Genomic DNA, 55,569 nt, shown 5'->3' on the forward strand with positions numbered 1-55,569 from the left:
ACTTGACCACTACATAGCGAATCAAAATTGGCGAAAACGGACCGGGCTGGCGTACCAGTTTACAGGTCGTAAATGAGTACTTTGAGCCGATTTTTAACGCCGTATGGCCGAGCGCCGGCAGTTTTCAGACAAAGCCTAGGCATTTAAAGATAGTTACCCATGATGTTGATGACTCTGTGTTTCCATTCACCGATGCCTCCAGGTACTGCAACGCTCTCCGAGGGTTCCTCGCGGACCATTGCATGATCGCGACGCACGTGATTGGTGACTTCTGCAGCGAGCTCTTCGTTATTACTTTGGCAAAGAGATCCGGTGGCTTGATAGCGTTCATGATCGCTGGTTCTATATCGTAATCGTGCTTGTCGGACTCGTCGATTAGCGCAGGTATGCCGTATCGCTCGAGCGGGCGTGTTACCGTCGATTGATAGTGAAATTACTCGAACAAAACGGATATGGGCGAACAACCACAAATTCTGATCTACGAAGATGCCGAGAAGGCGGTCGACGTGCGTCTGGATGAAGGGCGCGAGACCGTCTGGCTGACGCAGCGGCAGATGGGTGAGCTGTTTGACGTCAAGCCGCAGAACATCACCATGCACCTGAAAAATATCTACGCCGAGCAGGAGTTGTTGGAAGAGGGAACTTGTAAGGAATTCTTACAAGTTCAGATAGAAGGGGGGAGACAGGTCAAGCGCGCGAGACTGCATTACAACCTGGACGCAGTCATTTCAGTCGGTTACCGCATCAGCTCCGCCCGCGCGACTCAGTTCAGGATATGGGCAACTCGCGTCCTCCGAGAACATCTCACTCAGGGCTGGACGCTGCATCAGCAACGCTTCGAGGCCAATGCGCGGGAGCTGGAGGCGGCAATGGCGCTGGTGCGCAAGGCGGCGCACAGCCCGGTGCTGGATCTCTCTGGTGGTCGAGGGTCTGGTGGGGCGGGGAGAGGCAACCGAGCTGTTTGCGCGGGATCGTAGCGATGGGTTGGCCTCACTGCTCGGCAATCTTGACCAGTCCGTCTTCGGCGAGCCGGCTTACCCGAGCATCGAGTCGAAAGCGGCGCATCTGCTCTATTTCGTGATCAAGAATCATCCGTTCGCCGACGGCAACAAACGCAGTGCGGCCTTTCTGTTTGTCGACTTCCTGCATCGCAACGGGCGTTTGTTATCGGCGACGGGAGAGCCGGTCATCAATGATGTCGGTCTGGCCGCGTTGACGCTGCTGGTCGCGGAATCCGATCCAGCCAACAAGGAGACGATGATTCGCCTGATCATGAACATGCTCGCCAACGACTTCTCATCCACCTGACGATGCTCGGCGCCAACCCCAAATAATCCGTCAGCCGTCCACTCTAGCGTCGCATCATGAACCCTCTTCATGATGAGGTGAAATCATATCGCTTTTCATGCATCTACAGGCTCTGGCATAAAGAGCGCATCCGCTTCGCTGACAGCCGCCGTGGCGCCTGTCGGTCGATACGCCAGACAGGGTATTGGCAAACACGTGCTGGCAAATATTGCATTGACGGGCGCTGGGCCTTCTGACGGTGCCAGCGCCTCTCTATACCAGGGTGCCTGTTCTCGATGAGTCACGATTTCACATTCGATATCAAGAGCGTGCGGTTCGACGAAAACTATCGCCCGGCCGAAAACACGCGCACCACCACCAACTTTGCCAACCTGGCGAGAGGGGAGCGTCGCGAGGATAACCTGCGCAATGCCCTGACAATGATCGACAACCGTTTCAACACCCTGGCGCATTGGGACAACCCCAAGGCGGATCGTTATGCCGTCGAGCTCGACATCATTACCGGTGAGCTGAGCGTGGGGGCCGAGGACGAGGACGACACCTTCCCGGCGATCGAAATGCTCAAGACGACGATCATCGACAAGCACGCCGACAAGCGCATTCCGGGCATGGTGGGGAACAACTTCTCGTCCTACGTGCGCGACTACGACTTCAGCGTGTGGCTGTCGGAGCACAACCGGGATCGTTCCGAATTCGGCATTCCGGACGGTTTTGGCGACCTGCACGGCAAGCTGTTCAAGCTGTTCGTCAATTCCGATGCCTATCGGGCGTTTTTCGGCAAGCCACCGGTGATCTGTCTCAGCGTCTCCAGCAGCAAGGTCTATCGCCAGACCGACAATTGCCACCCGGTGCTGGGCGTGGAGTACGAAAACAACGAATCTTCCCTGACTGATTTCTATTTCAACAAGATGGGGTTGAAGGCTCGTTATTTCATGCCGCCGCATGCCGTCGCGCCGCTGGCGTTCTATTTCTCCGGCGATCTGCTCTCCGGCTACACCGATCTCGAACTGATCAGCGCCATCAGCACCATGGAGACGTTCCAGAAGATCTATCGCCCCGAGATCTACAATGCCAACTCGGTGGCCGGCAAGATCTACCAGCCGAGCCTCGAGCATCAGGACTACTCGCTGACGCGGATCGTCTACGATCGCGAAGAGCGCAGCCAGCTGGCCGTCGAGCAGGGCAAGTTCACCGAGCGGCACTTCATCAAACCCTACCGCCATGTGCTCGAGCAGTGGTCGGCCGATTATTCCCTTTGATCGCCCGTTCCAACGACATTCTTTGATCAACCTGTTATTAAGGTCACTTTTGCATGAAGACTTTGTTGCCCACGTCGACGGCCGGTAGCCTGCCCAAGCCCGCCTGGCTGGCCCAGCCCGAGACGCTCTGGTCGCCGTGGAAACTGCAGGACGAGGAGCTGGCCGAGGGCAAGCGGGACGCGCTGCGGGTCTCCCTGCACGATCAGCAGCGGGCCGGTATCGATATCGTCAGTGACGGCGAGCAGACTCGCCAGCACTTCGTTACCACCTTCATCGAGCACTTGAGCGGTGTCGACTTCGAACAGCGTGAGATCGTCAAGATTCGCGACCGCTACGACGCCAGCGTGCCCTCGGTGGTCGGCCCTGTGGCGCGCGAGAAGCCGGTCTTCGTGGACGATGCCAGATTCCTGCGCCAGCAGACCGACCAGCCCATCAAGTGGGCGCTGCCCGGGCCCATGACCATGGTCGATACGCTCTATGATGGCCACTACAAGAGCCGCGAAAAGCTGGCCTGGGAATTTGCCAGGATCCTCAACCAGGAAGCCCGCGATCTGGCCGCCGCCGGCGTGGACATCATTCAGTTCGATGAGCCCGCCTTCAACGTCTTCTTCGACGAGGTGAACGACTGGGGCATCGCCACCCTGGAGAAAGCCATCGAAGGGGTCGAGTGCGAGACCGCCGTACATATCTGCTATGGCTACGGCATCAAGGCCAACACGGACTGGAAGAAGACACTGGGGTCGGAGTGGCGCCAGTACGAGGAAATCTTTCCCAAGCTGCAAGCCTCCAATATCGATATCGTCTCGTTGGAGTGCCAGAACTCTCATGTACCGATGGATCTAATCGAACTCATTCGAGGCAAGAAGGTGATGGTGGGGGCCATTGACGTGGCTACCAACACCATCGAAACGCCGGAAGAGGTCGCCGATACGCTACGCAAGGCCCTGCAGTTCGTCGACGCCGATAAGCTCTACCCCTGCACCAACTGCGGCATGACGCCCTTGTCCCGCCAGGTCGCACAAGGCAAGCTGAAGGCTTTGAGCGCTGGTGCGGCGATCGTGCGCCAGGAACTCGCCCGCTAAGCTGGGGCGCGGCGCCACAGCGGACGACGGCAGATGCGCGGCGACGTCGCGTCGGCGGGCCGGAAACGGTTCGTCGGCGCGCCTGGGGTCGCATGATACGCCGGCGCTCGGCCACCCCTGGAAATCCTGCCCCATGACCAGCGTCGCGATCTTCGTCGACACCCAGAACGTCTACTACACCGTGCGTGAAGCCTACGGCAAACACTTCGATTACCGTCGGTTCTGGGCGAAAGCGACGACGAACCGTGAGGTGCTAACTGCCCGCTGCTATGCCACCGACAAGGGCGACCCGAAGCAGCGCGGTTTTCAGAACACGCTGCGAACGATCGGCTTCGAGGTGAAGTTGAAGCCGTTCATCCAGCGTGCGGATGGTTCCGCCAAGGGCGACTGGGATGTAGGTATTACGCTCGATGCCATCGAGTATGCGGCGCAGGCGGATGTGATCGTACTGGCCTCCGGCGATGGCGACTTTGATCTGCTGGCGCAGAAAATCCGCGAGGTGCATGGCAAGCGCGTCGAGGTCTACGGCGTGCCCAAGCTCACCGCGAACTCCCTCATCCAGGCCGCGAGCCAGTTCATTCCCATCGAGGGCGATCTGCTGCTGGGTTGACGCCTCGGGCGTTCAGTATCAAGGAGTGTGGCGAGTGAGCGAGGCGCCGACGGCGCCCCATAGCGCGGTTGGGACGGGCGATGATCGCTAGTCGCCTTGAGTAATGGATATTTAAAGTTTCATTTCATGATTTTGTGGGTAGTGAAGTGCTCATTTTCTTGCGGTCTCACGCAGGCCGCATCATAGTGAGCATCTGAATACTCACAATCCGTCTAATGAGTCTTGAAATGCCCAATTTGACGAGATGGCAATGAAGCGGCCGCGCAGCTACTCCCGCGTCACCAGGCAGGCACTTTCGATCCTCGGCAAGCTGATCAAGGCTGGCCGTTTGGAGCGGGAGTTCACCGCTGCCGAACTGTCTGAACGCGCAGGCATCTCGCGTAAGACCCTCCGCAACATCGAAAATGGCGAAGCCGGCACCGAGATCGGCATCGTCTTCGAGGTCGCCACACTCGTTGGCGTGCGGCTGTTCGATGTCGACGACCGGGCAGGTGCGATACATGGCGCCCATCTCGAGGAAAAACTGACGCTGCTGCCGAAGCGGGTTCGCCCGAGCAGGCAGGAGGTCGATGATGACTTCTAGGCTGACGCAGCCACGAGAGATCTATGTCTGGATCTGGTTGCCGGGAGAGACACAACCCGTGGTGGCCGGTCGCGTCACGCAGCACGGCGATCGCTATAGCTTCAACTATGGCGCCAGCTACCTGGCGCGTGATGGTGCGATCCCGATCTATGATCCCGAACTGCCCCTGCGCCGCGGCCTGATCGAGCCGACCGCTGGCCTGTCGATGGCCAGTTGCTTGCGTGACGCCTCGCCCGATGCCTGGGGGCGCCGGGTGATCATCAATCGTCTGATGGGGGGCAAGGCCGACGCCGCTGACGACATCTCCGAACTCACCTATTGGCTCGAATCGGGATCGGACCGGATCGGCGCCCTCGACTTTCAGCATTCCGCCACAGAATACGTGCCTCGCCTCAAGGCCGAGGCGTCTTATGAAGAGTTGCTGGAAGCGGCTGAACGGATCGAGAAGGGCGCTCCGCTGACGCCAGCCCTCGATCAGGCGTTGAACCACGGCACCTCGATCGGCGGCGCCCGCCCGAAGGCCCTGATCGACCATGGCGATCGCAAAATGATCGCCAAGTTCTCGTCGAGCACGGACATTTACAGCGTCGTGAAGGCGGAATTCATCGCCATGAAGCTGGCATCTGCATGTGAGCTCGATGTCGCCCCGGTCTCGATGACCGCGGCGGCTGGCAAGGATGTGCTGCTCATCGACCGCTTTGATCGCATCAAATCAGGGGCTGGCTGGCAGCGAAAAGCGATGGTGTCAGCGCTGACGATGCTTGGCCTTGATGAAATGATGGCGCGCTATGCGTCTTACGAAGACCTTGCCGAAGTCATCCGTCACCGCTTTACCGACCCGAAGCAAACGCTGCGCGAGCTCTACGCTCGGATCGTATTCAATATCCTGTGCGGCAACACGGACGATCATGCCCGCAACCATGCCGCGTTCTGGGACGGCAGGATGCTCTCGTTGACCCCGGCCTATGACATTTGCCCGCAGGGGCGAACGGGCAACGAAGCGACTCAGGCGATGCTGATCAAGGGCGAAAACCGTATGAGTACGCTGCACAGCTGCCTCGCGGCCGCCCCGGACTTCCTGCTCAATGACCAACAGGCCCAGGCCATCATCGAGAACCAGATCGTCACGATAGCCCGTGAATGGGACGGGGTCTGCGAGCAAGCCAAACTGACCGAGACTGACCGCAGGCTTTTTGCCGGCCGACAGTTTCTGAACAGCTACTGCGTCGAAGGCCTCGGGGCTGCGCATAGCACGATTCTTGATGGCTTTGCTGCCGCACGCGCGCATTTACTCGGCTAACAAGGCGGCGAGGGTCAATCCCGCCGGTTCGAGCAGCACGACCAGCGCCATCTCGGCGAGATGATTGTCTTTGACAGCACTGAGCCCCGCCCGGTCGGCGGCGCTCAGTATCATGAGGGGCGAGTTCACGAATCGGGGTAGGCCATGTCGCGTGTATGGGTTCGCTTCCACAGCCATGCCTGCACGCCCACGCCTAATAGCGCCACGAGGCCGGCGACGATGGAGAGCGCGTCGATAGGCATCTGCAGTGGCCAACTGACAGCCTACGCCCGAAGTTGGACGGTAGGAGGCTGGACCTCGTGAAAATAGTTCTGTCCCGGTTTCACCGATGCCGCCTTGCTTTCGATCCACCTCTCGCTATACTGAAATTTTAAGCTTCTCCTGGGCTCTGCCCCCCTCCCAAGTTTCACTGGGCTCCGCCCCCTCTCCAAGGCTTAGCCGTTCCTATACGCAACGGTGCAACGGAGGCAATATGGGCCAGAGCGCGGAACAATCACCCCAAGTATCATGCGATATCTGCCGGCAACGCCCTGCGGCTCTGCAGGTCACCGTTTCACAAGCCGGTCGAAGACGCACCCTCAACGTATGCCAAACGGATTATTTGCGCCTGAGAGCACGAAGCGCCTCTCCATTTGAATCCTGTTTGGCAGCGGGTTACTCGCCGACGATTTCTTCGAGCGGCTGGCGCGAGACGAGGATTTCGGCTTTGGCAGTGTCGCCGGTCGAGAGAACGGCCGGCCGCAGGATAGCGAATCGGTCGCCCTCGGTGACTTACTTAGCGAGCAAAGCGAGCAGATTCTGCAGCAAGCCGCGGCTACCGCGACGGAGTGGGGTTCGCAGCTGATTGATACCAGCCACCTGCTTTACGCGCTGGCCGATAACGATGTGGTGCAGGCGCTCCTCAAGCGATATCAGCTATCGGCCAAGGACCTCAAGGCCCAGATTGAGCAACTGACACCCAAAGCTGCGAGCGAACCTGAAACGGACGGGCCTACAAAGATCGGAGTTTCCCCACGGGTGAAAGCCGCGCTACAGCGCGCCTTCCAGGCGTCGAGAGACCTCGGGCATGGCTATATTGGTCCCGAACACCTTCTGATCGGTCTGTCCGAGGAGGAGGGGCTGGCCAGCGACTTGCTGAACCGTTATGGCCTCTCTGCACACGGTCTTCGGCAGAAGGCCGTGCAGGTGGTCGGAAAGGGGGCGCAGGAGGGGCGGCTACCGGAGCAAAGCGACACGCCCACCCTGGACAAGTACAGTCGGGATCTTACGGCATTGGCTAACGAGGACAAGCTGGATCCGGTGATCGGGCGAGCGGCCGAGGTTGAGACCCTGATCGAGGTTTTTTCCCGTCGCCGCAAGAACAACCCTGTTCTTATCGGTGAGCCGGGGGTCGGCAAGACCGCCATCGTCGAAGGGCTGGCGCAGCGAATTGTTCACAACGAAGTGCCGGACCTGTTGCAGAACAAACGGGTGGTTGAGCTAAACATCAACTCGCTGGTGGCGGGTTCCCAGTATCGTGGTCAATTCGAGGAGCGGATCAAACAAGTCCTCGACGAGATTACGTCCCACCAAAACGAGATTGTGCTGTTCATCGACGAGCTGCACACCATTGTCGGCGCCGGATCGACCGGGGGCGAAGGCGGGCTGGACGTCGCGAATACCCTCAAGCCCCAACTGGCACGTGGCGAACTGCATTTGGTCGGTGCGACCACGCTGGCCGAATACCAGAAGCACATCGAAAAAGACGCAGCGCTGGAGCGGCGGCTGCAACCGGTGTTCGTCGCCGAACCAACGATTGACCAGACCATCAATATACTCAGGGGGCTCAGGGATCGACTGGAGGCCCACCACAAGGTGACGATCACCGACGAGGCGATTGTCGCCGCCGTGGAGATGGCCGACCGCTACGTCACCAACCGGTTCCTGCCGGATAAGGCCATCGATCTGATCGATCAGGCGGCTGCTCGGGTACGAATCGGTGGCACCTCAAGACCGCCGGAGCTTCACGAGCTTGGTGCGCAGATCGATCAATTGCGGCGCGAGCGTGACTACGCATCCAACCGCAAGAATTTCGAGCGCGCGAACGCGCTGGAAGCTCGTATCGAAGAACACCAGGGCAACTATGATCAAGGCCTGTAGGAATGGAACACGACCCGAAGCACTAGCGCCAATCAGGTGGGCGTCGAGGATGTGGCACAGATCGTTTCGCGTCTGACCGGCGTTCCGGTGACAGAGCTCACCACGGAGGAGCGCACCAGGCTGATGGAGATGGAACAGCGTCTGCATCAGCGGGTCGTCGGTCAGGACGAGGCGGTAAGAGCCGTATCCGATGCCGTGCGTTTGTCTCGCGCCGGGCTGGGCGACCGCCGCCGTCCCATCGCAACCTTCTTCTTCCTCGGACCCACGGGCGTGGGAAAGACGGAATTGACCAAAGCCCTTGCGGAAACGGTCTTTGGTGATGAAGAGGCGATGATCCGAATTGACATGAGCGAGTACATGGAGCGGCATACGGTTGCGCGCCTCATCGGGGCGCCTCCCGGATACGTCGGGTTCGAAGAAGCGGGGCAGCTCACCGAAAAGGTACGGAGAAAGCCTTACAGCGTCGTTCTGTTGGACGAGTTCGAGAAAGCACACACGGATGTCCAGAGTCACTGTTCCGAACCTGCAAATATCGGCCGGACTGGCCATCAGCAGGCTTTAAAAGCCTTGATGAAGCAAGGGGATGGGTGCTGAAGTTTACGCGGTGGTACAACTACGAGCATAAGCACAGTAAGTTGCGGTTCGTCACGCCACATCAGCGCCATACAGGGCAGGATGTTGCGATACTGGCTCAATGCAAAGAACGAATTGAAGCCGCTAAAGCAGCTAACCCAAGTCGTTGGGGAAACCGCGAGGTTAGGAACTGCACACCAGTGGGACCGACAACGCTGAATCCTGAAAAACAGCAGACTAAACAGATAGAAAAAAAGGCCGCTTAAAACGGTCAATGGTGACAACTAACTTGAAAAACGCCGCTCAACTAGCCAAGATAGTTGTCATAAACAGGTCATCCTAATTGTCGCAAGCACCCAAATGGCCTGAACATTTGGCGAACTAAGCTACTCGGCCCGCGCTAACTCCCGTGCCAGGAACGGAGCGGTTCGGCTGCCAGACTTTCGGGCCACCTGCTGAGGGGAGTTCGGCACCGAGATTGTTGCAGCCAAAGACGGTACTCTCGCCGCCTTGCTGGGAGCCTCTCCCGGGGCCTCCACCGCGGCCAACGCCATGATCAATGTGCTTGAGCGCTGCTTCCCGGAGAAGATCAAGAGCGAGCAGTGGCAGTCCCGCATGAAGGAGCTGGTGCCATCCTATGGCCAGTCTCTGGTGGATAACGAAGAACTGCTTAACAGCGTTCGTGAACGGACCCTGTCAACGCTCAAGCTCAGATAATGCTTTCCTCTTGATCTGAGAATTCTCAGGTCAAGAGGACGGTTATGGCCAATGATCATCGTCAGGCGCTTAATGGCGCCGAAGTGTTTGGCGGCGACCTATGGGCGGCATGCCCATGATGATGACCTCCGGGCAGAAGGCCATCATATCCAGTGATGCGCGCCGGCCTACGGCCGCAGACATATCAATGACCGGCACGGCCAGCCCCAGCACACCCTCTCTGGAAATTTGAGTCACATCAATCGCCCAGCCGATCGCGGGATGTTGACTCTTGACTTTCTGCGTGTTAACCGCAATTTCTTGTAAGGTCTGGAAAAAATCCTCGATTGAGGCTGTACGAAGGCGGAAACTGTGGGGATACATGACGGTTTCGTCAAAGTGAAATCGATCGATGGATCAATGATCAGACCCAAGCAGGCAGAAAGAAGGAGGTGATGCGTATAGATGAGCAGCCGAAGGCAGCGAAACATCCCGTGTTGCCTGGGAGCGCTATCCATAGCCGCAGGCAAACGGAGTGAGCGAAATTCTTCAATTTTTCTTCTGGAGGTGTGACATGGACATTGATTTCAAGAAATTGGCTCCCTGGAACTGGTTTAAGAAAGAGCAGGAAGAACAACAGAACGCTGCCTCGCTGCCCGTGCAGCGCAATGACCTGCCGGTGGCAGGCGGTCCCGTCAGTCCCATCCTGCAATTGCATCGCGAGATCGACCGCCTCTTTGACGATGCGTTTCGAGGCTTCGGTTTTCCAGCGCAGGCCATGCCTCGATGGCCGTCGGACTTGCCGGGCATGCTGAAGCCGGTACTTGACATCCAGGAAACCGACAAGCAGTACAAGATTTCTTTGGAGGTTCCCGGCGTCGAGGAAAAGGACATTCAGATCACGCTCGACAACGATGTGCTGATGGTACGGGGCGAGAAACGCCAGGAGCAGGAAAAGAAGGAGGGTGGCTTCCATCGCGTCGAACGCTCCTACGGTAGTTTCCAGCGTGTCCTGAATCTGCCTGACAACGCCAACCAGGACTCGATCAAGGCCGCATTCAAGAACGGCGTGCTCACGATCACGATGGACAAGAGCGAGGCCAGTGCGCCCAAGCAAGGCCGCTCGATCCCGATCAACGGCTGACGTCGACCGGCTCGTTCTCCACAGAAAAACCAAGTGAATAGCGAGGCGCCGTAACCTTCGGCGTCTCGTCAAATCAGTCCTCTCAAGGAGCATCAGCATGGCCAGAAAACAATGCCAAGTCTGCGGCCAGCTCACCGAGAAAGTGCGGCGCAAACCCTACAGCGTGTTGTTGCTCGATGAGATCGAAAAAGCGCACCCCGACGTCTACAACATCCTGCTGCAGGTATTCGACGACGGGCGGCTGTCGTGTTCGACCTCAGCGGGCTGACATGGGCAGCCACCCTCGTGTCGCTGGCGATCGCTGTTCCTACGGCGGGGCATGCGGTCATCTACAAGCGTGACCCTCGATCGGCCACGCTGTGGGTACTGCTGATCGCCTTGTTGCCGCTGGGCGGTTCGCTGCTGTATGGGCTGTTCGGCATCAACCGTTACCAGCGGCGGTCACGGCGGCTCTTCCCGGGGGGCAGATCCTGCTGTTCGGCAGGACCTCTCGCCCACGATGCCCGAGCCCGTATCACCGCCGCTTGCCGGTCTGGCCCACCTGGTGGGACGCGCCACCGGCCAGTCGCTGACCGGCGGCAACCGCATCGAGCCGCTTGTCGATGGCGAGCAGGCCTACCCGGCCATGCTCGCCGCCATCGAATCGGCGCGGTACAGCGTCGCCTTGGCGTCGTACATCTTCGACGGCCAAGGCATCGGGGCGCAGTTCATCGATGCGCTGAGCCGGGCTCATGCGCGCGGCGTGCAAGTGCGGGTGCTGATCGACGATGTCTATGCCCGCTGGACGCCCGGCAGCGCCTACCGCGCCTTGCAACGCGCCGGCGTTCCGGCGGCGACGTTCAACCCGACGTTGATTCCCGCGCGCCTGCATGGCGCGCATCTGCGCAATCACCGCAAGCTGCTGGTGATCGATGGCAAGACGGGTTTCACCGGCGGCATGAACATCTTCAGCTCGTATTGGCGGCCCGATGCGCCGGGCCAGGCCTGTCACGATTTGCACTTTCGTCTGCGCGGGCCGGTGGTAGAGCATCTGATGCGGAGCTTCACCGATGATTGGTGCGATACCACGGGCGAGCGGCTCAGCGAGGGTTTCTGGGGCGAACCGCCCGCAACGGCTGATGAGCAAGGAACCTCTTGGGCGCGCGGCATCGAGGCCGGTCCCGATGAGGCCCTGGACAGGATGCGCTGGACCTTCATGGGCGCTTTGAGCGCGGCGAAGCATTCGGTGCGCATCTGGACACCTTACTTCGTCCCCGATCAGCCGATGATCGCGGCGCTAAGCACGGCCGCGTTGCGCGGCGTGCGTATCGACGTGCTGACGCCCGCAAACGGCGACCATCCCCCGGTGCAATGGGCCGCGCGCGCCCACTACTGGCAGGTGCTGGAGCATGGTGTGCGCATCTTCGAACGGCCTGGCCCGTTCGACCACAGCAAGCTGATGGTGGTAGACGGAGCGTGGTGCTGCCTGGGTTCGGCCAATTGGGATGCGCGCAGTTTGCGCCTCAACTTCGAGTTCAATGTGGAGGTGTACGACACCGAGTTGTCTACGCGGCTGTCATCCCTTTTTGATGCCGTTCGTGATGCGTCGGGCGAGATATCGGCGAAGGCGTTGCGCGCCCGCCCGCTGGCCATCCGCTTGCGCAACGGGGTGGCCCGTCTGTTCACCCCCATTCTCTAGCGACACGACTTGCGAGGAACATTACCCATGGAAAAGAAAGATCAATGGAACATTGGCTACTGGATCGTCGCCGGCCTGTTGCTGCTGACGCTGCAGAACTACTGGCAGGCGGCCAAGACCGTCGAGCCCGTGCCCTACAGCGAATTCGAGAAGGCGCTGGCCGAGGGGCGCGTCGCCGAAGTGCTGGTGTCGGACCGCACGGTCACCGGGCGCCTGAAATCGCCGGACAGCCGGGGCAAGACCACCATCGTGGCCACCCGTGTCGAACCCGACCTGGCCGAGCGGCTGTCCAAGTACGAGGTGCCCTATGCGCGGGTGGTGGAAAGCACCTGGCTGCGTGATGTGCTCTCCTGGATTCTGCCGGCGGTGGCCTTCTTCGGCGTCTGGTTCTTCCTGTTCCGCCGCTTCGCCGCGAAGCAGGGCATGGGTGGCTTCCTGAGCATCGGCAAGAGCCGTGCCAAGGTATTCATGGAGAAGAACACTGGCGTGACCTTTGCCGATGTCGCTGGTGTCGATGAAGCCAAGGCGGAGTTGGTTGAGATCGGCGATTTCCTCAAGAATCCGCAGGAGTATGGACGGCTCGGAGCGCGCATCCCCAAGGGCGTGTTGCTGGTGGGCCCGCCCGGCACGGGCAAGACCCTGCTGGCCAAGGCCGTGGCGGGTGAGGCCGGGGTGCCGTTCTTCTCCATCTCAGGCTCGGAGTTCGTCGAGATGTTCGTCGGCGTGGGTGCGGCGCGCGTGCGCGACCTGTTCGAACAGGCGCGTGCGCAGGCGCCGGCGATCATCTTCATTGATGAGCTGGATGCTTTGGGCCGCGCACGCGGTGCCGGAGGCCCCATCGGCGGACACGACGAGCGTGAGCAGACGCTGAACCAGTTGCTCACCGAAATGGATGGCTTCGACAGCTCGGTCGGGCTTATCATCCTTGCAGCCACCAACCGGCCGGAGATTCTCGATCAGGCCTTGCTTCGCGCCGGTCGCTTCGACCGTCAGGTGCTGGTGGACCGTCCCGACAAGACAGGTCGCCTGGATATCCTGAAGGTCCATGTCAAGAAGATCACCCTGGCCCAAGATGTAGATCTGGAACAGGTGGCGGCGCTGACCACCGGCTTTTCCGGCGCTGATCTGGCCAATCTCGTGAACGAAGCAGCGCTGAACGCGACGCGGCGCAAGGCGCAGGCTGTGGAACTGCAAGACTTCACCGCCGCCATCGAGCGCATCGTGGCCGGCCTGGAAAGGAAGAACCGTGTGCTCAATCCGAAGGAGCGGGAAACCGTGGCCTATCACGAGATGGGACATGCGCTGGTGGCGCTGGCGCTGCCCGGCACCGATCCGGTACACAAGATTTCAATCGTGCCGCGTGGCATCGGTGCACTCGGCTACACCCTGCAGCGGCCCACAGATGACCGATTTCTGATGACACGTGCTGACCTGGAGCACAAGATCGCCGTGCTCCTGGGAGGGCGCGCGGCTGAGAAGCTCGTGTTTGGCGAGCTGTCTACAGGGGCTTCAGACGATCTCGCGCGGGCCACCGACATCGCCCGCGACATGATTACGCGCTTCGGCATGGATGAGGGCTTGGGATACGTTGCTTTTGAGGCACAGCGGCCGCGTTTTCTTGATGCGCCTGAACTGGTACAGGGTGGCTGCCGGGTAGCCGAATCGACTCAGGCACGCATCGACCAAGCCATCCGTGACATCGTGATGGGTGCGTTTGATCGTGCATACCGAATTCTCGAAATCAACCGAGAAGTGCTGGAGCGGTGCGCGCGCGAACTGCTGGCGCGGGAAACGCTCGACGAAAGCGATATCCGTCAATTGACTCAAGGACTTGTTCGGAACTGAAAACAGTAGTAGGTGCGCATAGCGCCCCCTCTCTTGTCCCATGAGTGTTTGGTTTTTCATTTCGTATAGATCTTTAGGAGATATTGCATGAACACAGACACCATCGCCAATTCCAATGCGGATGACCCCACCAAAGCACTGTGTTCGCTGAGCCAAAATTGGTGGCTTTTTGCGCTGCGCGGTGTCTTGGCATTGATTTTTGCAGCCCTCGCGTTCTGGATGCCACAATCGGCTCTGTTGGCCATGACCATCGTGTTCGGCGCATTTTCCTTGATCAATGGCGCGTTCAACTTGTTTGCGGCGGTGCGCCATATCCAGAAAAAAGAGCGCTGGGGCTGGCTGCTGTTCAGCGGCATTGTCGGCATACTTACGGGCGTCGTCGTCCTGGTTGCTCCTTGGGTCGCCACGATAGTCTTGGCTTCTTTTTTATGGGCTAGCGTGGGCTTCTGGTCGATTTTCACCGGTGTGCTGGAGACATCCGCCGCCGTTCGGCTGCGTCGGGAAATCAAGGGTGAAATCTGGCTTGCCCTCAGTGGACTGCTCTCGATTATCCTTGGCGCTATCGTCTTGTGGATATTTTTTACCCGTCCGGTCGAGTCATTCGTGGCCGCAGGCTGGCTGTTGGGTTTCCATGCGGCAGTCTATGGCGTCACGCTTTTGTTCTTGAGTTGGCGTCTTCGCAAAACGCGCCTGAGGTAAGAGTGAAGTGGTCTAGTTGGAACGGACACCCCGTTCCATTAACGTTTCATTGAAAGAGAGCAACGCTTATGCCTAAAGAACCTGGCCACTCGACCCTTGACGAGATACGCTCCCAGTGGCGGCTGATGACGGTTTACGAGCGCTTCGAGCAGGTTGTCGCCCTCGCTCTGTCGGCGGTCATTGCCGTCATCATCGTGGTGTCGCTGATTCAGTTGATTCGGCTCGTCTTCACGCTGCTCGTCATGGATGCACTGAATCCAACGGATCATAAGGCTTTTCAGATGGTATTCGGTGCCATCATGACGCTCCTGATCGCGATGAAATTCAAGCATTCGATTGTCAAAGTGGCGCTGCGTAAGGAAAGCATCATCCAGGTCAAGACCGTCATTCTGATCGCGATCCTGGCACTGGCCCGCAAGTTCATCATCCTTGACCCCGACATTGATCCTGCCAAACTGGCCGCCCTGGCGGGGACAATACTGGCCTTGGGTCTGACCTATTGGCTCATGCGTGAACGCGACGACCGGATAAGCGAGTGATTGGACCATGGCTCTTTATAGTCATAGTCTAGACGGTCGACACGATGCCGGGTCGAGGCACCGCTGGCTCAATCGCTTTCAAACTTTGTTGCTGGTTTTGACCCTGGTCGGGATTGCGACCGTTGCGGGGAGTCTGTTGTTCGGCGAAGGCGGCTTTTGGCTCGCGCTGTTTGTCGTTGCTGGCGCGCTGCTGCTGGAGCCGGCAGCCGCGCCGGCGCTGACCCTGCGCCTGTACCGCGCACGGGCTTTGCGCCCGCACGAAGCCCCGGAAATTTGGGCTCTGTTGCGCGAGCTGTCCGCCCGTGCCGGTTTGCCCGCCACGCCGGTGCCGCACTACGTGCCCAGTGCCGTCGTCAACGCCTTCGCCACCGGCTCGAAGCAGCATGCATCGATCGCCCTCACCGATGGTCTGCTGCGCAACCTGAGTTCGCGCGAACTGGCGGGTGTGCTCGCGCACGAGGTTGCGCACATCGCTAATGAGGATATGCGTGTCATGGGGCTGGCGGATTCCGTCAGTCGCCTCACGAGCCTGCTGGCTATGGTCGGACAGATCGTTATTGTGTTCAGCTTGCCCGCACTGCTGGCCGGCGCGGTGTCGGTCAATTGGCCTGGACTGCTTCTGCTGATCGCCTCGCCCCATCTGGCCCTGCTCGCACAGCTCGGCTTGTCTCGCGTGCGTGAGTTCGATGCTGACCGCCTCGCGGCGGAACTGACTGGCGACCCGCACGGGCTGGCGTCCGCGCTGGCGAAGATCGAGCGGGTCAGCCGCTCCTGGCGTGCCTGGCTGTTGCCGGGATGGGGCAATCCCGAGCCTTCCTGGTTGCGCACCCATCCGGCAACGCAAGATCGTATCTCACGCCTGCTGACGTTGGCGCCTGGACCAGCAACAGCCTTGCCGTTTCACGCGCCCCATTTCTTGCCGGAATCCGCTGTGACGCCGCGCCCGCCGCGCTGGCGCCCGAGTGGGCTATGGCGCTGATTGCCTATCAACAGGAGACTTCTCATGGCCTACCCTGACCCGTATCCACGCCCCGCACCGGATCCCTTCATCCGGCGCTGGCTCTTCATCACTACGTGCGTTGCAGCACTCATGCTGTTCTGGCAGTTCCTGCCGGCCATCGAAGCCTGGTTCACCCCGCGCCAAGCCGCTGAGCGCACCGTCACGCCGCGTGGCGACCTGGCCGCTGACGAACAGGCCACCATCGAACTGTTCGAAAAATCACGCGCCTCGGTGGTCTACATCACCACCGCGCAGCTAGTGCGCGACGTCTGGACGCGCAATGTCTTCTCCGTGCCTCGTGGCACGGGATCGGGCTTCATCTGGGACGACGCCGGCCACGTGGTCACCAACTTCCACGTTATCCAGGGCGCGTCCGAAGCCACCGTCAAACTCGCCGATGGCCGCGACTACCGGGCCGCACTGGTGGGGGCGAGCCCGGCACACGACATCGCCGTACTCAAGATCGGCGTCGGCTTCAAACGCCCGCCTGCCGTGCCGATCGGCACCAGCGCCGATCTCAAGGTGGGACAGAAGGTGTTTGCTATCGGCAACCCCTTTGGCCTGGACTGGACGCTCACCACCGGCATCGTCTCCGCGCTCGACCGCTCGTTACCGGGAGAAGCGGGCGGCCCGACAATTGATCACCTGGTCCAGACCGACGCCGCTATCAACCCCGGCAACTCCGGTGGCCCCCTGCTTGATTCGGCCGGGCGGCTTATCGGCATCAACACGGCGATCTACAGCCCCTCCGGCGCCTCGGCCGGGATCGGTTTTGCAGTGCCGGTGGACACCGTCATGCGGGTAGTGCCGCAACTCATCAAGTCTGGCAAATACATCCGCCCGGCGCTTGGCATCGAGGTGGACGAACAGCTCAATCAGCGCCTGCTTGCACTGACCGGAAACAAGGGCGTGTTCGTGCTGCGTGTCACCCCCGGCTCTGCAGCACACAAAGCCGGGCTCGCTGGGGTCGAGATTACCCCGCAAGGCATCGTGCCCGGCGACCGCATCATCGGTGTTGATGGCAAGGCGACGGACGATGTGGCTAAGCTGCTCGCGCGGCTAGACGACAGGAAGGTCGGCGATGTCGTCGTCTTGTCCGTGGAGCGGGCCGGCGAATCGCGAGAGGTGCAGGTGGAGTTGCAGCCCGGGATTTGACTCAGTTGAATCTCTGGTGCATGCGGCTTCGCGCAGGGTTTAGATGGCCCCGAGGTTCCACGCAGTATCGGTTCCCGCGCCGATTTCCGACATTCGCTGCGCGCCACTCCACCTTGGACACTCCTTTGCACCAGGTCTATGCCCAGGCCTCTGCTGCTGTGCAAAAAATCCTGATCATCTCCATGCGGTTAAGCATGTTGCCCTCCTGTTTGTTCCATATTCAGGAATAGCTTAATCCAATCATTTCCATTTATTGAGACCAGTCATGGGACTAAGATTTGTTCACTGCCAGGTTAATCAGCCATGGTGAAATACAAACCCGCCGATGAGGTTCTCAGCATGAGCAATAACATTTCTGGAAAAGTTGTCGTTATCACCGGCGCCAGCAGTGGCTTGGGTGAAGCGACTGCACGCCACCTTGCTGCGCTTGGCGCGCGCGTAGTGCTGGCCGCACGCCGCAAAGATAAACTCGACGCATTGGTGACTGAGCTGACCAATGCAGGTGGTCAGGCAATCGCGTATCAGACCGATGTCACCTCTCAGGAAGAAGTCAAAGCGCTCATTCAAGGTGCCGTGGACACCTACGGGCGTATTGATGTACTGGTCAACAATGCCGGGCTGATGGCGATTGCACCGCTCAGTGATACTCGCACTGACGAGTGGGATCGCATGATCGACATCAACATCAAGGGGCTGCTGTACGGAGTCGCGGCTGCATTGCCGGTCTTCCAGAAACAAAACAGTGGCCACTTCATCAACATCGCATCGGTTGCAGGCCTGAAGGTATTCAGCCCTGGCGGCACGGTGTACAGCGGCACCAAGTTTGCTGTGCGGGCCATCTCCGAAGGACTGCGTCACGAAGTCGGTGGCAGCATTCGCACCACGACTATCGAACCGGGTGCCGTGGACTCCGAGTTGAAATTCGGCAGCACCCACCAACAGAGCCGCGATTTCGTGGTGGACTTCTACAAGCATGCAATTCCCGCTCAATCCGTCGCTCGGGCTATCGCCTTCGCAATTGAGCAGCCTGCTGATGTGGATATTAACGAGATCGTTCTGCGCCCAACCGTGCAGGAATTCTAATGAGTTGGGGGCCTGCCGCTTCGGCGTCAGGCCCCGCTTATATCGAGTGAAAAAATGATTACACTTTATTCACCCTTCGATTAGCCGCAGACCTTTCCCTGCGCACTTCGAAGCCCATTCAAAAACGAGGTATCCGTAATGGCACGCATTGTCAGAATTCATGAATACGGTGACGCCAGCGTTCTGAAGCTGGAAGATCTGGACGTACCGGCGCCGGCAGCAAACGAGGTGCAGATTGACGTCAAAGCGATTGGTTTGAACCGAGCCGAGGTGATGTTTCGCAATCACGCATACCTGCAAGAAGCCGAGTTCCCCAGCCGCTTAGGCTACGAGGCCGCAGGCATCGTGGTTGCAGTGGGTGGCGACGTAACCGAGATCAAGGTGGGTGATGCCGTCGCACTGATCCCGCCTCTGGACATCGCACGCTGGGGCACCTACGGAGAGCTGGCCAATGTACCGGCCCACCTGGTGGTGAAAAGCCCCGAGAATTTGTCCTTTGAAGAGGCTGCTGCGTCCTGGATGCAGTACGTCACCGCCTGGGGCGCACTCATCGAGCAGGCCAAACTCGGGCAAGACGATTTTGTCCTTGTCACCGCGGCATCAAGCAGTGTTGGTCTGGCCGCCTTCCAGGTTGCACGTATGGTCGGCGCCACACCAATTGCAATCACGCGAACCCGCGCAAAGAAACAGGCCCTACTGGATGCAGGCGCTGCGCACGTCATCGTCAGTGATGAAGAGGACATCGCCGAGCGCGTGATGGCCATCACTGCCGGGCAAGGTGCTCGCGTTGTGTTCGACCCGGTTGGCGGGCCGTCCTTCGAGCCCCTCACGCAGAGCATGGCCCGAGGCGGCATTCTGCTGCAATACGGTGCACTCAGCTCGGAACCGACGCCATTCCCGCTGTTTACCGTGCTGGGCAAAAGCCTAACCATCAAAGGTTATATCTATGCAGAAATCGTGGCCGACCCAGAAGCCCTTGAACGGGCCAAGGCGTTTATTCTGCAGGGGCTGGAGTCTGGTGCACTGAGCCCGATAATTGCCAAGACCTTCCCTCTGAGTGACATCCAGGAAGCCCATCGTTTCCTTGAGGCCAATCAGCAGATTGGAAAGATCGTGGTTACAGTCTAATCGCCATTTCTGGGGCTGAGAGCAGAATCTTTCGGTCCCAGTTCAACCCGTCCAACTGACCGCTTTTGGCCGTCTCCGGCCGTACATACACCAAACGCCTCTGGTCATCCACCGCGTCGCAACTCCCTGACACCCCGGCCCAGCTTGCGGCGCAACAGGGCCCGCAGGGTCACCCCATCCGAGTACCCGACCTGTGCGGCGACCTGGTCGACGCTGGCGTTTCCGGTGCGCAAGAGATGCACGGCATGCTCCACGCGCAGGTCCTGGAAATACGACAGCGGTGTCTTGCCCAAAACGCTTTGCAGCCGCCGCGCCAAGGTGCGCTCGCTTGTGCCCGCGGCGCTGGCCGCCTCGGCCAGCGAGAACCCCTGCGCGAGCCGACTTCTGGCCCAGCACTCGAAGCGCTCCACCACCGGGTCGGCATGCGCAAGGTGGTCGGGAATCACGAACTCGGCTTGCGAACTGCGTGTCTCGACCAGCAGATAGCGTGCCACCAGGGCCGCCAGCGCCGGACTGCGCCCCCGGATGATGTGCAAGGCCAAGTCAACGTGGGCCAAAGCGGCACCCGCGGTAGTGAAGCGTGTCGAGTTCACGATCATGCGTGACTCGTCCAACGTGACGTTCGGATAGCGCTGCCGAAACATCGGCCCCAGCCACCATGACGTCGTCGCACGATGCCCATCAAGCAGGCCACTCTCTGCAAGTAAGAAACTACCGGAGCAGGCGGCACCAAGGTGCGCGCCAGCGGTGGACCACAGCTGTAGCGCGGCGACCGCATCGGGCACGTCGGGGCGTGTGAGCCGAGCCGAGAGCGTGTCAGGCATCTTGTCACCAAACGCGGGCACGAGCACGACGTCTGGTTCTGGCACACCACGCGCAGTGACCACGGGGACCGTCAAGCCTTGCGCAGTCCGGATGCGACGCCGCACGGCCACCAGCGTGATCTCGATGGGCGCGGGAGCCTGTGGCAGCGAGCCCGCCATTGCGTTGGCCAAGCCAAGGGTGTCAGTCAGGGCCGCAAGCCCCAGATCAAACACGCCATCACAAACAAGGATGTGGATTTTCATGGCAACAATGATATCAATGTTGTCATTATTGCCTATAGAGATGTCTATCATGAAGACTTAGGCTGCTGTCTCGTCGATCCCTTCACCCACTTTTCCATTTACCCCAAGGATTACAGCATGACCAAGCTCGCCCTGTTTGTTCGCCTCGAAGCCAAACCCGGCCAGGAGGCTGCGCTTGCCGACTTCCTGGCCAGCGCACTGCCACTCGCCAACGCAGAGTCCGGCACCACTGCCTGGTTCGCATTGAAGTTTGGCCCTTCGACGTTCGGTGTGTTCGATGCCTTTGCCGATGAGGCAGGTCGCCAGGCACATCTGAACGGCCAGATCGCCGCGGCCTTGATGGCCAACGCCGCGACCTTGCTCAGTTCTCCGCCCAATATCGAGAAGGTCGAACTGCTTGCAGCCAAACTGCCTGCATGACAACCCGGCCTTGACTCAATCCTCTTTTGGTGCGGGGCGATCTGGACGATTCCGGCATATTGCGGTCGATGGAGCTGCGCAGTCGGTCCCGCGCCGAATATGCCTGGATGGGCGTTGCCGATACTGACGGCCGGGTGCGCCAGGCCGTCAATGGCTCATTGCTTGGTCAGTCGGTCGAAGCCCGCCCCTGGTTTCAGGCCGGATTGCGCGGCCCCTACACGGGGGATCCTCATGAAGCTCTGCTGCTGGCCAAATTGCTGCCGCCCAATGCCAACGGCGAGCCCCTGCGCTTCATTGATTTTGCCGCGCCGATCACCAATGACGAGGGCGAGGTCATCGGTGTGCTGGGCGCGCATGCCCACTGGAGCTGGGTGACTGCGATAGTCGAATCTGCCGTGTGGCGGGCCAGCACGAGTCCCGACATGCAGGTGCTGATCGTAGATCAAGACGGGCTGATCCTGTATCCCGAACGACTTGCCGGGCAGCAGCAGACCTTGCCCCGGAATACCGCCAATGAAGCGACATGGTCAGTGGACGAGGGGTATTTGAGCAGCGTTGCGCCGGTGCCGATGCCTCCCGATTCCGGGCTCTCCTGGTTGACCTGCCACCGAACTTTCATCCAACGGCTATTGGAGTCCGATCAGTCTTCGTGCCAATGGGCACGCCTTTGAGTGCCCGCGCATAGGCGGCTGGCGTTTTATAGCTCAGCGCCGAGTGCGGTCGCTCGGTGTTGTAGTCATCAGCCCAGGCTGAGATAACGACTCTTGCCTGAGCCAGGTTATGGAACAGGGTTTCGTTGAGAAGCTCATCGCGCATCCGACCATTGAAGCTTTCCACGAAGCCATTCTGCATGGGCTTGCCCGGTGCGATGTAGTGCCACGCGATCCGGTGCTCGGCGCACCAGCGCAGGATCGCATTCGATGTCAGCTCCGTGCCGTTGTCCGAGACGATCATGTCGGGCTTGCCTCTCCGCTCGATCAATGCCGTCAATTCCCGCGCCACGCGTCGCCCCGATATCGAGGTGTCGGGGATCGCGGCAAGGCATTCCCGTGTGACGTCATCGACGATGTTGAGAACCCGGAAGCGTTGTCCGCACACCAGCTGATCATGAACGAAGTCCAGTGACCATCTCGCATTGGCGCGCGCTTCGACCAGAATGGGCGCTCGGGTACCGATCGCCTTGCGCCGAGCTTTTCGCTTGCGCACCGTCAATCCTTCCTCACGGTAGAGCCGATAGATACGATTGATGCCGGAGAGTTCGCCCTCGCGACGCAGCAGGACGAAGAGGCGCCGATAGCCGAACCGACGACGCTCGTTGGCCAGCTCCCGCAACCGATCACGCAGTGCCGTATCCGAGACGCGGCGAGGAACGTAGCGGACCATCCTGCGATCCGCTCCGACCAACCGACAGGCCCGGCGCTCGGAGAACCCGAGCAATCGCTTCAGATGCGAGACGGCGTCACGCTTCTCGGCGGGCGTCACCACTTTTTTGAGACCAGTTCCTTCATCGCCGATAGGTCGAGCATCTGCTCGGCGAGTAGCTTCTTCAGCCTGGCATTCTCGTCCTCGAGCGTTTTCAGCCGTTTGGCTTCCGACACGGTCATGCCACCGAACCTAGCTTTCCAGTTGTAGAAGGTGCCCTCCGACATGCCGTGCTTGCGGCACAGGTCAGCACACTTCGCCCCTGCCTCGTGCTCGGCCAGGATGCCGATGATCTGTTCTTCGGTGAATCTCGCGCGTTTCATGGTCCGTCCTCTGGTTAGGTCGGACTCTAGTTGACGATGGAGGAAAAATCCCGTGGCAGGTCACAGCCAGTTTTTCAGACGGACGAACCACAGTTTCGCCTTGCTGCTGATCGACGCCGACCACTTCAAGAGCATCAACGACACCTATGGTCACGCCACGGGGGATGACGTCCTGATCCGGCTTGCCCAACTGCTGCAGCTCAATACCCGCGCGACGGATTTCGTGGCCCGCTACGGTGGCGAGGAGTTTGCCGTGGTGTTGCCTTACAGTGACGATGACCAGGGCCCGCGGGAAGTTGCTCAGAAGATCCGCGCTGGCATCGCCGCCGCCACGTTCGATGTGGTCGGCAAGGTGACGGTCAGCATCGGCGGGGCGATGGCGCAGGCATCCGAGTCCGACGCCGCGGCGCTGATCGAGCGCGCCGACCGGCAGCTCTACCAGGCGAAGCAGGCGGGCAGGAATCGGGTGGCCTTCTCGGAATGATGCCTGGGGGGCTTCACGTGCATGTCATCCGGAAGACTGGGCCGGCCTTTGGCTCGAAGAGATGAGCCAAATCAGCAGCGCCTTAATCTCCAGGCCGGTGATAAAGTCACCGGCTGTAAAGAATTCGAATGCCAACGTTTAATCCCGCCGTTTGTGCTGGTTGATAAAGGTCGTGCAATGGAGTTAATGAACCTGACGGTTAAAGAGCTTCTACAGTTGCTGGCATCGGCAACGGATGAGCTCAGGACGAGAAATATCGTCAGGACGAATAACAATCCCTTGGGCGATTATACGGAATGGCTGGTGGCCCGTGCCTTCCGGCTCGAACTCCAGACGAATTCGAAAGCGGGATACGATGGAGTCAGAAAAGCTGGGATTGATGATGAGCTGCGAGTTCAAATAAAAGGGCGACGCGTCACGCCAGGTGACAAGACATGGCAGCTAAGCGCGATCCGAAACTATGCATCGAATGACTTCGATGTGCTGGTTGCAGTCATCTTCGATGAGCGCTTCGATATCATCGAAGCCTTCTGGATTCCTCATGCCGTCATCGGCGATCACGCGTCCTACCGGGCTCATGTGAACGCCCATATCTTATCGCTCAGAAGTTCGATCATGACGGATTCCAGAGTGGAGTCGGTGAAAGATATTCTGGTGCGATTCCATCAATGATTATCGGCGGCTTACAGGCGGGCGAAGTACTCGTTCGCGTTCACGCGGTCGGCCTCAATCCGTCCGACTGGTATCTGCGCGAGGGCTACAGGTCGCTGCCGCCCGAATGGCAGCCGCAGGTGGATTTCCCGCTCATTCTGAGAACGGACGTCTCGGGCGTCGTTGCGGCGGTCGCCGATGATGTTGAAGACTTTTTCGTTGGTGATGAGGTGTATTCGATGGTTCGCTCCCGGCGGTATGTTCGCGGGAAGCAGGGCCTACGCCGAGTACGTCAGCGTGCCGGTGTCGGAAGTCGTGCTCAAACCTGCCGGCATCGATCACGTACATGCCGCCGGCGCGCCGATGTCGCTGCTCACCGCGTGGCAGTTCATGGTCGAACTGGGTCACGATGAATCCAATCCGCTTCAAGCGAACCGGCATCAGCCGGTGCCGCTCGAAGGCAAGACGGTGCTCATCAACGGGGCTGCAGGCGGGGTAGGGCACTTTGCGGTGCAGATCGCGAAGCAGAAGGGCGCGCGCGTCATCGCCGTGGCCTCTGGCAGGCATGAGTCATTGTTGCGTGAACTCGGGGCTGACGAATTCATCGATTACGCCAGGACACCACCCGAAGATGTCGCTCACGACATCGATCTCGTTATCGACACCCTCGGCGGTCCGACCACCGGTCGTTTCCTGCGCACGCTGAAGCGTGGCGGTGCCTTGTTCCCGATCTACCCGCTGGGCTTCGACGGCGCCGAGGAAGCCGCGACGCTGGGCGTTACGGTCTCGGCAACCCAGGTCCGCTCGAGCGGAGCCCAGTTGAAGGAAGTAGGGCGTTTGCTCGACGACGGGTCGATCCGCGTCGTCGTGGACAGCACCTACCCGCTTGCCGAGGCGCGCAAGGCCCACGAACGCGCCGCCCAGGGCCATATCCAGGGCAAGATCGTACTCACTGTCGAATGAACGCTGCGGCGGATAGAATCTCTGAATAGACTTTTTGGAATAGACGCCCTGGTTTTACGCTGCGTTCGAGGTAACGGGCCAGCATCGGGCTATTCTTTTGAACTAGCGTCCGCGAGTGATGAAAAAAATGCCCCGATGGAGAAATCCATCGGGGCATTGCGTGGCGCCATCGTTGCATGACGCTATGCCGTGCCGACCATGTTCAGGGAGAGGTGTTGGTCTCGCCCTCGGTTGCGGTTGGCTCGTCGCCGGAAGTGGCGGCGGCGTCGTCCGATGTGGCAGCGCCGTCCTCGGCTGTGGCGGATTCATCGCCAGACATCGCGGATTCGCCTTCGGACGAAGCCGCATCGCCCGTTGAGGTCGGGGATGGATCGTCGCTCATGGCCTGCGACGAATCTGCGTCATCCCGCGTCACCCGCCAGACCGCATTGGTCATGTCGTCGGCGACGATCACCGAGCCATCCGGGGCGACGGTGACGCCGACAGGGCGGCCGCGAGTCTTGCCGTCGTCGGTCAGGAAGCCGGACACGAAGTCGACCGGATCGCCGGTGGGCTGGCCGTTCTCGAACGGAACGAAGACGACCTTGTAGCCGGCGAGGTCCGAACGGTTCCAACTGCCGTGCTCGCCGACGAAGACGCCATTGGTGAACTCGCCGCCCACGGCCTCGTTGGAGAAGTCGACGCCGAGCGGCGCGCGGTGCGAGCCGAGGCTGTAGTCGGGGGAGATCGCCGATTCCACTCGCTCGGGGTTCTCCGGCTTCACCCGCGGGTCGACGTGCTGGCCCCAGTAGCTGTACGGCCAGCCATAGAAGCCGCCTTCCTGAATCGAGGTGAGGTAGTCGGGCACCAGGTTCGGCCCCAGTTCGTCGCGTTCGTTCACCACGGCCCAGAGCTGGTCCGTCTCCGGCTGGATGGTCAGCGCGGTGGGGTTGCGCACGCCGGTGGCGTAGGCGCGATGGGCGCCGGTCTCGGCATCGACCTCCCAAATCTCCGCACGATCCACTTCCGCCGCCATGCCGCGCTCGGTGATGTTGCTGTTGGAACCGATGCCGACGTAGAGGTATTCGCCATCCGCACTCGCGGTCAGTGACTTGGTCCAGTGGTGGTTGATTTCCGAGGGCAGCGGGGTGACAACTTCCGGCGAACCGCTGGCCTGGGTCTGGCCTTCCTGATAGTCGAACCGTACCAGCGCATCCTGATTGGCGACGTAGAGATCGTCGTCCACCAGGGCTAGGCCGTAAGGTGCATTGAGGTTCTCGGCGAAAACCGTCTGGTCTTCGTAGCTGCCGTCACCGTCGCCGTCACGCAGCAGGGTCAGCCGATTACCGCTCTCGACCGAGGTGGTTCCTTTTGACTGAATCAAACCGGCAATGAAATCCTTCGGTCTCGATTTTGGCGCATTTCCGCCCTTGCCCTCGGCCACCAGGATATCGCCGTTGGGCAGCACCAGTGTCTGGCGCGGTACTTTCAGGTCGGTGGCGATGGCCGTGATCGTATAGCCGTCGGGCACCGTGGGTTTCCGGTCGCCCCATTGTGCCTGCTCGGGGACCGTCATATTGGGCAATAGCCCCCGCTGCGGTTCTGGCAGGGTCGGGTCGGCGCCGTACTGAGGTTCCGTCTCCGCGGCGCTGGCACCGCCGCCAAGCAGAAGAATCGCAAGCGGAAGGATAGAGAGGGGAGCGGCGTAATGAATGCGGGAAAAATTCATGGCTTACCTCCGGCGCCCAGACGGGAGAAACCGATCCACGTTGCCACTAATGCCAATACGGTCACGGCGATCGAGAGAACGAATCCGGTTGGCATCATCGCCCAGGCATCCCTGGCGTGAACCAGCGCGTTGATGAAGCCGAGAATTCCCGTGATCAGCAGCAGAACGAAGTAGACGACAGCCTGGCCGCGGCGGCCATCGGCGCGAAACAGACCGATCAATGCCCACAGCAACGCCAGGCCGTTGAAGACGAGGCCGCCGGCAATCAGCCAGGACGCGAAGTTGCTCCACTGTATGTGGTAACTCGATGCGTAGGCATAGTCGCTCAATGCGGCGCCGAGATAGAGTGGGAAGGTACCGGAGAGCAAGAGTCCATAAAGCGGATTCAACCCGCTTCGATACGATCGTTCGGCAGTGGCTGTCACGGTAAGCTCCTTTACGCGGTTCAGGCGTGCGAGTCAGAAGTGCGAGGCAGTCGGCGATACCCATTCCGGCAATCCAGGGTGCCTCACTGCCCAAATATTAGCGTCTTCGACTGAATTGTAGTCGATGCACCCCGCAGCCGGCGCCCAGATGCATCTCTTCCATTTAAACGTCCCGAATCGGGCCGTTGTCACTGTGGGAATTCATGGCGCTGTGCTGCGTCGTGAAGCATTCGAACGAGATGGGTGAAGTCGAATATTGGAATATCGATTTCGCGCTGAATGGCAGTGGCATATGGCGGTAACAGCGAGCATTCCAGAAGCAGTGCACCGATATCCGGGGCTTTTGCCATCAGGCGTTGGGCGATGGCAATCGTTTCGCTCTCGGCGGCGTCCAGGTCGAGTGCTGGCCGGTCGTGCCAGGCAGTCGCGGCAAACTCCGGTGCACCTTCCATGCCGATGATCGCGACCCGTCCACGATCAAGGCCTGCCGCTGCCAGATGTGCGTCGGTGAGGCTGCTAGCCTCTGCGGTGATGATACCGAGGCGCCGATGTTCTCCCAATCCAGTGGTCAGCATTGGCGCCAGCAGCAGCGACGAGGCTAGTACCGGTACATCGATGGCCGCTGCTAGAGGCTTCTGCAGGAGAATGGCGAAGCCGCAGGACGTGGTGATGGCACGGCATCCTTGATCGACCAATAGCCGAGCGCCGTCGATCCAGGGCGCGATGGCGTCGTGAAAAGCATGACTCTCGGGGTCCATCGTGCCTAGTTCGCGCACCATGCGGCTACCTGTGAAGCCACGTACCACATGATGCATTACCGGGAAGTCGAAGGTTGCGGCGTTGCCGATCGCGCCGACCGGGCGTGGGAAATGCCCTTCGATCATCAGGATGCCGACGGCGTGGCCATAGAGATTATGGCCGCCGTAAAGCACGCGAGATCGTTGGAACATGCTAGTACCTGGCATCACGCACTAATGGCGTAGCATGCGCGGCGAGGGTCGGCGCCACCAAACAGTACGCCGTCCGGTCCGCGCTGAATCGCGTTGACGCCCCCCATGAGCCGCGACCAGCTACCTGTCTCCTTCGCGGTGAGGCCGGCGGCCTCGATCTGCGCATACCACTCCGCGGGCGCGCGATCCTCGATCAGGACCTCGCGGCCGGTATCGTGACGAAGGCGGGGAGCCTCGATAGCCTGCTGTAGATTGAAACCGCGTTCGTAGAGATTGGCGATGACCTGGAATATGGCCTGGGGTTGTCCGTGATCGCCAGGCGTGGCGATCGCCAGGTCGCAACCGTCGCCGATCAATAGGGCGGGGCACAGCGTATGAAAAGGACGAAGGCCCGGCCGTAGCCCGTGGATCGGGTCGTCGTCCAGCGATTCCAGGTAGAGTCGGTTGTGCATGACGATGCCGGTGCGGGGTGAAATCACGCCGCTACCGAACTCCTCGAACAGGCTTTGCACCCAACTCACGGCATTGCCCCAGCGATCGATCACGACCAGCGTACTGGTATCGCCACCGCCGGCGCGGGATTCGGCGTCGAGTGTTGCCGGAGCCCCCAGCAAGGCATCGAATACCGTCGCGTCAAGGAAATGCGTTTGCAGCGGCGATCGTGATGGGTCGGTCGCGACCGCGTCGCGTTCGGCAAATGCCAGTGAGCGAAGGCGCAGATAGTCGGTGACGGTAAAGCCATTCTGCGGCCCGCGCCGGCGTTTATCCGCCTCCCACAAGCCGGCCAGTGCCGCCAGTGCGATACCTTGGGAGTTCGGCGGAGCGACATGCAGACGGCGTTGACCAAGATCGACAGAGAGCGAGGGTATGATCAGCGAGTCGTGGTTCGAGAGGTCATCCAGCGTTAGCCAACTGCCGGCGGCGCGCAGGTCCTCGCAAAGGATGCGGCCCACATCGCCACCATAGAGAGTCGCGATGCCGTCGTTGGCCAAGGCTCGCAAGGTATTCGCCAACTGAGTTTGTCGAATTCGTTCGCCTAGTGGACGAAAGCCGGGCACGCCATAGATGTCCCCGAGTTCGGGAGCACGACCAACTAGCTTGCGGTACATGGGGCCGTCAAGGAAAGTCTGCATCACTGTGTCGATGGGAACGCCCTGTTCCGCCAGGGTGATAGCGGGCGTCAAGGCTTCTCCAAGACTGAGACTGCCAAAGCGCTCGAGTAACGCGTTCCATGCATGCGGTGCGCCGGGAACGGTGATCGCCAGTGGTCCGAGAGGGTCAATGTGATCGTTGCCCATGGCATGGAAGGCTTCGACCGTGGCAGCCTGCGGGGATCGGCCACTGCCGTTGATGGCGAACGTCTCGTCACTCTCGGCATGGTAGGCCAGCGCGATGGCATCTCCCCCTAGTCCATTCATGTGAGGGACGGCGACTGCGAGTGTTGCGGCGGCGGCGGCGGCGGCATCGAAAGCGTTGCCACCCTGGCGGAGTACGGCGGCACCGGCTTCGGATGCCTGATGATGGCCGCTCACCACCATGCCGCGTTCAGACATGAGAATCGGACGATGGGTGAAAGTCATGGTCATTAATCCAATCCTGGGGCGTTCATGAGCGATCGAACCCGGTCACAAGCCTGCTGGAAAGCAGGGGCGGAGAGCCCGGAAAAACGGCGGGGTCGTGATACCGGCACATCCACGACTTCGGCGATCTGGCCCGGACGGGCCGTCAACACGACAACCCGGTCCGCAAGGAAAACCGCTTCGGTAATACTGTGCGTGATCAAGACGACTGTCTTGCCGGTCTCCATCCAGATTCGTTGCAGTTCGAGATTGAGCTGCTCCCGCGTCATGGCATCCAGGGCGCCGAAGGGTTCATCCATCAACAACAACGATGGGTCATGGATCAGCGCACGACAGAGAGCGACGCGCTGCTGCATGCCACCAGAGAGTTCATAGGGTTTGTGATTCTCGAAACCCTTTAGGCCGACCAGGTCGATCAGGCGACGCAACTCATGCTCGAATCTGGCCCGCGGCAGCTTGCGAATTTCCAGTTGTAGCGCGATGTTCTGTTCGACGTTGCGCCAAGGCAGCAAGGCGGATGTCTGGAAGGCGATGCCGACGTCCTCGCCGGGACCTTCGACGGGTTTGTCATTGACCCTGAGCTCGCCCTCGGAGAGCGGCATCAGGCCGGCGATGAGCCTCAACAGTGTGCTCTTGCCGCAGCCGGAACTGCCGACGATAGAGATAAACTCCCCCGCGTTAACCTGCAGATCGAGTCCCTGGAGCGCGACCAAGTCGCCGTACCGCTGAGTGACGCCGCTGAGCTCTATGACGCTATCTACTGACATGACGGTTCACTCGGACAAGAATTCGTTAGTGTAGAAATCCGAGACTGGGAGACTACGCGGCATGCCACCGTATTCGGTGAGAATCTGCTGTGTGGCCTCCCAATCCTTGTCGGACATCCAGCCAAAGGGTTTGCCCTCGGTATTGGCGGTCGTCAGCGATTGAAAGGTCAGGGTCAACTGACGAAGCAGTTGGTCACGATTGCGAGCCTGCTGGGGTACGGCTTGGATCAGGGCGTCGACGGCGGCTTCTGGATCTTTTTCGGCCATGGCCCAGGCCTGCCGGGTCGCGGCGATGAAGGCTCTGAGTTGCTGGGGATGCTCCTCGATGAAGCTCTCGTTGGTGACCAAGCCATTGTTCATCTGATGGATGCCATAGTCCGACAGCGGGAAGTACGTCACCTTGGCTCCCTTCGCTTCCAGTTGAGCGACCTGCACGTTGTAATTTCCCGGTATCGCTTGGACGCGTTTCTGCAGGAGCATGGCATTCTTGGCTCCCACAGCCGGGGTGACCACTGTCACCGTCTTCGGATCTACGTCCTGAGATGCCAGTAGCGCTGGAAACACTTGGCCGGTGGATTCTGCCGGGGAGAAGGCGATGGATTTTTCCGCCAGATCTTTGGGCGATTCGATCGGTGCATCGGCATAGGAAATGATACACATGACATCGCTGATCACCCGAGCCACGGCCTTCAATGGCATGCCCTGCTCGACGGCGCGAGCCATGGTGCCGAAGTCGACGAAGCCGATCTGATCGTCACCCTGGGCGATCAATTTGGCGACGGTCGCCGAGCCCTGGCCCTCTCCGATGTCGACTTTAAGTCCTGCGTCTTCGTAAAGCCCATTCTGCTGGGCCAGATAGAAGGGGGCATGTGAACCGTAGATCGACCAATCGAGACGGAAGCTGATGGGGGTTAATTCTTCGGCCTGCGTTGCTGGAACGTTCGACAGGCCAATGAGAACGGCGGTGGTTATGGCGGTGAGGATGCGGCATGTCTTCATGGGATGACTCCTGAATTCAGAGGGAAATATTGTTTTTAAAGGGAAGTGGTTTCCTTGAGGCGAATCGTGGCATGCCAGGGAATCAGCAAGGCTTCGAGATACTCGATGGCGTAATACAGAACCACGCCGATGACGGTCAAGAACGCCAGCACCGAGAACAGCAGGGTGGTGTCGAGATTGGCGTTGGCGGAGAGCAGCAGATAGCCGAGCCCCTCGCTTGCGCCCACCCATTCCGCAATGACCGCACCCACGATCGAGAAAGCCACTGACACCTTGATGCCCGAGAAGATGCTGGGAAGCGCCAGCGGCAATCTAAACTTCCAGAACACCTGAAGACGAGTTGCACGCATTGATGCGGCCAACTCGACCATTTCTCGCTCCATCGAGCGCAGTCCGACAATCGAGGAGATCACGACTGGGAAGAAGGCGACGAGAAAGGTGATGACGATTTTTGGCCCCATGCCAAGGCCGAACCAGACGATGATCAAGGGCGCTAGGGCGACCTTGGGAAAGGTCTGCGACAGCACCAACCATGGCATGATGGCCTTTTCCAGAATACTGGAAGAGGTGATCAGCAATGCCAATGGAATACCCAGGACGATGCTGAGGAAAAAGCCACCGAGGCTTTCGTAGGTCGTCACCAACGCGTGGTGGCAGAGAAATGCGAAATCCTGATAGATCCGCTCTGCCACGGCCTCTGGCCGTGGCAGAAGATACGGAGGCACTTCGAACAGTATCGACACGGCGTACCAGCCGACGACGAAAAGTACGAAAGTGATCAAGGGATATACCATTGTTTTCATTGTTGGCTCCCATCGCTTTAGTGGCTTTATCTAGGCTGGCACCAACAACTCGCGTGGATAATTGGAGAACGTCCTGGCGCCCTGCTGTGTAACCACGAATGATTCGCTGACTACCAGACCATATTTGTCCAACCAGAGTGCGGGGATGCAATGGAAGGTCATGTTTTCCTCGAGCACGGTCTTATCTCCGGCCCGTAGGCTGCAAGTCAACTCTCCCCAGGTAGGTGGGTAACCGATGCCTACCGGATAACCAATACGTGAATCCTTGGTGATGCCATGGCGTGAAATCACCTGGGTCCAGGCAGCCGCCAGGTCTTCGCACAAAACCCCGGGCTTGACAGTGTCCAGCACCGCTTCGAGACCCTCGCGGATGATGGCAGTCGTCTTGACAAGCTCACTGGGCGGCTTGCCGATATAGATGCAGCGTGACATGGGCGAATGATAGCGGTGCCGGACACCACCTTGTTCGATATAGAAAATTTCGTCTTCTTTCAGAGATTTATCGGTCCAGCTAAGGTGTGGCGCGCTGCATAACTCACCCACCATGGCGTTCGGGGGTTTGCATGGGAAGGTTCCCCCCGCTTCGGGAATGCCGCCGACAGTCACTTTGTACAGCTCCGCCATCACATCACATTGACGAACCCCTACATCCGCCGCCTGGCGGGCAGCCTCCATGGCCGCAGCGCCTATGGCACCGGCCTGTGTCATGAACTCGATTTCACGGGGCGACTTGATCATCCGCACGCGATTCACCAGCAGAAATGCATCGGTAAAAGTCGCCTGGGGCAGGCGTGTCGTCAGAACATTATGCCAACGTGCTGTATAGTAGTAATCATCCATTTCCACGCCGATGCGACATGTCTGCCAACCTCGTTCGTGGATGATATCGGCCAGGTAATCCATGGGGTGAAGCGTGGATGAGCCGACGTATTTGTCGGGGTAGGGCACGACATTCTCGGGGCTGAGGAACGCGGTGAACTTGGCACCGACGGCATCCATCTTGCGGCCGAACCAGATGGGCTCATCTTGCTGCAGGGACACCAGCACCATCTGCGGCGTATAGAACGACCAGCCATCGTAACCCGTCAGATAAAACTGGTTGGCAGGATTGGACACCAGTAGTAGATCGATACCGAGTGCTTGCATCTCGGTCTTGGTTCGAGAGACTCGCTGTAGAAACTCGCTACGTTCGAACAGGGGCATAAAATTGTCCTATGCGAAAGTCTTATTGGGTATTTGTGAAATTCATCCTGCTTGCGAGGCCGTTATTCGTCTATTGAGAAAAAATTCGTAAAAGCATAACTTTTTGGTTATGCGATATCCCAACCTTCGTCATCTCGAGATTTTTCGCACGCTGTCGCGCACGCTCAGCGTGACCAAGACGGCTCAACTGCTGAATGTGTCTCAGCCGGCTGTCAGTAAAGCCATGTCACAATTGCAGGACACGGTGGGGCTGACGCTCTTTAACCGGGTCGATGGGCGCCTGCACCCCAGCAGCGACGCGCTTCGGTTGCTGGCGGAAGCCGAGCGGGTGCTCAATCAGGTATCCCTGTTCAGGGACGAAGTCGATGCCTTACAGGAGGCTCGTCACGGTCGCCTTACCGTAGCGTCGATACCCGCGTTGGCGATGACCATGGTTGCCAGCAGCATCGGTAGGTTCATGAGCGCACATCCCAAGGTGCAGATCGAGTTCAACACGCTAATGTCATACCTGACGGTGGAAGAGGTGGCGCAGCATCGTTTCGAACTCGGCTTCATTCACGGGGTCCCGCAGAATCCGCATGTACGATCGATCTTTCTGGGCGAGTATGAGATCTGCTGTCAGTTGCGTCGTGATCACCCTTTGGCGAGTCTGGACGTGATCGAGCCGGCGGACATTAGCGATGCCCCTCTGGTGTTTCTCGACCCGGCGTCGCCACCGAATCATCTGATTCGGGAGAGCTTTGCCGAAGCCGGGATCCACCCCAATGTTCAGGCTGAAGTGAATGCCTCTCACCTGGCCGCGGAGATCGTTCAGCACTATGGGGTAGCGCTGGTGGATCCCATCTCCGCTTCCCAATGGGTCGCCCAGGATATCGTCTGCCGTCCGTTCCGGCCTCGAGTACCGCTGAGAATCTATGCAATACACTCCGCCTACCGTCCCATGTCTCGAGTATCCACGGTATTTCTGGGAATTGCCGAGGCCACGATAGCCACCCGCATCGAGATGATCCAGAAACTGATCTTCACTACCGAATAATGTCAAGTAGGTTTTCTACAAGGCTAGATATCACCTCAGACAGAATCAGATAGGTTTGGCTACTTATATAATCCCAGCAGAGTTACCAGGCTGGCGAGACCCGGGCCAGTGAGCTGTACTTCGATCAGCCACTCACCGGGGCAGCTTGTCGCAGACACCGTCTCGGCCGGAGCGGGATCGCCCCGACAGGTGGCAACACACGGATGTCCCACGGAATCGGGAAGGCGCGTATGAAGAAAAATGGCTCATGGCGACTGTGGCTGTCGGCTGCGGTGATACTCGTGTTCTCCGGCCCGCTTGTGTTTTCCGGCCTGTGCATGGCGCAGACGCAAGGAGGCGAGAGTGCGGAGGGAAGCTGGTTCTCTGTCGATTCCCTGAACATCGGGTTGGGGGAGGGCCCCGAAGCGAGCAAGCAAAGAACGCCACGTGATTCGATCCGTAATTTCCTGGATCTGACCAAAAAAAGAGAGTTCGCGGCGGCGGCGCACTTCCTCAACCTCTCCGATCTGACCCCGGCGGAGCAGCAAGAGAAGGGAGGCCAGCTGGCCAGACAACTTGCCGAGGTCCTCCAACGTGGCGAGTGGATGAATCTTTCCAGTCTGTCCGGGCGCCAGGATGCCGCCATCGAGGACCCTTCCGGACAGAATCCCCAAGCGGGAGAGCCGCGCCGCGATATCGAGTTGGCCTCACTCACGGCCAATGGCGAAGCCTATGACATTCGCTTGGGCCGATATCGGGTGGACGATGAAGAGCCGGTCTGGTTGATCATGCCGAACAGCGTGTCGTCGATTCCGGTGCTTTACGAGGAGTATGGACCCTCCCAATTCGAAGAGTATATCCCGGGGCGTCTCAAGGCTTCGTTTGGCATGCTCAGGATTTGGGAGTGGATTGCCATTCCCCTTGTGCTGCTGGCGATCGGCTTGGTCGGATGGGGCGTCTACGGCCTGGTCGGGGCGACGACACGCTGGTTGCCTTCGGGCTCCCCCAGCATTTTTGCCAGCCAGATCAAAGGGCCCGCGGCGCTCATCGTCATGGCGTTGGTGACCCGGACGCTGCTTGACTACGTGGTCTCTTTTTCGGCCGTGGCAACTACGACTCTCCAAGTGCTGTTGATCGCCGTTCTGGCGTGGGGCGTCGGTACGATCGCGCTTCGCCTGGTGGATACCATCATGTTGAGGATGACGCGGCGCCTGGTCGGCCAGATCGACGACTCCAAGCCCAAGGACGAGCGCAAGTTGCTGACGACACTTTACGCGTTGCGTCGGATCATCATCCTGGTCATGGTCACTGTCGTTTCGGTCTATGTGCTGGGGCAGATCCAGCTCTTCGAGACGCTGGGGCTGTCGATTCTGGCATCGGCAAGCGTTCTGGCGGTGCTGGTGGGGATCGCAGGCCAGGCCGTGCTCGGCAATATCCTCTCTTCGTTTCAGTTATCGCTGGCGAAGCCCATACGCATCGGCGATCTGGTGATGTTCGAAGGCCAATGGTGCTACGTGGAGGGCATCTTTTATACCTTCATCCGCTTGAGGGTCTGGAACGAACGGCGCTTGATCGTGCCGGTCACCTACTTCGCTTCCAAGCCCTTCGAGAACCTGTCGGCCAAGAATACCAAGGAGTACAGAAGCCTGGAGATGACCCTTCACCTGAGCGCCGACATAGCGTGTATTAGAGAGAAGTTTCTGGAGTTCGCCAAGCAGGAAGACAACGTCATCGAGCACCACAAACTGTTATGTTATGTGACCGGTCAGACCGGTACGGCTTTGACGATCACCTGCTATCTCATGACGGTCGATCCCTTGTCCGGCTGGGCCGCGGAAATGAATGTTCGGGAAAAACTGCTCGCCTTCGTCCGCAACAATCACCCCGAATGGTGGCCGAGGGAAGTGATGGTCATCGGCCGGCAGGATATCGCGCTTGGCGAACGTCAAGGCGCCCGCTCGGTTGCAGCGGAGGATAGCGCCGAGCAAAGTTCTGAAGAAATATCCGAGGGAAACCTTGAGCAAGACCTCAAGAAAAAGCCTCCTGAATGAGCCACTACATCGCCGCCGTTGTATCGGCAAGTCTGGCCGAGCGGATCAGTGTCCGTGCCGTTGCAATGGGTGCAGCGCTGGTCGCGGCGGTGGGTCTGGCTAGCCAGCGCGGCGATGCTGGCCGATCCCCCAATGACGAGCCGATCTTGCAGTCATGGCTCTTCCACCATTTTCCTTCGCGCATAACGCGCCGGCGGCATTCCGGCATAGCGAGTGAACGCGACACTGAATGTGCTGGCGGAACTGTAGCCAACCTGTTCGGCAATCTCGGCAACGCTTCCTTCCTTATTGCGCAGCTTCGTCTTCGCCAGTGCCATGCGCCAGGCGAGCAGGTACTCCATTGGCGCAACGCCCACCACGCGGCTGAATCGCTCGAAGAATGCCGAGCGGGAGAGGGCGGCTTCACCGGCGAGTTGCGCAATCGTCCAGGGGCGGGCCGGATTCTCGTGCATGAGCCGTATCGCGCTGGCGAGGCGCTCATCGGCAAGTCCGCGTACCAGCCCCGGTGAGGTGTCGATCTCGGGGGTTGCGCGAAAGGCTTCGAGCAGCAGGACTTCCAGTAGTCGCGCCAGCACCACTTCGCGCGCGGGCCGCTGGGCCCGCGATTCTTCCCTTACCAATTCGACGAGCGTGGCGAGCCGGCTTTGGCCGCGAACGTGAACGAGCTGCGGCAGCAGCGAAACCAGCAAGGCGGCGTCCGGTGAGCCGAACTCGCAGAGGCCGACCAGCATGGCGATTTCGGGCGGGCCGCTTTGACGGCCCAGGCGAAAACGCCCCTCCATCAACTCTATCGGAGAGGTGTCCGGAGCGTCTGGTGGCAATGATTCGAGGCTCGACATCATGAAACCGAAAGCCTGAGGGATCAGAACGAAGTCGCCCGCGGTAAGCATCAACGAATCTCTCTCTTCGGCCATGAGGCAGCAGGCACCTTCAAGAATCACGCAATAGAACGGGCGTCCGAGCAGCGGATGTCGGATGCGCCATGCTCCGGCGCCATCGACCACTTTGGAGAAAGGCGCACCGGGCTGCAGCAGCGTAACCACCTCGGCAAGCGGATCGATCATGCTGGACTCCTGCAAAAGAAATGCGGACTTTCGATTGTAGTGGGTCTCGCTGTGACGGCCTATCGTGGTGGGCACATCCCCGTCGAAAGGAGTCCCTTATGAAAACCGTCCTGATTACCGGCTGCTCTTCCGGATTCGGTCTGGAAACCGCTCGCTATTTTCTCGATCGCGACTGGAACGTCATCGCCACGATGCGCAAGCCGAGGGAAGAGCTGCTACCCCGGTCCGAGCGCTTGCGTGTGCTGGTGCTGGATGTCACCGATCCGCAAAGCATTCGTCAGGCGGTCGAGGCCGCAGGGCCGATCGACGTGCTCGTCAACAACGCAGGTTTCGGGGCGGCGGCCCCCTTCGAGCTGACCCCGCCCGAACTGGCGCGCGAGCTCTTCGAAACCAACACGATCGGTACGATGGCGGTGACGCAGGCCGTGCTGCCGCAGTTTCGTGAGCGCCGCTCGGGCGTCATCGTCAACGTCACCTCGAGCGTGACGCTCAAGGCGTTGCCACTGGTCTCGGTTTACACGGCCAGCAAGGCGGCCGTGAACGCGTTTACCGAGTCGATGGCGATGGAGCTCGTGCCCTTTGACGTGCGTGTGCATCTGGTGCTGCCGGGGCGCTCGCCCGAGACGAAATTTGCTGATAATGCCCAGATGGGGGGACTGGATCACGAGGCCTATGCCGAGATCATCCAGCGCATGCTCGCCGAGCTGACCGATGAATCCGGCCCGGTCACGTATGCGAAAGACGTTGCCGAAGCCGTCTGGCGTGCGGCCACCGATCCTTCGAGTCCGATGCGCATACCGGCGGGAGCGGATGCGGTCGAATGGGCTAACGCCGTCTTTCCCGGCACTTGAACCTCCACTACCGTACCTGCTTCGCTACGCTTCCGGTTTCGGGCCGGCAGTGCCGAGACTGGGCGTGGCGAGGTTTTTAAACCCTTGCAGGTCTTGATAGGTGTTGAGTGCCCATTCGTGCCGTTTTTTATCTTGCCATTGTCGTACTGCTGTTTTCCGGCAATCTGCTGGTGGGAAAACTGGCCACGGCCAGCCTGCCGCCGCTGACATTGGCCCTGGGGCGCATGGTGGTGGTTTTCCTCGCGGTGCTCGTCTGTTTTGGCCATGCCGCGTGGCGCCAGCGGCAGGTGTTGCTGCAACAGATCAAGGCGCTGGCGGCTATGTCGATCACCGGCATGGCGCTTTTCACCGCGCTGCTCTATTCCGCGTTGCGTAGCAGCGATCCGACCAATGTGGCGGTGCTGGAAAGTCTGACGCCAGCGGCCACTGCCTTGGTGATGGCGTTGTTCTTTCGGGAACGGCTTGGTGCTATCAAATGGCTGGGCGTGCTGCTGTCGGTCGTGGGCGCTGCCTGGGTGGTAGCGGATGGCGCGCCACTGGAAATCCTGTGTCGATTGCAGGTCGGCGATGTGCTGGTTGCCGGTGCTATCGCGTCGTGGGTTCTCTATTCGCTGGCTGCACGGCAGTGGCTGAGCCGGATTCCGTTCTATGCCTCGCTGGTCCCCATGACGGGGATCGCGGTGCTGTTTCTCGCCCCGTTGGCGCTGATCGAGAATGCCGTCGTCGAGACCACCTGGCAGTTCGATGGCGCCGTCATTGCTGCCATCCTGTATTTGGGGATCGGGCCCTCATTGATCGCGCTGATCTGCTATAACCGCGCGCTGTTGCTGGTAGGACCCAGTCGTACCGCGACCTCGCTCAATCTGTTGCCCGTGGTGACGATGGTACTGGGTTATCTACTGATGGGCGCTCCCGTCACGCTCAACCAGATCGTCGGTGCCCTCATGGTCATCTTCGGTGTGTCCTTGGTGACGTTGAATATTGGTCGTCGCGCCAGGGTCTAGGGCCGTTGGCGCTCCGATCGCGGAGGGAAGGACGCTCATCACTAGCGCGATAGCCGCGCGAGATCATCGAGCAATCCCGGCCCTGTCGGTTCCCAGCCGAGCTTTTCCCGCGTCTTTTCGCTCGAGGCGGGCATGTCATGACCGGCGAACATGGCGAGCCAACCGAAATAGGCCTGGGCCTCTTCCGGGGCGATGGATCGGACCGGCAGATCGAGCCGTTGGCCAATGGCTGCGGCAATGTCGCGCATCGGCACGCCTTCTTCCGCCACGGCGTGATACTTGGCGTCCGGTTCGGCCCTCTCCAGCGCCAGCCTGTAGAGACGGGCGACGTCGAGCACATGTGCTGCCGGCCAGCGATTGAGGCCCTCCCCGACATAGGCGCACACGCCCTTTTCGCGATGCATCGCAATCATGGGAGTAATGAGGCCCTGAGCGACTGGATCGTGAACCTGGGGCAGCCGTACCACGGACACGTTCACTCCCTTGGCCGCGATGCCGGTGGCCGCCTCTTCGGAGGCTGCGCGGGGATGCACGTCGGAACCGACGATTGGATTGTCCTCTTTGGCCGGTTCGCCTGCCGTGATGTTGGCGATCGGGGTTCCGGAGGTCACGATCAACGGCCGGTCAGAGCCGGCAAGAGTCGAGCCGAGCGCTGCGATGGCGCGCCGGTCGTCCTCGCAATTCTGCGCAAAACGCGAGAAATCGTGGTTGAAGGCCAGGTGGATGACGCCGTCCGACCGGGCGACGCCTTCCTTTAGGCTGTCGGGCTCCGCAACCGACCCGCGATAGGGTTCGGCGCCCATGGCGGTCAAGGTCGCGACTTTCTCTTCCGAGCGATAGAGACCTATCACCTGATGTCCCGCGGCGATCAGATCCTTGACGACTCTCGAGCCGATAAAGCCGGTAGCACCGGTAACGAACACGCGCATGACTGGACTCTCCCTGGTTGGTGAGAGACCAATCTGTATCGATCACATATCCTGGTAAAGTAGTGACATTATCATGTTATAGAAAATAACAGGGTCATTGGCATGGCGGACGACAATCGGTTGGGGGCTTACTTGAAGGCCCGGCGGACAAAGCTGAACCCGGCAGCATTCGGCTTTCCCCAGACGCGGCGACGCACGCCGGGCCTGCGGCGTGAGGAAGTCGCGCAGAGAGCCAACATCAGCCCGACCTGGTACACCTGGCTCGAACAAGGACGCGGCGGCGCTCCGTCGGCGGAGGTGCTGGATCGGATCGCCCATGCCTTGATGCTTACCGAGGTCGAACGCGAGCATCTCTTTCTGTTGGGCCTGGGGCGGCCACCGGAGATCCGCTTCAAGAGAGAGAACGATGTGACTCCACGCCTGCAACGGGTGCTCGATGCGTTGCAGCCGAGCCCGGCTCTGATCAGGACAGCTACCTGGGACGTCGTCGCCTGGAACCGGGCGGCCGCCGCGGTATTGAAGGACTACAGCGCGGTTCCGCCGGCACAGCGCAATATCCTGCGTCTCCTGTTTCTCGATCCGCAGGCCCGGGCCGCTCAGTACGATTGGGATAGCGTCGCCCGGTTCGTGGTAGGAGCTTTCAGGGTGGATGCAATGCGAGCCGGGGCCGAGGCGGAAGTTCAGCCGCTCGTCGACGAACTCTGCCGTTCGAGCCCCGAGTTCGAGGCGATGTGGCGCGACCAGGATGTCCGTTCCCATGGTGAAGGCGTCAAACGCCTGAAGCATCCGGCCCTGGGGGAGATCGCTTTCGAATTTTCGACATTCGCGATCGACGGACGGCCGGATCTCGGCATGATCGTCTACAACCCGGTATCCAAGGCGGATGGCGAGAGAGTCCAGGCCCTCATGCGACACCAAGCCCAATCCGCGACGGGCGCGCGGGAATGACTCGATACCGGTCATCGTCCGGCATCGCCAGGTATGCTCGATTTCGCGTTATCTTGGAGAACTCGAATCCCGGCTTTATCGAATGGCTGCCTTGCCTATTCCTGCCTGCTCAATCCGGAGGGCCTACCATGAGCAAGTCCGAAAAGCGCGATGATGGTGCAGAAGCCTCGTGGCTACAGCTGTACTTGCATGGATTGGGGGTGTCGGTACGCGACAATGCTCAGGCCTTCGGTTTCTCGATCCTGATCACGGTGACCTACGGTATCGTTTCAGGCGCTTCCGGCAGTCCGTCCTCTCTGGAATTGATCGGCTTTGCGCTATCGGCCGTCGCTGCTTTGTCGTTATTGAACGTGCTCGTCACCTATCTCAAAAAGAGCGAGCTGGATGACATCGAGCGCATATATGTACTACTGATCGCCACGGCCACCGACTTCCTTTCGGTGGGAGCCGGTCTCGGTGCGGCATTCGCAGCCAGTACTCTTGATGACTGGATACCCTGGATACTGGCGCCGTTTCTGGCTGGGCTGAGCTATGGCCTGGTACAAAGTCTGCAGATCGCATTGGCTCGGCGTGGTGCGGATAAGGAGAACTGAACATGCTTTGTGCCTACCTAAAGTCGCTCGGGAAGCCCTGAAATGCATCGCGCAACCCTGCCTAGGTCGAGAAGCTTCGCAGTTGCCGGTGAGGTAAGCTGCGATGACAGGCATTCACGACTGATAACGGGAGAATGGCGATGGAGCACAGCTTTTGGCGGTCCCGATGGCAGAACGACCAACTCGGTTTCCATCTGTCTTTTGTGCATCCCATTCTCAAGCGCAATCTCCCCGCCTATGCACTGCCGCCGCGAGCCCGGATATTCCTGCCGCTGTGTGGCAAGACACTGGATATCGGCTGGCTGTTGGGACAGGGGTATCGGGTGATCGGTGCCGAGCTCAGCGAACTTGCCGTGTCGCAGCTCTTTGACGAGCTGGACGTCACGCCCGAATTCAGCGCATGGGTCGGCGGCCAATGCTGGTGCCATGGCAAGTTGATGGTATTCCAGGGTGATATCTTCAGGCTGACGGCCGAGGATCTCGGCCCGGTCGACATGGTCTATGACCGCGCCGCGCTGGTCGCTCTGCCGCCCGCGATGCGGCCCGCCTACGCCGAGCAGATCCTGGCGCTGGCGGGTACCGCCCCACAACTACTGATCACTTTCGAATACGACCCGGCCGAGAAGGACGGCCCACCGTTCCCGGTACTGCCGGAAGAGGTGGAGCGACTCTACGGCGAACGCCATGCGATCACCGAATTGTCGCGCAAGGACGTGCTTCAGGATTCGCTCAACTTCCGCGAAGCGGGGGTGACGCGTTTCGTCGAAGTCTCCTGGCGGTTGACACCGAAACGGGCCTCATAGATATCGACCAGCCAATCGACGAATACCCGCACACGCGGGGAGAGCTGGCGTCGGTGCGGATAGACCAGGTGGATGGGCAGCATCGGCTTTTCCCAATCCGGTAGAACCTCTATCAAATCACCACTCGCCAACGCGGCTTCGACATGAAAGCGGGGGAGTTGGATCAACCCGCAGCCTTTGAGCGCACTGACGACATAGTTCTCGGCATCGTTGACGGTCATCCAGCCGCCGGCGGCATAAGCACGGGTTTGCCCATCGATCACCAGTTCCAGTTCGGCATCCGGCGTGCCGCTTCCCGAAACGAAGCGGACGGCATGGTGGCCGCTCAACGCCTCCGGTGTCTCCGGTGATCCAATTTTCGCCAGATAGGCCGGGCTGGCGCAAATGACCTGGGGAAAATCGGCCAGCCGCCGTGCGATCAGCGTGGAATCGTCGGGGATACCGCCACGGATTGCGCAATCCACACCTTCGCCAATCAGATCGACGAGCCGGTCCCCGCTGGTGACGACTAGTTCGAGCCTGGGATAGCGGACGTGGAATTCATCGATGCGCGGCAGCACAATTTGGCTGGCATGGGTGCCGTGCATCTCGACGCGAAGCACGCCGGCCGGATTGCTGGCCACTGGCTGGAGAATCGCCTCGGCATCTTCGAGTTCCGCCAATAAATGTACGCAGCGTTCGTGAAATGCCCGGCCTTCCGGCGTCGGGCGAACCTGGCGGGTGGTGCGCTCAAGCAGACGCACGCCCAGGCGGGATTCCAACCGCTGAATGGCCAGCGTGGCGGTGGCGCGCGGAATGGCGAGCGTGTTGGCTGCCTTGGTGAAACTACCGCTCTCGACGATACGCACGAAGAGCGTCATCGAATCGAATCGGTCCATCGGGATTGTTTTCCACTGCTGAATAGTGTTCTCAGATTAGCTGATTTATCCATTCGTAAGAAATTCCGATACTGCTTCACGTTTACTCAACGAGGAGAAGATTCATGACTGATACAACCCAGAAAGTCGCCTTGGTCACTGGTGCTTCTCGCGGCATCGGCCGAGCCATCGCGATGAAGCTTGCCGCCGACGGTTTTGCCGTGGTGGTGAATTACGCCGGCAATACTCGATTGGCCGAAGACACGGTTGCCGCCATCGAGGCCGAGGGTGGCCGGGCGATCGCGCTGCAGGCCGACATCGGCGATGCCGACGCCGTTACGCGATTGTTCGAGCAGAGCCTGGCGACATTTGGTCGTCTCGATGTCGTGGTCAACAGTGCCGGTGTCATGCTCATGGCGAAAATCGCCGGTGATCAGTTGGAAGTCTTCGACCGCACCATCGCCACCAATCTGCGCGGTAGCTGGCTGGTGCTGTCGAAAGCCGCTGAGACCTTGAGCGAGGGGGGGCGCATCGTCGCGCTCTCTTCCAGCGTATTGGCGAAGTCCTTCCCTGGCTATGGCGCCTACATCGCCAGCAAGGCGGGTGTCGAAGGATTGGTCAAAGTTCTAGCCAACGAGTTGCGCGGCCGTGCCATCACCGTCAATGCCGTGGCGCCGGGTCCGGTTGCGACCGAACTGTTCTTCGAAGGCAAAAGCGAAGAGCAGATCCAGTCGATCGCCGCCATGGCACCGCTGGAGCGGTTGGGCCAGCCCGAGGAAATTGCCGATGTCGTGTCATTCCTGGCCGGGCCTCAGGGCGGTTGGGTCAACGCTCAGATACTGCGCGCCAATGGAGGATTCGCCTGATAACGGCGGAGGAGAAGATCCATGAGCCAAATCATACTGATAACGGGAGCATCCAGCGGATTTGGTCGGCTGATGGCCAACACGCTCGCTGCCGCCGGACATATCGTCTACGCCTCCATGCGTGGGCTCGATGGCAAGAATGCGCATCGAGTCGATGAGATTGCAGCCCATGCTGCCCGGCATGGCGTCGACCTACGTACCGTCGAACTGGATGTCCAGTCGGAGAATTCGGCCGAACGCGCCATCGAGACGATCATGGCCGACCAGGGACGCATCGACGTCGTGATCCATAACGCCGGGCATATGGTCTGGGGGCCGAGCGAGGCGTTCACGCCCGAGCAGCTCGCCGAGCTATACGACGTCAACGTGCTGGGCACGCAGCGGGTCAATCGCGCGGTGCTGCCACACATGCGTGCGGCCAAACGAGGCTTGATGGTGTGGATTGGCAGCAGTAGCGCCGCCGGAGGAATCCCACCCATGGTCGGTCCCTACTTTGCCGCCAAGGCGGGCATGGATGCTCTGGCCGTCAGCTATGCCCGGGAGTTGGCGCCGTTGGGTATCGAAAGCTCGATCGTGGTGCCGGGCGCCTTCACTCGCGGTACCAACCATTTTCTCCATGCCGGCTCGCCCGCCGATACGGACCGGGCGAATGAATACGAGGCGAGCCTTCCCGGAGACTTCAGCGACACGATGCTCCGGGAGCTTGCCGCCACGGTACCGGACGCAGCCGATCCGCAAGCGGTCGCCGACGGCGTGGTGGATATCGTCGATGCGCCGTTCGGTCGACGTCCGTTTCGCGTGGTGATCGACCCCGCCAGCGATGGGTCGGTGGTCTCCTATGGTGTCATCGACCGTGTCCGTGAGGAATTTCTGCGCCGGATCGGTTTCGGGTATCTGTTGCAGCCGGCCGTGCATGAACGTTCATGAACGACAGTCCTTGGTTCTATAGCCCGTCCGTTTGGACGGAAGGAAGTCGTAACAGCCGATGAGTATCGGCATCACTTGGCAACTTCATTGACTGGAGAAGGAAACAACCATGCCATTTGCCAACTACAAGTTTCCCGAGGGCATTCTCGATCACGCCCGCAAGGAAGATATCATCCACCGCACGACCGAGATGTTCGTCGAGTATTTCGGCGAGGACGTTCGCCCCTACACCATGGTGCTGGTGGAGGAGGTCGCCGACGGCGGCTGGGGGCGGGCCGACGAGACGCTGACGCTCGAAAAGATGGGGCTTCCGCCGCAATCCTCGTGACAGGTATTTCCTCCCACATGCCGCCGCTTTGCCGGCGGCATGTCTTTGTCCGCAGTACTGCCGGGCGTGAGATGACGTAGCCCCGGATTTCGAACCGACAAGACTTTCCTGCACTTCATCTCGTCCGGAAACGGAACGCGAACGTGTTAGGGTTCGGCTTCCACAGGCTCGCGAGAATCGCGTCGCCGGCCATTCCATACCAAACGTGATCGGTCGGGCGCGTTCGGCGCCCCGCCAGATATCCCCTCCAGAAACGGCTGCAATGCACGTCGGGCCATTCCCGGCTTCGTCGTGTCGAGTCTATCCACTTGAGAAGCGGTGCGTTTTCGCCACGTGCCGCTAACGGATAATAGCGCCTCCCATAAATCGTCAACGATATTTGCCTTAAAAGCTACTTTCGTAGACAGACTAAAGTTAAATTTCAATATCGTTGGCAATATGTCTGAATGAGAAACATGAAAACACCCAATCAACACACCAAAGACAACGAGGCTGGCGAAGAGGCCGCAGGCAAGACGTCGACCGGCGTCGCCTCGGTAGCCGCTCGGATAGAGCACCTCATCAGTTCCGGAGAACTCGTCGGCGGGGACCGGATCAACGAAAGCGCGCTCGCCCAGGAATTCGGCACCAGCCGGGGGCCCGTACGCGAGGCTTGCCGTGCTCTCGAGCACGCGGGACTGGTGCGCTCGGTCATGAATCGCGGCTTCTTCGTGCAGGAGATCGGCCTGAAGGAGGCGCTCGACATCTATGAGCTGCGGGCGGCCCTGTTCCGTACCGCCGGGCGCTTGCTGGTGGAAAGGATTTCACAGACGGAGCTCGCCGCGCTGCGACACGCCGTCGACGCAATGGATGCCGCGGCCGAAGCGAACGACATGCACGCGTTCTACACGTTCAACGAGACCTTTCACACCCTGATCGTCGAGCAGTGCGGCAACAGCAAGCTCGTCGAGCTCTGGCCCCGCCTGCAGACCCAGCTCAATCTGTTCCGCCGTCGCAGCCTGGTCGTGCGTGGCGCCCTGCACGATGCCAACGCCGAGCACCGTTCGATCGTCGAGGCGCTCGAGCGCGGGGATGCCACGGCCGCGACGCTTTTGTGCGAGCGGCACGTGCTGTCCGGCAAGACACGCTTGCTGAATACCCTGACGGCGCCGCCTCTCGGGACTCGCCATGGCCGTTCGGCGGCGAGCATCGAAACCCTATCCGCCGTGCAGGACCCGGAGAAAGACGATGACTGAAGCCCTCGCAGACCCTCGGCCGCGCCTGGCCATCGTGCCCGGCGATCCCACCGGCATCGGCCCGGAGCTCGCCGCACGCATCCTGACCAATCCCGACATGTGGCGGCTGGCCCGTTTTCTGGTCGTGGGCGACGCGCGCGTGATGGCGATGGGCGCCCAGCAGGCGGAGGTATCGCTCTCCCTGCGTTCGATCGCCAACGGCGAGGGGGCGGCCGCCGCGATCCGCGAGGCCGAAACGGCGGGCGAGGTGCCGATGATCGATCTCGGCAACCTGGACCCGAGCCGTTTCACGCTGGGGCAGGCGAGCGCCGAAGTCGGTGGGGAAGTGGGTGCGACGCTGGCGGCGGCGGTCGAGCTGGCGCGCGCCGGCATCGTCGATGGCGTGACCTTCACGCCGCTCAACAAGCAGGCGATGTTCCGTGGCGGCTGGCAGTTTCCGGACGAGCACAAGCTCTTCGCCCACCTGCTTGGCTTCAAGGGGCTGTTCAGCGAGATGAACGTGCTCGACGGCCAATGGATGACCCGGGTCACTAGCCATGTCTCGCTGCGCGAAGCGGTCGAGCAGATCACGCCGGCGCGGATTCGCGACGCCTTGACGCTCGCCGACACGACGATGCGCCGGGCCGGGATCGCCGAGCCGCGCATCGCCGTGGCGGCGCTCAACCCCCATGCGGGGGAGGGCGGCCTGTTCGGACGCGAGGAGATCGACATCATCGCGCCGACGGTGCGTGAAATGGCCGCGCGCGGCATCCGCTGCGACGGCCCCTTCCCCTCCGACACGGTCTACCTCAAGGCCTTCGAAGGGCACTACGACAGCGTCCTGGCCATGTATCACGATCAGGGCCAGATCGCGACCAAGCTGCGCGGTTTCAACAGGGGCGTGACGATCACTGCCGGGCTGCCGACCGTGTTCACCACGCCCGCCCATGGAACCGCCTACGATATCGTCGGCCGCGGCATCGCGGACCCCGGTGCGACCGAAAGCGCCGTGCGTCTCGCAGCCCGGCTGGCGGGAAAAACGAGTCTCGACGGACCTGGAACCCAGGCCACGGGGCTCGTGGACGCCCAGACCTGACCGATTCCGTTCCGGCACCGGCTCGAAACGCTGGCTGTGCCCCGGGCGGATGATGCGAATGGGATATCCGGGACACATCGGAGTGTACTCGGCATGGCTGGGCATTGCCTTGGGAGAAGCACGCTATGCCATCAACAAAACGTACTCTGCTGTCCTGTGCCGCCCTGATCGCCGCCATCGGTGTAATCGGTACGCCTGCGCTGGCTCAAGACGACTTCCCCTCCGGTCCGCTGGAGATCGTGACCCACGCCTCGGCGGGAGGCGGAACGGATACCACGGTTCGCACCCTGATCCCCGATCTCGAGAAGGACCTCGGCGTTCCGGTCTCGGTCAACATGAAGCTCGGCGGATCGGGACGGGTGGCGATGAACTACCTGCGCAGTCGCCCGGAGGACGGGCAGACGATCATGCTGGTGACGCCGACGCACCTCTATACGATGGCACAGGGCCGCTCGCCGCTCGGGATCGACGACATCACGGGCATTGCCCGCGCATCCGACGATCCGCTGCTGATCGTCGCCAAGAAGGGCAGTGCGATCGACAGCAGCGATGCCCTGCTGCAGGCGAAGACGCCCGTGAAATGGGGGGTGACGCATGTCGGCTCCATCGACCATGCCTCCGCCGAAATGTTCGCCAAGAAGGCCGGCATCAAGCTCTCCGTCGTGCCCTTCGAGGGCGGAGGTGAACTGGTGACCAACCTCATGGGCGGCAACATCGACATCGCCAGCCTCAATCTGACCGAGGCGATGGACAGCATCGAACGCGGTGATCTCGATGCGATCGCCATCATGTCCGATCAGCGCGTCGACACCCTGCCGGACACGCCGACGGCCAAGGAACTCGGCGTCGATGCCGAGTTTTCCACCGTGCGTGGCTTCGTGGCGATGAAGGGCGTGCCCGAAGAGCATCTCAAAACCCTCGAAACCGCACTGCTCAAGGCGATGCAAGGGGATCGATACCAGACGCTGTTGAAGAACACCGGGATGCCGATGTCGAGTCCCGCGCCGGCGGATGTCTGGGATCCGCAGATGCACAAGATCAATACGAATGCCGCCGAAGTACTTCAGCAACTCGGGATGACGAATTGAGGAGGGACGGTCATGGCATATCCACAAGTACAGAGGCGCGGCCGCAGGCCGCACCTTTCAGTCGGAACGCTCATCTCGCGCCGTCGCGCTCAGGCAGACCCGCATGCGGAGGCGACCGGCGCCGACGAGACGACCGGGAACGGGGCGACTTCGAACGCCGGCGACAGGCGTCGCGGCCTGGGCGTCCCGGCGGTCATCCTCGGCATCTGCGCGTTCCTGTGGTGGGAAACGACGCGCTTTCCCTCGGTACCCGCGAGCTTGTCCCAGAACATCTCGGCGGCCTTCTTCCCGCGGGTCTTGATCGCGGCCGTGGCCATACTGGCCGTCGTGCTGGTCGTCTTTGACCGGGAGAAATTGAGCGTTCGGCTGCCGAGCCGGGCGACGCTGCTGACCGGCGTGGGCATTACCGCGGGCGTCGCCCTGATCCCGTGGCTGGGGGTGCTGCCCGTCGTCTTTCTCGTGGCGCTGGGGCTGCCCCTGCTGTGGGGCGTGCGCCGCTGGCAGGTGCTTCTGGCCTATTCCCTCGCCGTGCCGATTGCCATCTGGGTGGTGTTCACGCTGCTGCTGCAGTTGCACTTCCCGACAGGCGCGTTCTGAGCCGGGTCATGGCCTGAGGCCATGACCCGAGGAGACAATCCGATGACCGATTTCGTAACGGCGCTCGGCTATGCGTTCGAGCCCTACACCCTGTTTCTCATCATCGCCTCGACGCTCGTGGGCGTGCTGGTCGGCGCATTGCCGGGGCTTTCGTCGACCATGGCCGCGGCGCTGCTGTTGCCCTTCACCATCTATCTCCCACCGGTCGCCGCGATCGCCATGCTCGCCGCGCTCTACTGCGGCGGCACGTTCGGCGGCTCGATCACCGCCATCCTGATCAACACGCCCGGCGCGCCTCCGGCCGCGGCGACCGCCTTCGACGGCTATCCGATGGCGCAGCGCGGCGAGGCCGGCCGCGCCCTCGGCATCGCCGCGATCTGCTCGGTCATCGGCGGCGTGTTCAGTCTCGTCGTGCTGCTGATCGCGGCACCGCTGCTGGCGCAGCTCGCCTATCACTTCGGCCCGCCGGAATACTTCGCGCTGACCGTGTTCGGTCTCTCCATGCTGGCGTCGATCAGCGGCAACAACGCGACGAAGAATCTGATCGGCGGCTGTCTCGGCGTGTTCCTGTCGACGGTCGGCGTGTCGCTGACCACCGGGGTGGAGCGTTTCACCTTCGGCGTGCCGGAACTCTACGAGGGGATCAACTTCGTTCCCGTGCTGATCGGCATGTTCGCGATCACCGAGCTGCTCACCCAGGCGGGCAAGCTCGACCGCGAGCAGCGGCGCAATCCCGTCGATGCGATGCGCCTGCCGAAGCTGGCCGACTTCCGCCGCTGCTGGGCGACGATCGCCCGCTCCTGCGGCATCGGCACCTTCGTCGGCATCCTGCCGGCCGAGGGCGGCACGATCGCGTCGATGATGGGCTACAACGAGGCGCGCCGCTGGTCGCGTGAGCCGAAGGCGTTCGGCACCGGCGTGCCGGAGGGCATCGCCGGGCCCGAGACCGCCAACAACGCGGCCACCGGCGGCGCGATGGTGCCCACGCTGGCGCTGGGCATCCCCGGCTCCGGCACCACGGCGGTGATCCTGGGCGGGCTCATCATGCACGGCCTGCGTCCCGGGCCTTATCTGTTCCAGGATCAACCGGCGCTGCTCTACACGATCTTCGTCGCCATGCTGATCGCGAACCTGGCGTTTCTCGTCTTCGGCCTGTTCGGCATCCGCTTCTTCGCGCGGGTCTCGCTGGTTCCGGCGCGCTTTCTGTGGCCGGCCGTCTTCGCGCTCTGCGTCGTCGGCGCCTACGGCGTGAACCAGTCGCTGGTCGATGTCTATATCATGCTCGTCGCCGGCCTGGCCGGCTACGTGCTCAAGCAGTTCGGCTTCTCTCCGGCGCCGATCATCATGGGGCTGGTGCTGGGGTCGCTGGTCGAGAACTCCTTCTCGCAGTCGATGATCGTCTTCGGCCAGAACTGGCTGCTGTTCTTCACCCGCCCGATCGCGCTTGTGTTCTTTGCCTTTGCAGTACTGGGCATCGGCGGTGCGCCGATGATCCGCGGCCTGCGCCGCATGTGGGGCAGGCGCGACGCGCCCGCCGTTCAGGATTGATCCCGAAGGAGGAAACGGCCCATGACCGTTGCAACCATCACGCGTTTCACGCCGGATATTTCAGTCAACTCGGGAGAAGGGCTGACGCGCTATGTCGTCTCCTTCGTTCTCGACACGCCCCATGACGCGATTCCCGACAAGGTGCTGGCCGAGGGGCGCAAGTCGATGCTCGATGGCTTCGGGCTGGCGCTCTCCGGCTCCGTTGCCAGGACCGGTGAGCTGGCGCGCAACCACCTCGCCGCGGTGGCGGCGGCCGGGCCATGCACGGTGATCGGCTCGGGAATGAAGGTCGCGCCGCGCTTCGCCGCCTTCGCCAACGGCGTGGGCATCCATGCCGACGACTACGACGACACGCAGCTCGCGGTGGCGCCGGACCGGGTCTACGGGCTGCTCACGCATCCGACCGCGCCGGTGCTGCCGGCGGCGTTCGCGGTGGCCGAGCAGGTGGGCGCTTCGGGGCGCGAGCTGATGCTGGCCTATCAACTGGGGGTCGAGGTGGAGTGCAAGGTCGCCGAGGCGATTTCGCCCCGCCACTACCAGCACGGCTTCCACGCGACCGGGACCTGCGGCACGATGGGCGCGGTCTCGGCAGCGCTGAAACTGCGCGGTCTCGGCCTCGACACCAGCCTGCACGCCTTCTCCATTGCCGCCAGCCAGTCGGCCGGGCTGCGCGAAAACTTCGGCACCATGACCAAGCCGTTCCATGCCGGGCGCGCCAGCGAAAGCGGCGTCGTGGCGGCGGATTTCGCCGGATCGGGCTGGAGCGCCTCCGACGCGATCCTCGAGACGCACCGGGGCTTCTTCCAGGCGGCGGGCGGGGGCTACGATCTCGAGGCGATCCGCGACCGACTGGGGGCGCCGTGGACCTTCGACGATCCCGGCGTATCGATCAAGCCGCATCCTTCGGGTTCGCTGACTCATCCGGGAATGACCGAGATGTTGCGCCTGATCCGCGACAACGCCATCACCGCGGACCAGGTGCGGCGGGTGCGGGTCGGCACCAACCACAACATGCCGAACGCGCTGATCCATCATCGGCCCCGGAACGAACTCCAGGCCAAGTTCTCGATGGAGTTCTGCATGGCGATCCTGCTGCTCGACGGCAGGGCCGGGCTGCCGGAGTTCACCGACCAGACCGTGCTGCGCCCCGATGTGCAAAAGATGATCGAGAAGGTCGATTTCTACGTCAACGACGAGGCCGAGGCGGCGGGCTACGCCAAGATGACGACGCTCATCGACATCGAGCTGGTCGACGGGCGCACGCTCTCCGGCCGTGCCGACTTCGGCAAGGGCAGTCCACAGAACCCGATGAGCTACGACGAGGTCGCCGACAAGTTCCGGGGCTGCGCCGAGTTCGCCCGCTGGGACGTCGCCAAGACCGAGGAGATCATCGCGACGGTGCGCGAGATCGAGTCGGTAAGCGACATCTCGCAGCTTTCCCGCCTGCTCTCGACCTGAGGATGACCGTACGTGGCGCGGCATCTGCCGCGCCGTCCCGTTACAAGACAATCCATGGAGCCAATAATGAAAAAGCACCGTATCGCGGTCATTCCGGGCGATGGCATCGGGCTCGAGGTCATCGAGGCGGGTAAGAGAGTGCTGGAAACGCTGGTGGAAAACCATCCGGACGTGAACTTCGAATTCAAGACGTTCGACTGGAGTTCCCGGCGCTATCTGGAGCAAGGGGAGTACATCCCCGAAGGGGGATTGGAGGAGTTGAGAACCTTCGACGCCATCTACTTCGGCGCCGTGGGCAGTGAGCAGGTGCCGGACCACGTTTCGCTATGGGACCTGCGGCTGAAGATCTGTCAGGGCTTCGATCAATACGCCAACGTCCGGCCGGCCCGCTTGCTGCCCGGGGTGAAGAGCCGCCTGCAGGGCGCCGAGAAGATCGACTGGGTGATCATTCGCGAGAACAGCGAAGGGGAGTATTCGGGCAATGGCGGACGGGTACACCAGGGATTGCCCGAGGAGGTCGGCACGGAGGTGTCGCTGTTCACCCGCAAGGGGGTCGAACGCATTCACCGCTTCGCGTTCGACATGGCGATGTCCCGGCCGCGGCGCAAGCTGACCCTGGTGACCAAATCCAACGCCCAGCGCCATGGCATGGTGCTGTGGGACGAAATCTTCTTCGAGGTGGCGAGGGAGTACCCTGAGGTCGAGGTCGATCGCGAGCTGGTGGATGCGATCACGACCCGCATGATACTCAAGCCGGAAACCCTGGACGTGGTCGTGGCCACCAATCTCCACGCCGACATCCTCTCCGATCTCGCGGCGGCGTTGAGCGGCAGCCTGGGCATCGCGCCCACGGCCAATCTCAATCCGGGCGGTGGATTTCCTTCCATGTTCGAGCCGATCCATGGCTCGGCCTTCGACATTACCGGCAAGGGGATCGCCAATCCCGTCGGCGCCTTCTGGACGGCGGTGATGATGCTCGAGCATCTCGGCGAGAATGCGCTGGCCGGGCGGTTGATGGCGGCCATCGAAGAGGTCATCGGTTCCGGCCTGCAGGCGCCTGATCTTGGCGGTCAGGCGACGACCCATGAAATCACTGCCGCAGTTTGCGATGCGGTTCGCCAAAAAGCGAAAGCCGTCCAAGCGGTTGGCTAAACCGCTTCCTGCACGGTGTGGATCAACGGTCCGTTCTGTTCGAAACCGAATACTTGAGTCAACCGGTGTGGTATGCCTGACCTCGACGCTCTTTCATCAACAGGCGAGCGGCCACCGTGGCGGCGACGATACCGGCCGTGGCAGCCACCATCATCGCCCAGCGCGGTCCCGCGTTATCGGCGATCCAGCCGACGATGGGTGCGCCGAGCGGCGTGCCGCCCATGATCACCGCCATGCGCAGGGCCATGACACGCCCGCGCATGGCGGGCTCCGTCGTGAGTTGCATCAATGCATTGGAAGCGGTGTTGAAGGTGAGCGCCGAGAGCCCGGTCAGCGTCAACATGGCGGCGAACACGATCGTGTTGGGCGCGATGCCGGCCAGCGTGCAGAAAACGCCGAAGGCGAGCGTGGAGAGGCAAAGCTGGCGCAGGCTCGGACGCTCGCGGCGTGCGGCCAACAGTGCGCCACTGACCGAGCCGATCGCCAGCGCCGAGGTGAGAACGCCGTACTGGCTGGCATCGCCGTGAAAGACGCTCACCGACATGGTCGAAATGTAGATCGGAAAATTGAAGCCGAAGGTCCCGATCAGAAACAGCATGACCAGAATCGTCTTGAGATCGGGGCGGCCCCATACGTAGCGGAAACCCTCCAACAGACCGCCGGCTCGCTGCCCCGGCCTTGGCATGGTGTACAGCTGGTCGGTTCGCAGCAGAAAGAGCGATCCCAGTACGGCGGCGAACGAGACCGCATTGATCAAAAAGACCCAGCCGGTGCCGATGGCGGCGATCAGCACGCCGGCCACCGCCGGACCGATCATCCGCGCACTGTTGAACGATGTCGAGTTCAGGGCGACCGCATTGGCCAGATACCGCTCGCCGACCAGGTCGTTGACGAACACCTGGCGGGCGGGGCCGTCGAAGGCGGTCACGCAACCGAGACCCAGGGCGAAGGCGTAGACCTGCCACAGCGTGACCACGCCGGTGACGGTGACGAGGCCAAGACCCAACGCCAGCAAGCCCAGCAGCGCCTGGGTCAGCATGATCAATCGGCGGCGGTCGAAGCGATCCGCGGCGTATCCGGTGAACGGCAACAGCAACAGTTGCGGGCCGAACTGCAGCGCCATGGTAATACCCACGGCGCTGGCGTTGTGGTCGGTGAGGATGGTAAGCACCAGCCAGTCCTGGGCCACGCGCTGCATCCAGGTGCCGATGTTGGAGACCAGCGCACCAATGGCCCAGACCCGATAGTTGTAGAGTCGCAGTGAGCGGAAGAGTCGGGTATCGCTCATTGCTCGGGTGATGGGCAGTGAGGGGGCAAGCGCGACATTGAACGGTTCGTGGTCATGCGAAGATCGAAGACTCCTTGTCCGTGAAGCCGGCGCCGATCCGAATTCCCTGACCGGCGTTCCCGCTTTCCGCGACAGGCGGCTGATATCTTAGGGGCAACAGCCCTAGTGTAACGCGTTTGGTCAGAAGGGCGGAGCACGGTGGGCACGCTGACGTTTGCCGGCCTCCATCCACCAGGCCAGATCGTCGGCAAACCGGCCGAAGGCGCGCTCGAAGGAAGCGCCGGCATCACCGACCGGCGTACCGTC

At 60.9% G+C, this 55,569-nt stretch carries 57 protein-coding genes and 5 pseudogenes (1 of these 62 only partly in view); 45 read left to right on the forward strand and 17 right to left on the reverse strand.

The genetic code is table 11. From position 1 onward, the window contains the following. The first annotated feature begins 452 nt into the window (after positions 1-452). The 7 genes from DOM57_RS21965 (at position 453) to DOM57_RS01540 (ending at position 6,142) form a co-directional block, all read left to right on the forward strand. Complete coding sequence (locus tag DOM57_RS21965) at positions 453-977, forward strand: virulence RhuM family protein (protein WP_204352827.1); 525 nt, start codon at positions 453-455, stop codon at positions 975-977. A gap of 7 nt (positions 978-984) precedes the next feature. Further along, positions 985-1,308 carry a type II toxin-antitoxin system death-on-curing family toxin gene (locus DOM57_RS21970; RefSeq protein ID WP_204352828.1) on the forward strand — a complete coding sequence of 108 codons (324 nt, stop codon included), beginning with the start codon at positions 985-987 and terminating at the stop codon, positions 1,306-1,308. 275 nt (positions 1,309-1,583) lie between these two features. Then, the gene (locus DOM57_RS01520) at positions 1,584-2,567 is read left to right on the forward strand and encodes a DUF1852 domain-containing protein (protein WP_110647474.1); all 984 of its coding nucleotides are present in this window, start codon (positions 1,584-1,586) and stop codon (positions 2,565-2,567) included. Between the two features lie 53 nt (positions 2,568-2,620). Next, positions 2,621-3,649 (forward strand): methionine synthase, encoded by a 1,029-nt coding sequence (locus DOM57_RS01525; protein ID WP_110647475.1) that lies wholly within the window; start codon positions 2,621-2,623, stop codon positions 3,647-3,649. A gap of 133 nt (positions 3,650-3,782) precedes the next feature. Beyond that, the gene (locus DOM57_RS01530) at positions 3,783-4,259 is read left to right on the forward strand and encodes a LabA-like NYN domain-containing protein (RefSeq protein ID WP_110647476.1); all 477 of its coding nucleotides are present in this window, start codon (positions 3,783-3,785) and stop codon (positions 4,257-4,259) included. 250 nt (positions 4,260-4,509) lie between these two features. Further along, a complete protein-coding gene (locus DOM57_RS01535; protein ID WP_087721024.1) occupies positions 4,510-4,842 on the forward strand; it encodes a helix-turn-helix transcriptional regulator in 333 nt (110 codons plus the stop codon). Beyond that, on the forward strand, positions 4,832-6,142 hold the full coding sequence (locus DOM57_RS01540; RefSeq protein WP_087721023.1) for a type II toxin-antitoxin system HipA family toxin: 1,311 nt from the start codon (positions 4,832-4,834) through the stop codon (positions 6,140-6,142). Before DOM57_RS01535 ends, DOM57_RS01540 begins: the two co-directional genes overlap by 11 nt. Here DOM57_RS01540 and DOM57_RS22505 read toward each other — a convergent pair. Continuing rightward, positions 6,131-6,256, reverse strand: a complete 126-nt coding sequence (locus DOM57_RS22505; protein WP_275425955.1) for a hypothetical protein — start codon at positions 6,254-6,256, stop codon at positions 6,131-6,133. The genes DOM57_RS01540 and DOM57_RS22505 overlap by 12 nt on opposite strands. Before the next feature lie 567 nt (positions 6,257-6,823). On the opposite strand from DOM57_RS22505, the gene DOM57_RS22150 reads away from it, so the two are divergent. The 4 genes and pseudogenes from DOM57_RS22150 to DOM57_RS01565 form a co-directional block, all read left to right on the forward strand. Continuing rightward, on the forward strand, positions 6,824-8,281 hold the full coding sequence (locus tag DOM57_RS22150) for a Clp protease N-terminal domain-containing protein (RefSeq protein ID WP_476707491.1): 1,458 nt from the start codon (positions 6,824-6,826) through the stop codon (positions 8,279-8,281). A 231-nt stretch (positions 8,282-8,512) separates the two neighbouring features. Continuing rightward, positions 8,513-8,785, forward strand: a pseudogene (locus tag DOM57_RS22810) (AAA family ATPase); the annotation flags it as partial. A 2-nt stretch (positions 8,786-8,787) separates the two neighbouring features. Then, a pseudogene (locus DOM57_RS22155) lies at positions 8,788-9,120 on the forward strand (integrase core domain-containing protein); the annotation flags it as partial. Positions 9,121-9,328: 208 nt separating this feature from the next. Further along, positions 9,329-9,571: pseudogene (locus DOM57_RS01565) on the forward strand (malate:quinone oxidoreductase); the annotation flags it as partial. Between the two features lie 69 nt (positions 9,572-9,640). Here DOM57_RS01565 and DOM57_RS01570 read toward each other — a convergent pair. Continuing rightward, positions 9,641-9,934, reverse strand: a complete 294-nt coding sequence (locus DOM57_RS01570) for a hypothetical protein (protein WP_110647477.1) — start codon at positions 9,932-9,934, stop codon at positions 9,641-9,643. 190 nt (positions 9,935-10,124) lie between these two features. Between DOM57_RS01570 and DOM57_RS01580 the strand changes: the two genes are divergently transcribed. The 11 genes and pseudogenes from DOM57_RS01580 to DOM57_RS01625 all read left to right on the forward strand — a co-directional run bounded on the left by DOM57_RS01580 (position 10,125) and on the right by DOM57_RS01625 (position 19,821). Then, positions 10,125-10,694, forward strand: a complete 570-nt coding sequence (locus tag DOM57_RS01580) for an Hsp20/alpha crystallin family protein (RefSeq protein ID WP_110647478.1) — start codon at positions 10,125-10,127, stop codon at positions 10,692-10,694. Positions 10,695-10,785: 91 nt separating this feature from the next. Further along, positions 10,786-10,947: pseudogene (locus DOM57_RS01585) on the forward strand (AAA family ATPase); the annotation flags it as partial. A 32-nt stretch (positions 10,948-10,979) separates the two neighbouring features. Further along, positions 10,980-11,102, forward strand: a pseudogene (locus DOM57_RS22815) (PLDc N-terminal domain-containing protein); the annotation flags it as partial. Between the two features lie 91 nt (positions 11,103-11,193). Then, entirely contained in the window at positions 11,194-12,372 is a 1,179-nt protein-coding gene (locus DOM57_RS01590) for a phospholipase D-like domain-containing protein (protein WP_476707490.1), read from the forward strand. Between the two features lie 27 nt (positions 12,373-12,399). After that, entirely contained in the window at positions 12,400-14,217 is a 1,818-nt protein-coding gene (ftsH, locus tag DOM57_RS01595) for an ATP-dependent zinc metalloprotease FtsH (protein ID WP_110647479.1), read from the forward strand. A gap of 87 nt (positions 14,218-14,304) precedes the next feature. Next, positions 14,305-14,916 (forward strand): heat resistance membrane protein HdeD-GI, encoded by a 612-nt coding sequence (gene hdeD-GI, locus DOM57_RS01600; RefSeq protein WP_110647480.1) that lies wholly within the window; start codon positions 14,305-14,307, stop codon positions 14,914-14,916. A 68-nt stretch (positions 14,917-14,984) separates the two neighbouring features. Continuing rightward, a complete protein-coding gene (locus DOM57_RS01605; RefSeq protein WP_110647481.1) occupies positions 14,985-15,455 on the forward strand; it encodes a phosphate-starvation-inducible PsiE family protein in 471 nt (156 codons plus the stop codon). A gap of 7 nt (positions 15,456-15,462) precedes the next feature. Further along, positions 15,463-16,434 carry a zinc metalloprotease HtpX gene (locus DOM57_RS01610; protein WP_110647482.1) on the forward strand — a complete coding sequence of 324 codons (972 nt, stop codon included), beginning with the start codon at positions 15,463-15,465 and terminating at the stop codon, positions 16,432-16,434. 24 nt (positions 16,435-16,458) lie between these two features. Beyond that, positions 16,459-17,610, forward strand: a complete 1,152-nt coding sequence (locus DOM57_RS01615) for a S1C family serine protease (protein WP_110647483.1) — start codon at positions 16,459-16,461, stop codon at positions 17,608-17,610. Between the two features lie 303 nt (positions 17,611-17,913). Continuing rightward, positions 17,914-18,693 carry an SDR family oxidoreductase gene (locus DOM57_RS01620; RefSeq protein WP_239496079.1) on the forward strand — a complete coding sequence of 260 codons (780 nt, stop codon included), beginning with the start codon at positions 17,914-17,916 and terminating at the stop codon, positions 18,691-18,693. Positions 18,694-18,831: 138 nt separating this feature from the next. Beyond that, positions 18,832-19,821, forward strand: coding sequence for a zinc-dependent alcohol dehydrogenase family protein (locus DOM57_RS01625; protein WP_110647484.1), 990 nt, complete (start codon positions 18,832-18,834; stop codon positions 19,819-19,821). A gap of 104 nt (positions 19,822-19,925) precedes the next feature. On the opposite strand, the gene DOM57_RS01630 is transcribed toward DOM57_RS01625, so the two are convergent. Next, a complete protein-coding gene (locus DOM57_RS01630) occupies positions 19,926-20,939 on the reverse strand; it encodes a GlxA family transcriptional regulator (RefSeq protein ID WP_204352830.1) in 1,014 nt (337 codons plus the stop codon). 66 nt (positions 20,940-21,005) lie between these two features. Between DOM57_RS01630 and DOM57_RS01635 the strand changes: the two genes are divergently transcribed. Continuing rightward, positions 21,006-21,308 (forward strand): putative quinol monooxygenase, encoded by a 303-nt coding sequence (locus DOM57_RS01635; protein WP_007182542.1) that lies wholly within the window; start codon positions 21,006-21,008, stop codon positions 21,306-21,308. 68 nt (positions 21,309-21,376) lie between these two features. Beyond that, positions 21,377-21,979, forward strand: a complete 603-nt coding sequence (locus DOM57_RS01640) for a cache domain-containing protein (RefSeq protein WP_179208844.1) — start codon at positions 21,377-21,379, stop codon at positions 21,977-21,979. Here the strand turns inward: DOM57_RS01640 and DOM57_RS01645 are convergent. Beyond that, positions 21,924-23,053 (reverse strand): IS3 family transposase gene (locus tag DOM57_RS01645; protein WP_087718344.1). Its coding sequence is split into 2 segments (ribosomal slippage): positions 21,924-22,801 and positions 22,801-23,053, totalling 1,131 coding nucleotides; the frame shifts between segments, so codons are not numbered across the junction. The genes DOM57_RS01640 and DOM57_RS01645 overlap by 56 nt on opposite strands. 52 nt (positions 23,054-23,105) lie before the next feature. Here DOM57_RS01645 and DOM57_RS01650 point away from each other — a divergent pair. From DOM57_RS01650 to DOM57_RS01660, 4 genes are read left to right on the forward strand one after another with little or no spacing between them, the layout of a single operon-like run. Then, a complete protein-coding gene (locus tag DOM57_RS01650; protein ID WP_110647485.1) occupies positions 23,106-23,537 on the forward strand; it encodes a GGDEF domain-containing protein in 432 nt (143 codons plus the stop codon). Between the two features lie 21 nt (positions 23,538-23,558). Further along, positions 23,559-24,209, forward strand: coding sequence for a hypothetical protein (locus tag DOM57_RS01655; protein ID WP_239496081.1), 651 nt, complete (start codon positions 23,559-23,561; stop codon positions 24,207-24,209). Beyond that, positions 24,206-24,601: an alcohol dehydrogenase catalytic domain-containing protein gene (locus DOM57_RS22660; RefSeq protein WP_420820206.1), complete on the forward strand. Its 396-nt coding sequence runs from the start codon at positions 24,206-24,208 to the stop codon at positions 24,599-24,601. Before DOM57_RS01655 ends, DOM57_RS22660 begins: the two co-directional genes overlap by 4 nt. Then, positions 24,579-25,151 (forward strand): NADP-dependent oxidoreductase, encoded by a 573-nt coding sequence (locus DOM57_RS01660; protein ID WP_420820208.1) that lies wholly within the window; start codon positions 24,579-24,581, stop codon positions 25,149-25,151. The genes DOM57_RS22660 and DOM57_RS01660 overlap by 23 nt, the downstream gene beginning before the upstream one ends. A gap of 202 nt (positions 25,152-25,353) precedes the next feature. Here DOM57_RS01660 and DOM57_RS01665 read toward each other — a convergent pair whose 3' ends face one another. The 8 genes from DOM57_RS01665 to DOM57_RS01700 all read right to left on the reverse strand — a co-directional run bounded on the left by DOM57_RS01665 (position 25,354) and on the right by DOM57_RS01700 (position 33,586). After that, positions 25,354-26,859, reverse strand: a complete 1,506-nt coding sequence (locus DOM57_RS01665) for a PQQ-dependent sugar dehydrogenase (protein WP_110647486.1) — start codon at positions 26,857-26,859, stop codon at positions 25,354-25,356. Beyond that, positions 26,856-27,284 (reverse strand): DUF2231 domain-containing protein, encoded by a 429-nt coding sequence (locus DOM57_RS01670; protein ID WP_110647487.1) that lies wholly within the window; start codon positions 27,282-27,284, stop codon positions 26,856-26,858. Before DOM57_RS01670 ends, DOM57_RS01665 begins: the two co-directional genes overlap by 4 nt. Positions 27,285-27,472: 188 nt before the next feature. Further along, complete coding sequence (locus DOM57_RS01675; protein ID WP_162619409.1) at positions 27,473-28,234, reverse strand: aspartate/glutamate racemase family protein; 762 nt, start codon at positions 28,232-28,234, stop codon at positions 27,473-27,475. 14 nt (positions 28,235-28,248) lie between these two features. Next, complete coding sequence (locus DOM57_RS01680) at positions 28,249-29,820, reverse strand: gamma-glutamyltransferase family protein (RefSeq protein ID WP_110647489.1); 1,572 nt, start codon at positions 29,818-29,820, stop codon at positions 28,249-28,251. Continuing rightward, positions 29,820-30,581 carry an ABC transporter ATP-binding protein gene (locus DOM57_RS01685; protein WP_110647490.1) on the reverse strand — a complete coding sequence of 254 codons (762 nt, stop codon included), beginning with the start codon at positions 30,579-30,581 and terminating at the stop codon, positions 29,820-29,822. Before DOM57_RS01685 ends, DOM57_RS01680 begins: the two co-directional genes overlap by 1 nt. A gap of 6 nt (positions 30,582-30,587) precedes the next feature. Further along, a complete protein-coding gene (locus DOM57_RS01690; protein ID WP_110647491.1) occupies positions 30,588-31,580 on the reverse strand; it encodes an ABC transporter substrate-binding protein in 993 nt (330 codons plus the stop codon). A 35-nt stretch (positions 31,581-31,615) separates the two neighbouring features. Continuing rightward, positions 31,616-32,383 carry an ABC transporter permease gene (locus DOM57_RS01695; protein WP_110647492.1) on the reverse strand — a complete coding sequence of 256 codons (768 nt, stop codon included), beginning with the start codon at positions 32,381-32,383 and terminating at the stop codon, positions 31,616-31,618. Positions 32,384-32,413: 30 nt separating this feature from the next. Further along, a complete protein-coding gene (locus DOM57_RS01700) occupies positions 32,414-33,586 on the reverse strand; it encodes a M24 family metallopeptidase (RefSeq protein ID WP_110647493.1) in 1,173 nt (390 codons plus the stop codon). Between the two features lie 109 nt (positions 33,587-33,695). On the opposite strand from DOM57_RS01700, the gene DOM57_RS01705 reads away from it, so the two are divergent. Both DOM57_RS01705 and DOM57_RS01710 read left to right on the forward strand, forming a co-directional pair. Continuing rightward, positions 33,696-34,622 carry a LysR family transcriptional regulator gene (locus tag DOM57_RS01705; protein WP_110647494.1) on the forward strand — a complete coding sequence of 309 codons (927 nt, stop codon included), beginning with the start codon at positions 33,696-33,698 and terminating at the stop codon, positions 34,620-34,622. A gap of 230 nt (positions 34,623-34,852) precedes the next feature. Then, positions 34,853-36,652 carry a mechanosensitive ion channel family protein gene (locus DOM57_RS01710; protein ID WP_110647495.1) on the forward strand — a complete coding sequence of 600 codons (1,800 nt, stop codon included), beginning with the start codon at positions 34,853-34,855 and terminating at the stop codon, positions 36,650-36,652. Between the two features lie 152 nt (positions 36,653-36,804). Here DOM57_RS01710 and DOM57_RS01715 read toward each other — a convergent pair whose 3' ends face one another. Further along, positions 36,805-37,716, reverse strand: a complete 912-nt coding sequence (locus DOM57_RS01715; RefSeq protein ID WP_110647496.1) for a helix-turn-helix transcriptional regulator — start codon at positions 37,714-37,716, stop codon at positions 36,805-36,807. Between the two features lie 98 nt (positions 37,717-37,814). Here DOM57_RS01715 and DOM57_RS01720 point away from each other — a divergent pair, with 98 nt between their 5' ends. Continuing rightward, positions 37,815-38,567, forward strand: a complete 753-nt coding sequence (locus DOM57_RS01720) for an SDR family oxidoreductase (RefSeq protein WP_110647497.1) — start codon at positions 37,815-37,817, stop codon at positions 38,565-38,567. 107 nt (positions 38,568-38,674) lie between these two features. Then, positions 38,675-39,571 (forward strand): DMT family transporter, encoded by an 897-nt coding sequence (locus tag DOM57_RS01725; RefSeq protein ID WP_110647498.1) that lies wholly within the window; start codon positions 38,675-38,677, stop codon positions 39,569-39,571. Between the two features lie 41 nt (positions 39,572-39,612). Here the strand turns inward: DOM57_RS01725 and DOM57_RS01730 are convergent, their stop codons facing one another. Next, positions 39,613-40,500: an SDR family oxidoreductase gene (locus DOM57_RS01730; RefSeq protein WP_110647499.1), complete on the reverse strand. Its 888-nt coding sequence runs from the start codon at positions 40,498-40,500 to the stop codon at positions 39,613-39,615. A gap of 102 nt (positions 40,501-40,602) precedes the next feature. Here DOM57_RS01730 and DOM57_RS01735 point away from each other — a divergent pair, with 102 nt between their 5' ends. The 3 genes from DOM57_RS01735 to tmpT all read left to right on the forward strand — a co-directional run bounded on the left by DOM57_RS01735 (position 40,603) and on the right by tmpT (position 42,844). Continuing rightward, entirely contained in the window at positions 40,603-41,448 is an 846-nt protein-coding gene (locus DOM57_RS01735; protein WP_110647500.1) for a helix-turn-helix transcriptional regulator, read from the forward strand. A gap of 128 nt (positions 41,449-41,576) precedes the next feature. Further along, on the forward strand, positions 41,577-42,041 hold the full coding sequence (locus DOM57_RS01740) for a hypothetical protein (protein ID WP_110647501.1): 465 nt from the start codon (positions 41,577-41,579) through the stop codon (positions 42,039-42,041). Positions 42,042-42,181: 140 nt separating this feature from the next. After that, positions 42,182-42,844: a thiopurine S-methyltransferase gene (tmpT, locus tag DOM57_RS01745; RefSeq protein ID WP_110647502.1), complete on the forward strand. Its 663-nt coding sequence runs from the start codon at positions 42,182-42,184 to the stop codon at positions 42,842-42,844. On the opposite strand, the gene DOM57_RS01750 is transcribed toward tmpT, so the two are convergent. Beyond that, entirely contained in the window at positions 42,760-43,722 is a 963-nt protein-coding gene (locus DOM57_RS01750) for a LysR family transcriptional regulator (RefSeq protein WP_110647503.1), read from the reverse strand. The genes tmpT and DOM57_RS01750 overlap by 85 nt on opposite strands. Before the next feature lie 104 nt (positions 43,723-43,826). Between DOM57_RS01750 and DOM57_RS01755 the strand changes: the two genes are divergently transcribed. From DOM57_RS01755 to DOM57_RS01800, 10 genes are all read left to right on the forward strand, one after another. Further along, positions 43,827-44,567: an SDR family oxidoreductase gene (locus DOM57_RS01755; RefSeq protein WP_110647504.1), complete on the forward strand. Its 741-nt coding sequence runs from the start codon at positions 43,827-43,829 to the stop codon at positions 44,565-44,567. A 21-nt stretch (positions 44,568-44,588) separates the two neighbouring features. Continuing rightward, a complete protein-coding gene (locus tag DOM57_RS01760; RefSeq protein ID WP_110647505.1) occupies positions 44,589-45,494 on the forward strand; it encodes an SDR family oxidoreductase in 906 nt (301 codons plus the stop codon). Between the two features lie 109 nt (positions 45,495-45,603). Then, positions 45,604-45,822: a tautomerase family protein gene (locus DOM57_RS01765; protein WP_110647506.1), complete on the forward strand. Its 219-nt coding sequence runs from the start codon at positions 45,604-45,606 to the stop codon at positions 45,820-45,822. Between the two features lie 455 nt (positions 45,823-46,277). Then, positions 46,278-47,057 (forward strand): GntR family transcriptional regulator, encoded by a 780-nt coding sequence (locus DOM57_RS01770; protein ID WP_162619410.1) that lies wholly within the window; start codon positions 46,278-46,280, stop codon positions 47,055-47,057. Beyond that, complete coding sequence (locus DOM57_RS01775) at positions 47,050-48,132, forward strand: PdxA family dehydrogenase (protein ID WP_110647508.1); 1,083 nt, start codon at positions 47,050-47,052, stop codon at positions 48,130-48,132. Before DOM57_RS01770 ends, DOM57_RS01775 begins: the two co-directional genes overlap by 8 nt. 125 nt (positions 48,133-48,257) lie before the next feature. After that, the gene (locus DOM57_RS01780; protein ID WP_110647509.1) at positions 48,258-49,220 is read left to right on the forward strand and encodes a Bug family tripartite tricarboxylate transporter substrate binding protein; all 963 of its coding nucleotides are present in this window, start codon (positions 48,258-48,260) and stop codon (positions 49,218-49,220) included. 12 nt (positions 49,221-49,232) lie between these two features. Then, the gene (locus tag DOM57_RS01785) at positions 49,233-49,817 is read left to right on the forward strand and encodes a tripartite tricarboxylate transporter TctB family protein (RefSeq protein ID WP_110647510.1); all 585 of its coding nucleotides are present in this window, start codon (positions 49,233-49,235) and stop codon (positions 49,815-49,817) included. A gap of 42 nt (positions 49,818-49,859) precedes the next feature. Then, a complete protein-coding gene (locus DOM57_RS01790; RefSeq protein WP_110647511.1) occupies positions 49,860-51,365 on the forward strand; it encodes a tripartite tricarboxylate transporter permease in 1,506 nt (501 codons plus the stop codon). Positions 51,366-51,386: 21 nt separating this feature from the next. Next, positions 51,387-52,823, forward strand: coding sequence for an MmgE/PrpD family protein (locus DOM57_RS01795; protein ID WP_110647512.1), 1,437 nt, complete (start codon positions 51,387-51,389; stop codon positions 52,821-52,823). Positions 52,824-52,889: 66 nt separating this feature from the next. Then, positions 52,890-53,975, forward strand: a complete 1,086-nt coding sequence (locus DOM57_RS01800) for a tartrate dehydrogenase (RefSeq protein ID WP_110647513.1) — start codon at positions 52,890-52,892, stop codon at positions 53,973-53,975. A 58-nt stretch (positions 53,976-54,033) separates the two neighbouring features. Here the strand turns inward: DOM57_RS01800 and DOM57_RS01805 are convergent, their stop codons facing one another. Together DOM57_RS01805 and DOM57_RS01810 are read right to left on the reverse strand one after the other, a co-directional pair. Continuing rightward, a complete protein-coding gene (locus DOM57_RS01805) occupies positions 54,034-55,263 on the reverse strand; it encodes an MFS transporter (protein ID WP_110647514.1) in 1,230 nt (409 codons plus the stop codon). 180 nt (positions 55,264-55,443) lie between these two features. Next, positions 55,444-55,569: the final stretch of an NADPH-dependent FMN reductase gene (locus DOM57_RS01810; RefSeq protein WP_110647515.1), read on the reverse strand. Its footprint extends 465 nt past the window's final position; the window shows 126 of its 591 coding nt (coding positions 466-591); its start codon lies beyond the right edge, outside the window; its stop codon occupies positions 55,444-55,446.

Origin of the sequence: Salinicola peritrichatus (assembly GCF_003206715.1) — a bacterium.
Lineage (GTDB): Bacteria > Pseudomonadota > Gammaproteobacteria > Pseudomonadales > Halomonadaceae > Salinicola > Salinicola peritrichatus.

Excerpts from the sequence above, each read along its gene's own strand:
- DOM57_RS01580 (WP_110647478.1), top strand. The coding sequence starts at position 10,125 with ATGGACATTGATTTCAAGAAATTGGCTCCCTGGAACTGGTTTAAGAAA.
- DOM57_RS01760 (WP_110647505.1), top strand. The coding sequence starts at position 44,589 with ATGAGCCAAATCATACTGATAACGGGAGCATCCAGCGGATTTGGTCGG.
- DOM57_RS01535 (WP_087721024.1), top strand. The coding sequence starts at position 4,510 with ATGAAGCGGCCGCGCAGCTACTCCCGCGTCACCAGGCAGGCACTTTCG.
- DOM57_RS01540 (WP_087721023.1), top strand. The coding sequence starts at position 4,832 with ATGACTTCTAGGCTGACGCAGCCACGAGAGATCTATGTCTGGATCTGG.
- DOM57_RS01660 (WP_420820208.1), top strand. The coding sequence starts at position 24,579 with ATGGTCGAACTGGGTCACGATGAATCCAATCCGCTTCAAGCGAACCGG.
- DOM57_RS22660 (WP_420820206.1), top strand. The coding sequence starts at position 24,206 with ATGATTATCGGCGGCTTACAGGCGGGCGAAGTACTCGTTCGCGTTCAC.
- DOM57_RS01640 (WP_179208844.1), top strand. The coding sequence starts at position 21,377 with ATGGAGCTGCGCAGTCGGTCCCGCGCCGAATATGCCTGGATGGGCGTT.
- DOM57_RS01700 (WP_110647493.1), bottom strand. The coding sequence starts at position 33,586 with ATGCCCCTGTTCGAACGTAGCGAGTTTCTACAGCGAGTCTCTCGAACC.
- DOM57_RS01805 (WP_110647514.1), bottom strand. The coding sequence starts at position 55,263 with ATGAGCGATACCCGACTCTTCCGCTCACTGCGACTCTACAACTATCGG.
- DOM57_RS01680 (WP_110647489.1), bottom strand. The coding sequence starts at position 29,820 with ATGACCATGACTTTCACCCATCGTCCGATTCTCATGTCTGAACGCGGC.
- DOM57_RS01520 (WP_110647474.1), top strand. The coding sequence starts at position 1,584 with ATGAGTCACGATTTCACATTCGATATCAAGAGCGTGCGGTTCGACGAA.
- DOM57_RS22505 (WP_275425955.1), bottom strand. The coding sequence starts at position 6,256 with ATGATACTGAGCGCCGCCGACCGGGCGGGGCTCAGTGCTGTCAAAGAC.
- DOM57_RS01620 (WP_239496079.1), top strand. The coding sequence starts at position 17,914 with ATGGTGAAATACAAACCCGCCGATGAGGTTCTCAGCATGAGCAATAAC.
- DOM57_RS01800 (WP_110647513.1), top strand. The coding sequence starts at position 52,890 with ATGAAAAAGCACCGTATCGCGGTCATTCCGGGCGATGGCATCGGGCTC.
- DOM57_RS01765 (WP_110647506.1), top strand. The coding sequence starts at position 45,604 with ATGCCATTTGCCAACTACAAGTTTCCCGAGGGCATTCTCGATCACGCC.
- DOM57_RS01530 (WP_110647476.1), top strand. The coding sequence starts at position 3,783 with ATGACCAGCGTCGCGATCTTCGTCGACACCCAGAACGTCTACTACACC.
- DOM57_RS01610 (WP_110647482.1), top strand. The coding sequence starts at position 15,463 with ATGGCTCTTTATAGTCATAGTCTAGACGGTCGACACGATGCCGGGTCG.
- DOM57_RS01775 (WP_110647508.1), top strand. The coding sequence starts at position 47,050 with ATGACTGAAGCCCTCGCAGACCCTCGGCCGCGCCTGGCCATCGTGCCC.
- DOM57_RS01720 (WP_110647497.1), top strand. The coding sequence starts at position 37,815 with ATGAAAACCGTCCTGATTACCGGCTGCTCTTCCGGATTCGGTCTGGAA.
- DOM57_RS01655 (WP_239496081.1), top strand. The coding sequence starts at position 23,559 with ATGTCATCCGGAAGACTGGGCCGGCCTTTGGCTCGAAGAGATGAGCCA.
- DOM57_RS01665 (WP_110647486.1), bottom strand. The coding sequence starts at position 26,859 with ATGAATTTTTCCCGCATTCATTACGCCGCTCCCCTCTCTATCCTTCCG.
- DOM57_RS21965 (WP_204352827.1), top strand. The coding sequence starts at position 453 with ATGGGCGAACAACCACAAATTCTGATCTACGAAGATGCCGAGAAGGCG.
- DOM57_RS01605 (WP_110647481.1), top strand. The coding sequence starts at position 14,985 with ATGCCTAAAGAACCTGGCCACTCGACCCTTGACGAGATACGCTCCCAG.
- DOM57_RS01685 (WP_110647490.1), bottom strand. The coding sequence starts at position 30,581 with ATGTCAGTAGATAGCGTCATAGAGCTCAGCGGCGTCACTCAGCGGTAC.
- DOM57_RS01705 (WP_110647494.1), top strand. The coding sequence starts at position 33,696 with ATGCGATATCCCAACCTTCGTCATCTCGAGATTTTTCGCACGCTGTCG.
- DOM57_RS01690 (WP_110647491.1), bottom strand. The coding sequence starts at position 31,580 with ATGAAGACATGCCGCATCCTCACCGCCATAACCACCGCCGTTCTCATT.
- DOM57_RS01675 (WP_162619409.1), bottom strand. The coding sequence starts at position 28,234 with ATGTTCCAACGATCTCGCGTGCTTTACGGCGGCCATAATCTCTATGGC.
- DOM57_RS01740 (WP_110647501.1), top strand. The coding sequence starts at position 41,577 with ATGAGCAAGTCCGAAAAGCGCGATGATGGTGCAGAAGCCTCGTGGCTA.
- DOM57_RS01695 (WP_110647492.1), bottom strand. The coding sequence starts at position 32,383 with ATGAAAACAATGGTATATCCCTTGATCACTTTCGTACTTTTCGTCGTC.
- DOM57_RS01625 (WP_110647484.1), top strand. The coding sequence starts at position 18,832 with ATGGCACGCATTGTCAGAATTCATGAATACGGTGACGCCAGCGTTCTG.
- DOM57_RS01630 (WP_204352830.1), bottom strand. The coding sequence starts at position 20,939 with ATGATAGACATCTCTATAGGCAATAATGACAACATTGATATCATTGTT.
- DOM57_RS01780 (WP_110647509.1), top strand. The coding sequence starts at position 48,258 with ATGCCATCAACAAAACGTACTCTGCTGTCCTGTGCCGCCCTGATCGCC.
- DOM57_RS01715 (WP_110647496.1), bottom strand. The coding sequence starts at position 37,716 with ATGATCGATCCGCTTGCCGAGGTGGTTACGCTGCTGCAGCCCGGTGCG.
- DOM57_RS01755 (WP_110647504.1), top strand. The coding sequence starts at position 43,827 with ATGACTGATACAACCCAGAAAGTCGCCTTGGTCACTGGTGCTTCTCGC.
- tmpT (WP_110647502.1), top strand. The coding sequence starts at position 42,182 with ATGGAGCACAGCTTTTGGCGGTCCCGATGGCAGAACGACCAACTCGGT.
- DOM57_RS01570 (WP_110647477.1), bottom strand. The coding sequence starts at position 9,934 with ATGTATCCCCACAGTTTCCGCCTTCGTACAGCCTCAATCGAGGATTTT.
- DOM57_RS01735 (WP_110647500.1), top strand. The coding sequence starts at position 40,603 with ATGGCGGACGACAATCGGTTGGGGGCTTACTTGAAGGCCCGGCGGACA.
- DOM57_RS01710 (WP_110647495.1), top strand. The coding sequence starts at position 34,853 with ATGAAGAAAAATGGCTCATGGCGACTGTGGCTGTCGGCTGCGGTGATA.
- DOM57_RS01615 (WP_110647483.1), top strand. The coding sequence starts at position 16,459 with ATGGCCTACCCTGACCCGTATCCACGCCCCGCACCGGATCCCTTCATC.
- DOM57_RS01790 (WP_110647511.1), top strand. The coding sequence starts at position 49,860 with ATGACCGATTTCGTAACGGCGCTCGGCTATGCGTTCGAGCCCTACACC.
- DOM57_RS01525 (WP_110647475.1), top strand. The coding sequence starts at position 2,621 with ATGAAGACTTTGTTGCCCACGTCGACGGCCGGTAGCCTGCCCAAGCCC.
- DOM57_RS01770 (WP_162619410.1), top strand. The coding sequence starts at position 46,278 with ATGAAAACACCCAATCAACACACCAAAGACAACGAGGCTGGCGAAGAG.
- DOM57_RS01635 (WP_007182542.1), top strand. The coding sequence starts at position 21,006 with ATGACCAAGCTCGCCCTGTTTGTTCGCCTCGAAGCCAAACCCGGCCAG.
- DOM57_RS01590 (WP_476707490.1), top strand. The coding sequence starts at position 11,194 with ATGCCCGAGCCCGTATCACCGCCGCTTGCCGGTCTGGCCCACCTGGTG.
- DOM57_RS01730 (WP_110647499.1), bottom strand. The coding sequence starts at position 40,500 with ATGCGCGTGTTCGTTACCGGTGCTACCGGCTTTATCGGCTCGAGAGTC.
- DOM57_RS01785 (WP_110647510.1), top strand. The coding sequence starts at position 49,233 with ATGGCATATCCACAAGTACAGAGGCGCGGCCGCAGGCCGCACCTTTCA.
- hdeD-GI (WP_110647480.1), top strand. The coding sequence starts at position 14,305 with ATGAACACAGACACCATCGCCAATTCCAATGCGGATGACCCCACCAAA.
- DOM57_RS01795 (WP_110647512.1), top strand. The coding sequence starts at position 51,387 with ATGACCGTTGCAACCATCACGCGTTTCACGCCGGATATTTCAGTCAAC.
- ftsH (WP_110647479.1), top strand. The coding sequence starts at position 12,400 with ATGGAAAAGAAAGATCAATGGAACATTGGCTACTGGATCGTCGCCGGC.
- DOM57_RS01750 (WP_110647503.1), bottom strand. The coding sequence starts at position 43,722 with ATGGACCGATTCGATTCGATGACGCTCTTCGTGCGTATCGTCGAGAGC.